This window comes from Kribbella sp. NPDC104740 (assembly GCF_055583505.1).
Window position 1 is genome coordinate 105461 of record NZ_JBVJNV010000012.1, and the last position, 53994, is coordinate 159454.

The following is a 53994-nucleotide window of genomic DNA, read 5'->3' on the forward strand; positions in this document are numbered from 1 at the left end:
GTAATGGGCGCGGCTTTCTTTGTTGTTCTGTTTCCCTCCCCTCCCCTCTCCCCCCCCCCCCCCCCCCCCCCCCCCCCCCCCCCCCCCCCCCCCCCCCCCCCCCCCCCCCCCCCCCCCCCCCCCCACCACCGCCCGAACCGAAGGCTCCGATCACCAGCCTCCAGCAGGCCGCCCAGGCGATGCGCGGGATGAGCCTGGAGGAGAAGATCGGGCAGCTGTTCGTGCTGTTCGCCTACGGCCCGGACGCGAGCAAGCCCGACCCCCGCAACACCGCCCTGTACGGCGTCGCGACGCCGGCCGAAGTCGTCGCGAAGTACAAGCCGGGCGGCTGGATCTACTTCAACGCCCGCGACAACGTGCAGAACCCGACGCAGCTGGCGACGTACTCGAACCAGCTGCAGTCGGCTGCGCTCAAGACCGGTCTGCACCTGCCGCTGACGATCGCGACCGACCAGGAGCAGGGCGTCGTGGTCCGGATCGGTCCGCCCGCCACGCAGTTCGGCGGCAACATGGCCCACGGCGCCACCCGCAGCACGGCCGACGCCCGGACCGCGGCCGGGATCACCGGCCGCGAGCTGAAGGCGATGGGCATCCGGCAGGACTACGCGCCGGACGCCGACGTGAACGTGAACGCACTGAACCCGGTGATCGGCGTCCGCTCGTACTCCAGCGACCCGAAGCTGGTCTCCGACATGACCGCCGCCCAGGTCCAGGGTTACCAGCGCGACGCCGGGATCACCGCGACCGCGAAGCACTTCCCGGGCCACGGCGACACCCGCGACGACAGCCACACCTCGCTGCCGACGATCAACCACACCCTGGCCGAGTGGAACACGATCGACGCGCCGCCGTTCAAGGCCGCGATCAAGGCCGGCATCGACTCGATCATGACCGCGCACATCTCGGTCCCGTCGCTGGACCCGTCCGGTGACCCGGCGACGCTGAGCAAGCCGATCATGACCGGCGTGCTGCGCAACCAGCTCGGCTTCAAGGGCCTGATCATCACCGACGCGCTGGAGATGGCCGCGGTCCGGGCCAAGTACGGCGACGCCGAGGTCGCGGTCCGCGCGCTCGAGGCCGGCGCCGACCAGCTGCTGCTGCCGCCGGCCCCGGACGTCCAGTTCAAGGCCGTCGTGGACGCGGTGAAGTCGGGCCGGATCAGCGAGCGCCGGATCGACGAGAGCCTGCTGCGGATCCTGCTGGTGAAGCTGAAGAACGGCACCCTGCTGTCGCCGTTCTCGGACCCGGCGCAGATCCCGAACAAGGTCGGTACGCCGGCCAGCCTGGCCACCGCGCAGAAGATCGTCGACAAGTCGATGACGCTGGTCAAGAACGACACCAACACGCTGCCGCTGAGCAACGAGGCCCGCAAGATCCTGGTCACCGGCTGGGGTGTCAGCACCACGCAGTCGCTGGCGAACAGCCTGACCAACCGCGGTGCGACCACCACCGTCGCGCAGACCGGTGCGGCCCCGACCGACGCGGCGATCGCCGACGCGGTGACGAAGGCCCAGGCCAACGACGTCACCGTCGTACTGACCCAGAAGGCGTGGGACACCACCGTCACCGACAAGCTGGCCAAGCAGCAGAAGCTGGTCAAGGACCTGCTGGCCACCGGCAAGACCGTGATCGTCGCCGCCGTCCGTGACCCGTACGACATCGCGTACTTCGACCAGGCGCCGACCTACGTCGCCACCTACGGCTACCAGGCGGTCTCGATGGAGTCGCTGGCCAAGGTCCTGTACGGCGAGATCAAGCCGGCCGGCAAGCTCCCGGTCGACATCCCGGTGGCCGGTGACCCGGCCACGCCGCTCTACCCGTTCGGCCACGGCCTGAGCTGGTGACCCGGATGGAGCTCACCCGACGCCAGACCCTCGGCCTCGCGGCGGCGGCAGTCGCCGGTACGGCGTTGAGCGCGGCTCCGGCCCAGGCAGCGGGCAACCGCTGGGTCCGCGAGACGCTGCGGGCGATGACGCTGGAGCAGAAGGTCGGCCAGCTGTTCGTCTGCTACGCCTACGGCCCGACGGCCGGCACCGCCGACCCGCGCAACACCGACCTGTACGGCGTCGCGACGCCGGCCGAGGTGGTCCGCAAGTACCACCTCGGCGGTGTCATCTACTTCGCCTGGACCGACTCGGTGAAGGACCCGCAGCAGATCGCCCGGCTGTCGAACGGGCTGCAGTCCGCGGCGATCGGCAGCGGCGGCGTACCGCTGCAGATCAGCACCGACCAGGAGCACGGTGTCGTGTTCCGGGTCGGTCCGCCGGCCACGCAGTTCCCGGGAGCGATGGCGCTCGGCGCGACCCGCTCGACGCAGTTCGCCCGGCAGGCGGGTGGGATCGGCGGCCGTGAACTGAAGGCCGTCGGCGTGACGACCGACTTCGCGCCGGTCGCCGACGTCAACGTGAACCCGCTGAACCCGGTGATCGGCGTCCGCTCGTTCTCGTCCGACACCGAGCTGGTCGCGGACCTGACCGCCGCACAGGTCCAGGGCTACCAGCGCGACGGCCGGATCGTCTCGACCGCCAAGCACTTCCCGGGCCACGGCGACACCGCGACCGACAGCCACACCGGAATCCCGGTGATCAACCACACCGTGCAGGAGTGGAACGCGATCGACCGGCCGCCGTTCGAGGCGGCGATCCGGGCCGGCATCGACTCGATCATGACCGCGCACATCGTCGTCCCGGCGCTGGATCCGTCCGGTGACCCGGCGACGCTGAGCCGCCCGATCCTGACCGGCATCCTGCGCGAGCAGCTGCGCTTCGACGGTGTGGTCATCACCGATTCGCTCGGGATGCAAGGCGTTCGCGACAAGTACGGCGACGCGGAGATCCCGCTGCGGGCGCTCGAGGCCGGTGTCGACCAGTTGCTGATGCCGGTCGATCTCGACCTCGCGTACAACTCGGTCCTCGACGCGGTGCGCAGCGGCCGGATCAGCGAGCAGCGGATCGACCAGAGCGTCGAGCGGGTGCTCAGCCTGAAGCTCAAGACCGGTGTCGTCGACCGCCCGTACGTCGATCTCGCGCAGGTCGCGAAGGTCGTCGGTACGCCGGCCAACTACGCGGTGGCGCGGCAGATCGCCGACCGTACGACGACCGTGCTGCGCAACGACGCCGGGCTGCTCCCGCTGTCGCCCGCACCGCGCACGATCCTGGTCGCGGGCTACACCCCGGCCGTGCTCGGGACGGCGTTGCAGGGCCGCGGCCACACGACGGTCGTGAAGGACACCGGCGCGACGCCGACCGACGCGAAGATCGCCGACGCGGTCGCTGCTTCGGCGGCGGCGGACCTGACCGTCGTCCTGACGATGAAGGCGTGGGACACCGCCGTCACCGACAAGCAGGCCAAGCAGCAGAAGCTGGTCAACGACCTGCTCGCCACCGGCCGCCCGGTGATCGTCGTCGCCGTCCGCGACCCGTACGACGTGTCGCGCTTCCCAACCGCGGAGACGACGCTGGCGACGTACTCGTACGCGGCGGTGTCGATGGAGGCGCTGGCCAAGGTCCTCACCGGCGAGATCGCGCCGACCGGCAAGCTGCCGGTCGACGTCCCGACGGTCGACGACCCGGCGACAGCGCTGCATCCGTTCGGGCACGGGCTCACCTGGGACGCGCGGGAGACACGGCTGACGGTCGCGTCGTACAACATCCACGCAGGCGCCGGCGAGGACAACGTGTTCGACCTGGACCGGACCGCGCAGGCGCTGAAGGCGCTGGACGCGGACGTGATCGGCCTGCAGGAGGTCGACGTGCACTGGGACGCGCGCAGCCAGTGGCTCGACACGCTCGCCGAGCTGGCCGGGAAGCTCGGGATGCACGCGGGGTTCGCGCCGATCTACGACCTCGATCCGCCCGCGGCCGGGCAACCGCGCCGGCAGTACGGCGTCGGGGTGCTCTCGCGCTTTCCCTTGGTGCGCACGGAGAACCACCCGATCACCCGGCTGTCGACGCAGGACCCCAACCCGGTGCCCGCACCGGCGCCGGGCTTCCTGGAGGCCGAGCTGGACGTTCGCGGTCGCCGGGTGCACGTCTACGTCACGCACCTGGACTACCGTGCCGATCCGGCCGTACGCCGGGCGCAGGTCGACGACACGGTGAAGATCCTGGCCCGCGACAAGGCGCGGGATCTCCAAGTCCTCACCGGCGACTTCAACGCCGAGGCGAATGCGCCGGAGCTCGCCAAGCTCTGGCGGCGGCTGACCGACACCTGGACCGCCGCCGGGTCGACGACCGGTGGACCGTTGACGTATCCGGCCGGCGTGCCGGTGAAGCGGATCGACTTCGTCACCGTCGGCCGCGGCTTCCGCGTCGACCATGCTGCCGTACCACTCGAACCTGAAGCCAGCGACCATCGCCCTGTGGTCGCCGGCCTGTACTTCCGCCCGTAACCTCCCCTGCCTGAAGGAGAACCCCGATGAAGCGCCGCAGTCTGCTGGCGGGTGCCGGAGCCCTGGCCGCCACCCCGCTGATCTCCACCCAGGCCGCCGCTGCCGCCGAGCAGCCCAAGCACGGTGGCAAGAAGGTGACCACCGGCGCGCAGGCGCTGGCCAAGGACAACTGGAAGGCGCTGGCCGGCCAGAAGGTCGGGGTGATCAGCAATCCGACCGGCATCCTCGACGACCTGAACCACGTCGTCGACACCATGCACGCCTCCGGCAAGGTGAACGTGGTCGCGGTCTTCGGCCCCGAGCACGGCTTCCGCGGCAGCGCCCAGGCCGGCGGTTCCGAGGGTGACCACGTCGACCCGCGGACCGGGATCATGGTCTACGACGCGTACGGCGCGAACGCGGCCAAGCTGGTCACGCTGTACCAGAAGTCCGGGGTGGAGACCGTCGTCTTCGACATCCAGGACGTCGGTGCCCGGTTCTACACCTACATCTGGACCATGTACGAGGCGATGCTCGCCGCGGTCCAGACCGGTGCGAAGTTCGTCGTGCTGGACCGGCCGAACCCGGTCGGCGGCTACGCCCGCGGGCCGATGATGAAGCCCGGTTTCACCTCCGGTGTCGGCAAGGAGGAGATCATCCAGCAGCACGGCATGACGGTCGGCGAGCTGGCCCGGATGTTCAACGCCGAGTACCTGCCGCTGGACGCGAACGGCGCCCGGCTCAAGGAGCTGCAGGTGATCAAGGTCGAGGGCTGGAAGCGCGACCAGCTGTACGCCGACACCGGCCTGACCTGGGTGATGCCGAGCCCGAACATGCCGACCCCGGACACCGCGCTGCTCTACCCGGGCACCTGCCTGTTCGAGGCGACCAACATGTCCGAGGGACGCGGTACGACGCGGCCGTTCGAGCTGATCGGTGCGCCGTACATCGACTACAAGTGGGCGCAGGCGCTGCAGGCCAAGAACATCCCGGGCGTCGACTTCCGGGAGGCGTACTTCACGCCGTTCATCTCCAAGAACGCGAACGTGCTCTGCGGTGGCGTCCAGGTGCAGATCACCGACCCGGGCAAGGTCGAGGCGATCGTCGCGGCGACGCACATGATCGTCGAGGCCAAGCGGCTGTACCCGGGCTTCGCCTGGCGGACCGGCGACAACCCGCCCGGCCGCTGGATCGACCTGCTGTCCGGGTCGGACCGGTTCCGCACCATGCTGGACGGCGGCGCGAGCGCCGAGCAGATCGTCGCGGCCTGGAAGTCCGAGACCGACGCGTGGACCGCGCGCCGGGCCAAGTACCTGCTGTACAAGGGAGACCACCGGTGATCAAGACGGTACTCGGTGTGGCGGTAGTGTCGTCCCTGATGCTCACCATGGCCGCCCCTGCAGTTGCTGGGGGCAACAAATCCGGACGTTTCGACGAGCCGTTCAGCGGCTACGCGCCGAAGGGAACGCTGCTGCGCGACTCGACTCCCGCCAAGGCCGGTCTGGACCCGGCGCCGATCGACGCCGCGCTGGCCCAGGTGGCCGGCTGGACCAAGCCCAACGGCACGGTCAAGCCCCTGTACGCCGGCGCGGTCACGCTGCTCGGCCACGACGGCAAGATCGTCACCCGCAACGCCACCGGGATGGCGCTGAAGTACGCCGACGGCAGCGGCACCGAGCTGCCCGCCGACCAGCAGATCCCGATGCGCACCGACACGATCTTCGACATGGCCTCGGTCTCGAAGCTGTTCACCTCGATCGTGGTGCTGCAGCTGGTGGAGAAGAACAAGGTCTCCCTGGACGAGCCGATCGCGACGTACGTGCCGGAGTTCGCCGAGAACGGCAAGGCGGCGATCACCGTCCGGCAGGCGCTCACCCACACCACCGGGCTGCCCGCGTTCCTGCCGCTGTGGAGCGCGCAGCCGGACCCGGCGTCGCGGATGAACATGGCACTGACCGCCAAGCTGGTCAACCCGCCCGGCAGCACCTACCTGTACAGCGACCTGAACCTGATCTCGCTCGGTGAGCTGGCGCACCGGGTGACCGGCAAGACGCTGGACAAGCTGGTCGCCGACGGCATCACCAAACCGCTGCAGATGAAGGACACCGGCTACAACCCGGACCCGAAGAAGAAGCAGCGGATCGCCGCGACCGAGTTCCAGGTCGCCCCCGACCGCGGCATGGTCTGGGGCTCGGTGCACGACGAGAACGCCTGGTCGCTCGGCGGCGTCGCCGGGCACGCGGGCGTCTTCAGCACCGCGGACGACCTCGCCGTCCTGGCGCAGGCCTTCCTGAACGGCGGCAGCTACCGGCACGCCCGGATCCTCAAGGAAAGCTCCGTCACCGCGATGATCACCAACTTCAACCAGGGCTTCCCGGGCAACGACCACGGTCTGGGCTTCGAGCTCAACCAGCGCTGGTACATGGGCGGCCTGTCCGGTCCCCGCGCGGCCGGCCACACCGGCTACACCGGGACGTCGGTGGTGATCGACTTCGACTCCCGCTCGTTCGCGATCCTGCTCAGCAACCGGGTGCACCCGAGCCGGAACTGGGGCAGCAACAACCCGGCCCGGCGCGCGGTCGTGCAGGGCCTGGCGCTGTCGCTCGGCGTCGGCCCGCGGCACGGCAAGGACGCCTGGTTCTCCGGTACGACGGACGCCGCGACGACCACGCTCGCGCTGCCCGTCGCCGTACCGGCGGCCGGGGCGAAGCTGGCCTTCGACCTGTTCGTGGACACCGAGGACACCGACCTGCTGTACCTGGAGAGCTCGACCGACGGAACGACCTGGACGAAGGTTCCGTTCACGGTCCGCGACCGGGGGACCGTCACGGACTTCGACGGCTCGATCAGCGGCTCCGGCGACCGGAACTGGCACCAGGTGTCGGCGGACGTTCCCGGCGGTAACCAGACGCTGCGCTGGCGCTACACCTCCGACCCGCTGTACCAGGGCCGGGGCGTCTACGTGGACGGTGTGAAGCTCACCGACGGCCGCAAGGTCGTGTTCGACGGCGAGCGCAGCCCGGAGGCTTTTACCGCAACAGGTTGGAGACTTTCGCGTCGGTGACCCCTTCGGGTGCTCATTCGCCGTACCGTGGCGTCATGACTTCCACGACCTCTCCAGAACCCACGGGGCCGCTGCTGGTCCGGGTCCGCGCGGTGATGCCCGCGCTGGCCCCGGCCGAGCAGCGGGTGGCGAACGCGGTCCTCGCGGATCCGGGCGGCGTGGCGGCGATGACGATCTCCGAACTCGCCGAGGTGGCCTCCACCTCGGAGACCACGGTGATCCGGTTCTGCAAGCAGATCGGCGTCCCCGGCTACCCGCAGCTGCGGCTGCAGCTGGCGGCGCAGTCGGCCCAGGAGATGGTCCGGCCCGAGGTCGGCGGCGACATCGAGCCGGGCGACTCGCTCGACGACGTGGTCGGCAAGGTCGCGTTCGCCGACGAGCGGGCGGTCCGCGAGACCGCCCAGCAGCTCGACGTGGACCAGCTCAGCAAGGTGGTCGCCGCGGTCGCCCAGGCGCCGCGGGTCGACCTGTACGGCGCGGCGGCGAGCGCCTTCGTGGCGCTCGACCTGCAGCAGAAGCTGCACCGGATCCGCCGGGTCGCGTTCGCCTGGTCCGACGTGCACGTGATGCTGACCAGCGCCGCGCTGCTGAACACCGACGACGTCGCGATCGGGATCTCGCACACCGGGACCACGGTCGAGGTGATCGAGGCGCTGGAGGAGGCCAAGCGGCACGGCGCCACCACGGTCGCGGTGACCAACTTCCCGCGCTCGCCGCTGGCCCAGACCGCCGACCTGGTGCTGACCACGGCCGCCCGGGAGACGACGTACCGGTCCGGGGCGATGTCGAGCCGGATCGCGCAGCTGATGGTGATCGACTGCCTGTTCATCGGGGTCGCCCAGTCGGTGCTGCCGGACGCCCGCAAGGCGCTCGAGGAGACCGCGACCGCGGTCCGCGGGCACCGGGTGAAGACGTCCGTCAACGATCAACAGAATTGAAAAACCTTCAGTAGAAAACTAACATCGATGGTGTGACGACACCCACGGAAGCGCGCAACCCCCGGACGCTCGCGATCGATGCGGTGGGGACCGCCGAGATCCTGCGGATGATGAACGCCGAGGACGCCCGGGTCGCCGACGCGGTGGGTGCCGTCGTGCCGGAGATCGCCAAGGTCGTGGACGCGGCCGTGGCCGCCGTCCGCGCCGGTGGGCGGGTGCACTACTTCGGCGCCGGTACGTCGGGCCGCCTGGCCGTCCTGGACGCCGCTGAGCTGCTGCCCACCTTCCACGCGCCCGACGATCTCGTCGTCGCGCACCACGCCGGCGGCATGCCGGCGCTGCTGCGCGCTGTCGAGAACGTCGAGGACTCCGAGGAGGGCGGCGCCGCCGACGCCTCCGAGGTGACCGGGCGGGACGTGGTGATCGGCCTCGCGGCCTCCGGCAGTACGCCGTACGTCGCCGGTGCGCTGAAGTACGCGCGCTCGGTCGGCGCGAGCACCGCGCTGATCACGTCGAACCCGCAGGCGCCGCTCGCGCCGCTGGCCGACGTCCTGATCGCCGCTGACACCGGGCCCGAGGTGATCGCCGGGTCGACGCGGCTGAAGGCCGGCACCGCGCAGAAGATGGTGCTGAACGCGTTCTCGACCACGCTGATGATCAAGCTCGGCCGGACCTGGTCGAACCTGATGGTCGACATGGTTGCCACCAACAACAAGCTGCGCGGCCGGATGCTGCGGATCCTGGCCGAGGCCACCGGCGCCGACGAGGACGCGTGCTCGGCCGCGCTGGCCGAGGCCGACGGCGAGCTGAAGCCGGCCCTGGTGCACCTGCTGACCGGCAGCCCCGTCGCGGCCGCGCGTGAGGCGCTGGCCGAGGCCGACGGGCGCGTGGCCGTGGCCCTGGGCAAGCTCGGCGCGCCTGCTTAAAAGGGTTGGCTGGCTCGTCGCCGTGCTCCCTACAGTGAGTTGGTGAGCACACCGGAGCGAGTGGACCAGCACGACGGCAAGGCGTTCGACGAGTGGTACGACGTGTTCAGCGTCGCCACGGACGACGGGCGGCAGTACCCGGTGGGGTGGGCTCGGGAGGAGCTGCGCGTCAGTATGACCCGCGACGACGTCTACTGGGCGCGGGAGATCTGGGCGGTGCGCGACGACGCGGGAGCGATCGCCGGGGCGATGCAGGTCGACGTGCCGCTCGCCGACAACACGTTCCGGCTGGGCGCGGTGATCGGCGTTCGGGCCGACGCGCGGCGGCGTGGGTACGGGCGGGCTCTCGGGCAGGTGCTCGACCAGCGGGCTGCCGATCTGGAACGAACGGTGCTGGTGTCGCAGGTCGAGGTACCGATCGACGCGACCGGGCCGACGGCTGGGCAGGCGTTCGCAACGGCGCTGGGTTTCGCCGCGGCGAACTTCGAGGTGCATCGCGTGCTGGAGCTGCCGCTCGCGGACGGCGTACTGGACGGGCTGGCGGCGGAGGCTGCCGAGCGGCACTCGGCGTACGAGCTGCGCAGCTGGCGGGATCGTTGCCCCGACGACCTGGTGGACGCGTTCGCGGCGCTGCAGAGCATGTTCGTGACGGAGGCGCCGCAGGGTGAGCTCGAGATCGAGGCCGAGCGGTGGGACGAGGCGCGGATCCGGGAGACCGAGGCGCAGAACGTCGCCCGGCAGCGGCACTCCTGGACCACGGTCGCGATCGCGCCGGACGGGACGCTGGCCGGGCACACCGAGCTGGTCAAGAGCGAGCACGACGCCGGCAAGGTGTTCCAGTGGGGAACGCTGGTCGCGCCGGCGCACCGCGGGCACCGGCTCGGGTTGGGGCTCAAGGCCCGCAACCACCGCGAGCTGGAGCGTGACCACGCCGAACGGCTGGTCGTGCACACCTGGAACGGCGAGCAGAACACCGCGATGAACGCGGTCAACGCCCAGCTCGGCTTCCGGCCGGTCGAGCGGCACGAGGAGTGGCAGAAATTTGTCGGGGGCAGGACCCTTGCCGAACGCTGAAGGCAACCCAAAACCTAACCGGTAGATCTTTTTCTTACGGTTTGTTTGTCGATTCACTGTTTGCTTTCTGAGACGTTCTGCAGGGCCGAAACTGCAGGTCGCTTTGGGTAGTAGGGCTATCACTGTGGGTCTGTAGCGCACCCGTCACCCGGTGTCGTATCGTCACGGCATCGCCAGGCCTTGGTGGGGGTGCTGGTGCTTCGAATCCTTTGTACTCAAGGCGAACTCGGAGCCCTCATGACCATGGACGGTGCTGTCGTGGTGCCCGGAACCACAGTGGGCGCCCAATGGGTCGACGATGTGCTGCTGGCCGGACCCGCCAGTGACGTGTGCTTCTCGCTGCCGGCTCCGGTCGACCGCGGAATGCTGCGCCGGCTGGTCCGCGACCGGCAGGCGGAATTGGCTCAGTCCGGTTTACGGGCCGGTGGTGCCGCCGCATTGCGTTTACCGCCGTCAATGGCGTTCGTGACCCATTTGCTGGCGGTCTGGCGCAGCGGCGGGCAGGCGATCCTGCTCGACCACCGGCTGACCGACTACGAGGTCCGGCGCGCGATCGAGCGGCTGGTCCCGCAGGTGGTGGTCCAGCCGCAGCGGCCGGTCCCGTCGGGGCTGCGCACGTTCGTCGACATCGACACCGACGTCGCGTCGTACTCGGGACATCCGGCGGGGACGTCGCACGCTGTCGTCCAGCTCAGCTCCGGGTCGACCGGCCCGTCGAAGGTGATCGGCCGGACCGCGGAGGACCTGGTCGAGGAGGTGCTGCGGTACACGCAGATCGACGGGGTGCCGGAGCCGGGCGAGCGGATCATCCTGCTGCCGTCGATGGTGCACGTGCTCGGGCTGGTCGGTGGGCTGCTGTACGGGCTGCACGCGGGTGTCGAGCTGGTGCCGCCGGCGCGGCTGACCGGGGACGCGATCCTGCACGCGATCGCCGGCGGGAAGAAGCCGGCGACCGTGCTCGGGGTGCCGTTCCACATCGGGCTGCTCGCATCGGTGGAGGAACCGCCGTCGCTGCCGCAGTTCAAGCGGATGACGACCGGTGGGGAGCTGGTCCCGGCGTCGGTGTCGTCGGCGTTCGAGGAGAAGTACGGCGTACCGCTGGGCAACATGTACGGGATGACCGAGGTCGGTGTCATCGGCACCGATCTGTTCGGGGCGCACCGGCCGCAGATCCGGCCGGCACCGGGGATCGAGGTCCGCGCCGTCGACGGCGAGCTGCGGGTCCGGCGGCCGGAGTCGCCGTACCTGGGACTGTCGGACCCGGCGCGGTGGGCCGACGGGTGGTTGCACACCAAGGACGCCGGGGTCGTCGACGAGGCGACCGGGCTGGTGTCGATCCGGGGGCGGCTGGACTCGCAGGTTTCGGTGGGTGGGCTGAAGGTCGACCTGACCGAGGTCGAGTACACGCTGAACACGCTGCGCGGGGTGGAGTCGGCGGTCGTCGTGTACGACGGCGCGATCACGGCGTACCTGCAGCTGAACCAGCCGCGGGAGATCCCGTCGCTGGAGGCGGAGCTGGCGCAGCAGCTGGCGCCGTACAAGCGGCCGCGGGTGCTGCGGCTGCTGGATCAGATGCCGCGGACAACGACCGGGAAGCTGGTGCGGGACCTGACGGTGCTGCGCAAGGCGGTGCCGTGATGGAGCACGAGCTCGGTCGCGCCGACTGGGAAGGCCACCGCGAGCACCAGGTCGCCGGGGATGTGGACGACTGCCAGCTCGCGTTCGGTGGGGACTACTTGGGCGATCAGCGGCATTTGATTGCTGCTGGTCAGCAGGTCGGCGGGCATCTCTCGGCTCAGGCCGCTGCTGCGGAGACCTCTGCCGAGGGCCTTGCCTACTGCTTCCTTGGCGGTCCAGAGCTTCAGGAACGTCTCGGGGTCGTCGGTGTGCTCGGCGGGGGCGAACCAGCGGCGGGCCATCGCGGTGACCGGGAGCTCGCGGCGCAGCTCGGCGTCGATGCCGACCGGTCCGAGCCGCGTCGCCGCGACGGCGGCGATCCCGGTGGTGTGAGTGAGAGAGACGTGCAGACCGTCGACCGTGGGTTGGCCGGTGGCGGTGTGGTGCAGGGGGGCTGGGTGGCCGAGGGAGGCCGCGAGCTGTTCCACCAGCCGGTGGGCGGTCGCGCGGGGATCCTCGCCGGTCGTGGTCAGCCAGACGTGCACGGGCTCCGTCGGGGAGTCCGGGGGTTCATTCACAGGGAGAAGGTAACGCGATGAGGGACGAGGTTCGCGAGTTCGTGCTCGCGCAGCTGGTGGACATGAACTACGACGTCGAGGGTGTCGACGACAGTACGACGCTCGGCCCGGCCGGGGTGGACCTGGAGTCGCTCGCGCTGGCCGACCTGTCGGTGCGGGTCGAGGACCGGTTCGGCGTGCGGTTCTCCGACGACGAGTCCGAGCAGCTGGCGCTGATGACCGTCGGCGAGTTCACCACCGAGGTGGCCGGCCGGGTTGCGCAGCAGGTCTGATGAGCCAGACCGTCCCCCTCCCACCCGGTCGCGCGGAGATCGTCGACTGGCTCTCCGGCCTGGGCGAACGCCCACCCGGCAGCAACCGCATCGACTCGATGGAACTGGCCTGGCTCGTCCACCAGATCGAGCAGCGCTACGCCGTCGAGCTGACCGACGACCAGCTGGACCGCATCAAGACCATCGACGCCGCGGTCGCGGTCCTGGCGGAAGTGCTGAGCTCCCATGAGTGAGTCACGGCCGGTGGCTGTCACGGGGATGGCCGTCATGAGTGCGTTGGGGCGTGGCCCTGAGGCTCAGCTGGCTGGGGCTTTGACGGGGGCTTCGGCGTTCGCCGACGTGTTGCGGTTCGACACGTCGGGGCGGCGGGTTGTGCGGGCGGCAACGGCCAGGGACGCCGGGGTGTTGGAGGAGGAACTGCTCGAGGCCGTGGCTGGGGTCTGTGCGGGGTTGACGCCTGGGCAGCGTGCTGGCGCGCCATTGCTGCTGGCGGTGCACAGCAGGTCCGACGTGCGGGCGTTGGCTTCGCGCGCAGGACGGATCTACACGAGCGCCTGCGTCTCCGCCAGTACGGCGGTCGCCGACGCCGCCTCGCTGATCAGCCGGGGGCTGGTCGATCGCGTGGTGGTTGCCGCCGGCTACCTGGTCGAGCCGGATCAGTTCGCGTTGTTCGACGCGGGACGGGCGCTTGCTGACGACGGGGTCGTTCGGCCGTTCAGCCTCGACCGGCGCGGGCTGCTGCTGGGTGACGGCGTCGCCGCCGTCGTACTGGAGGCCGGCGAAGGGATCGCCGAGATCGCCGGCTGGGGTCGCGCGGGCGACGCCTACCACCCGTGCCGCCCCGACCCGGACGGGCGCGGCCTCGCCCGGGCGATGGAATCGGCGCTGCAGAAGGCCGGACTCCCACCGGAGGTCGTCGGCTACCTCAACGCCAACGCGACCGGCACGACGTACAGCGACGCCTCCGAGGCCGCCGCGATCAACCGGGTGTTCGCGACCGCCGTACCGGTCAGCTCGACGAAGTCCGTGCACGGGCACGCGCTCGAGGCGTCCGGGCTGCTGGAGCTGGTCCTCACCATCCAGGCGTTGCGCGAGGGCAAGCTTCCGGTGACCGCCGGGTTCACGACGCCGGACCCGGACTGCGCGCTGGACGTGATCACCGTCGCCCCGCGGCCCGCGGGGTCGGCGTACGGGATGACGCTGAACGCCGCCTTCGGGGGCGCCAACACCGCGCTGCTGGTGCGTGCTGCATGAACCTCACGCTCGGACTCCCGGACCCGGTTGTGGTCACTGCCAGTCACTGGCCGCAGCCGGGTGACGACGCCGTGGCAGGTCCGCCCGCGCTGCCGGGGTTCGTCGGGTCGACGTTCAGCCCGATGGTCGCGGTGGTCGCCGAGCGCTGCTTCGCGCAGACCACTCCGCTGGAGCGCACCGGCATCGTCCTGGTCAGCCGCACCGGCGACCTGGACAGCGCCCAGCACGTCCACGAGTCCGTTGCCGATGGCAAGCGAATCGGGCCGTTGTACTTCTTCCAGTCCGTGCCGAACTCGGTCGCCGGGTACGTCGCCAGCCGCTTCGGGCTGCACGGGCCGGTGGTGTGTGTCAGCCCGTCGAGCGACCCGCACCGCACCGGTCTCGACGAGGCCGCGCTGCTGCTCGCCGACGGGGAGGCCGAGCAGGTCCTGATCGTCCTGGTCGAACAAGCAAGTACCGGCGACACAGCGGTCGCCCTGTTGGTGAGTGGGGGAGAACAGTGAAGAAGAGCCTCCGGGCCGAGCTGGCCGCGGATCCGTCGGTCGGTACCGGCAACGTGCTGGCCACCGTGATCGCACGCGGTGCCGACCTGAACGGGCCGGGCCTGACGTTCGACACCGCGGTTGACCACTTCCCGGCCGAGCACCCGCTCACGCTCGGCGAGCTGGACGACCGGGTGCAGGCCCGGACGGCCTGGCTGCACGCGCACGGCATCGGCCGCCGCGACGTGGTCGCGATCTGGGCGACCGACGCCGCCGACATCGTGCTGAGCTTTCTCGCGCTGACCCGGGTGGGTGCGATCCCGGCGCTGCTGAACGGGAAGATGGCGCCGGCGATCGCCGAGGAGTACATCCGCCGGCTGCGGGTGAACGCGATCCTCGCGGACGAGGCGCACCAGAAGTTGCTGGACAGTGCTGTGCTTGCGGCACCGAAGGAGCTCGGGACGGGCGACCCGGCCAAGGCGCCTGAGCACTACCGGCACCACCGCGACGACCCGGTCGTCATCACGCACACCAGCGGGACCACCGGCGTACCGAAGGCCGTGTTGCACACGCACACCACCCTGTACGCCGCCCTCAAGCACCTGCTGACGATGCCGCAGGCGCAGGGCACCGACAGGATCCTGAACGCACTGCCGATCCCGCACACCGCGACGATCCTGATGGTCAACCAGGTGCTCGGCAACCGCGCCGAGATGCTGCTGCTGTCGAGCCAGGACGCGCCGGTGGTGCTGGCGGCGATCGAGCGGTGGAAACCGCGCGGTGTCTACGGGTTCGCGGTGACCTGGGCCGGGCTGGCCCGGGAGGACCTGAGCCGGTACGCCGTGGACTCGGTGCGGATGTGGTTCAACACCGGCGACTGCGCGCACGAGCCGCACATCCGCAAGCTGGTCGCGGCCGGGTCGCGGGAGACCGTGACCCGCGAGGGCCGGGTGCTGGTGCCGGGGTCGCACTTCGTCGACGGGCTCGGGTCGAGCGAGATGGGGCACAACGGGTTCCACGTCACGCACACGCCGGACAGCGAGCACTACGGGCGGTGCATCGGGAAGCCGTACCAGTTCGCGACGGCCGCCGTACTGGATGCCGAGGGCAACGAGCTGCCGGACGGTACGCCGGGGCTGCTCGGGTTCCGGTCGCCGTCGGTGTCGCCGGGGTACTGGAACGACTCGGTGAACACGTACCGGTTCCGGCTGAACGGATGGTTCCTGACCGGGGATCTGGCCTACCGGGCAGCGAGTGGGAACTACTTCCACCTGGACCGGATTCCTGACGCGGTGGCCGGGTTCGAGGGGCCGCAGCTGTACACGTCGATGTCGGAGGAGCGGATCCTCGCGGCACTGCCGGAGGTGCAGGACTGCACGGTGATCGTGGTGCCCGAGGGCGAGGGTTTCGTGACGGACGTGCTGCTGGAGTCCGACAGCGCTGGTGATTTCGAAGCTGCGGTCAAGGCAGCTGTCGGTGCAGAGGTCGCCGCGACGATCCGCAAGATCAGTGTTGTAGGCGCTGATGAAGTACCGGTGACCGTGACAGGGAAGGTCCGAAAGGTAGCGCTTCGGCAGGACCGGTTGGTGTCGTCATGAGTGCAGTGACGATCACCGGCATGGGCCTGCTCACCCCCGTCGGGCGTGGGGTCGAGGAGGTCTACGACGCCCTGCTGCACGGGCGTTCCGGGATCAGCCGGCCGCCGGAAGGACATCCGGTGGCGGGGTCGGTCGAGCTGGCCGGGTTCGTCGGTGAGGTGGACGCGGGGGACCTCACCAAGGGTCCCGACGGGAAGGTGATGGATCGGACGGTGATCCTCGCGCAGCTCGCAGCGGAGGATGCACTGAAAGATGCGGGACTCGTCGTGGGGGAGAACGTCGACCCGGAGCGGATCGGCGTCATCATCGGCGGCGTCGGCGGGATGGCGACGCTCGAGAACCAGGTGCTGGCCCGCGCCGAGCGGGGGCGGGCTGCTGTCAGTCCTTACCTGCTGACCGGAATCCTGCCCAACATGCCCGCCGCCCGGGTCGCCATCCGGTTCGGCTTCCGGGGCTACACCAGTTCCGTCGGTACGGCGTGCGCCTCCGGGGCGCAGGCGATCGCCGACGCGGTGCGGCTGATCCGCGCCGGCGAGGCGGACGTCGTACTGGCCGGGGCGAGCGAGGCGCCGCTGTTCCCGACCTTCGCGGAGACCTTCGCGAACGCCAGGGCGCTGGCGCGCGGGTGGGACGACCCGACGCAGGCCAGCCGCCCGTTCGACCTGCGCCGCAACGGGTTCGTGCTCTCCGAAGGCGCCGGGCTGCTGGTGCTGGAGAGCGCCGAGCACGCCCGGGCGCGCGGAGCTCGCGGGTACGCCGATCTCGCCGGGTACGGCGTCAACTCCGACGCCCACCACCCGACAGCGCCACGCCCGGACGGCACCGGTGCGGCTGCCTGTATGCGAGCGGCGCTTGCCAACGGCAACATTCAGCCGGACCTGGTCGGTTACGTGAACGCCCACGGGACCAGCACGAAGCTCGGCGACGTCGCCGAAGCCACCGCGATCGGACTGGTCTTCGGCGCGACACAACCCGCGGTCAGCTCCACCAAGGCGCTGACCGGTCACCTGCTCGGCGCCTCCGGCGTGGTCGAGGCCGCCGCGAGTGCGCTCGCCGTCCAGCGGGGGCTGCTGCCCCCGACGTACAACCTCGACGACCCGGACCCGGCATGCCCGCTGGACCACGTCCGGAAGGAACCGCGCGCCGCGCGGCCGCGGTACGCGCTGTCGAACTCGTTCGGGTTCGGCGGCCAGAACGTGAGCCTGCTGCTCGGTGCGCCGAGCACAGAAACCGAGTGAGGGGATGGGATGGAGATCTACGGGATCGACCATGTGGAGCTGTACGTCGGTGACGCGAAGCAGGCGGCGTTCTACCTGACGCACGCCTTCGGTCTGCAGGTGCACGGTCACGGGGGGCCGGAGACCGGGCTCGACGGGCAGCGGTCGCTGCTGCTGCGGGAGAGCGCGGTGCAGATCGTGCTCACCTCGGGACTGTCCTCGGAGCACCCGGCGGCCGAGTACGTGCAGCGGCACGGGGACGGGGTCGCGGTCGTCGGCCTGGAGGTCGACAACGCGGCGGTCGCCTACACCGAGCTGCTGGGCCGCGGCGCCGAGTCGGTGGCCGAGCCCACGACGTACACCGACGAGCAGGAGACCACCGTCGTGGTCGCGGAGGTCGCGGGCTTCGGCGACGTGATCCACCGGCTGGTCGAGCGGCACGGGCCGCGGCGCGAGTTCCTGCCCGGCGCGTACCAGATCAGCGAGCCGTCGGACGGACCCGACGAGAAGCTGTTCAGCGAGATCGACCACCTGGCGATCTGCGTGCCGTCGGGGCAGCTGAAGCCGACCGTGGACTTCTACGAGCACGTCTTCGGGTTCCTGCCGATCTTCGACGAGTACATCGAGGTCGCGGGCCAGGGGATGGAGTCGACGGTCGTGCAGAGCCCGTCGAAGCACGTCACGTTCACGCTGATCGAGCCCGACCCGAACCGCCGGCCGGGGCAGATCAACGACTTCCTGACCTGGCACGCGGGCGCCGGCGTCCAGCACATCGCCCTGCGGACCAGCGACATCGTCGAGGCCGTCGGCACGCTGGCCGAGCGCGGGGTGAACTTCCTCGCGTCGCCGTCGACGTACTACCGGGCCCTGCCGGACCGGGTCGGTGAGGTCGAGACGCCGATCGAGGACCTGGAGAAGCTCGGCATCCTGGTCGATCGCGACCACTGGGGCCAGCTGCTGCAGATCTTCACCGAGTCGATGCACGTCCGCCGGACGCTGTTCCTGGAGATCATCGAGCGGCGCGGCGCGATGACGTTCGGCAGCGGCAACATCAAGGCGCTCTACGAGGCCAAGGAGCGCGAGCTGCAGGGGGTCGAGGTATGAGCACGCTGGAGTTCCGGCTGTCCGAGGAGGAGGTCGCGCTGCTGCCGACCGACGAGGACGTCGCCTTCTACAACGAGCACGGCTGGTACCTGTCCAAGAAGCTGCTCACCGACGACGAGACCGACGAGCTGGTCAACGCCAGCGAGCGGTACTACGCCGGCGAGCGGGACCGGACGCTGCCCACGGCGCCGCCGAAGCTGGCCTACTGGGACCCGTCCAAGGGTGACGTGCAGCGGCACAACGACTACGTGCACTACGAGCACGACGGGCTGGCCAAGATCCTGCGCAAGCCGCTGATCGGCGCGGTCGCGGCCCGGCTGGCCCAGGTCGACGAGATCCGGATCTTCCAGTCGACGCTGATCTACAAGCCGCCGATCTCCGGTGAGCCGTCGAACATCGTGCCCTGGCACTTCGACAAGCACTACTGGTCGTCGTCGTCCTCGGACCGGATGCTGACCGCGTTCGTCCCGTTCCACGACTGCCCGCCCGAGATGGGCACGATCACGATGGTCGACGGCAGCCACCGGTGGCAGGAGATCGGCGCCAACGACACGGTGGTGCGGCACTTCGCCGAGCGGGACCGCTCCGAGCTGGACGAGATGCTCGCCGAGAACGCCGCCCACAACGGTGTCGAGGTGGTCAAGGTCCCGATCACCATCCCGCGCGGGCACATGAACTTCCACCACTGCCGGACCTACCACGGCTCGGGCGCGAACGTCAGCGACCGCCCGCGCCGCGCGATCTCCCTGCACCTGCAGGACGGCGGCAACTCCTACCGCGAGTTCCCGCTCAGCGACGGATCCCTGGCGGCGTACAACCACGACGCCGTCGTCCGCCGCACCTCCGACGGGCGGCCCGACTACGCCGACCCGGACTTCTGCCCCACCCTCTGGGCCGACCGCTAACAAGGAGCAGCGTCATGTCACGTTACGACTGGGGTCAGACCCACCCGGGGATCGAACGGCTGGAGAAGGCCGTCGGCGAGGCCCGGGACATCGTCGTCCAGCACCCGCTGTACGGGAGCCTGGACACGCACGAGTCGCTGGTCACGTTCATGGAGCACCACGTCTTCGCGGTCTGGGACTTCATGTCCCTGCTCAAGTCGCTGCAGCGCGAGCTGACCTGTGTCACGGTGCCGTGGGTGCCGACGGCGTACCCGGGCAGCCGGCGGCTGATCAACGACATCGTGATGGTCGAGGAGTCCGACGAGCTCGACGGCGGATTCATCAGCCACTTCGAGCTGTACGTGAACGGCATGGAGGAGGCCGGCGCCGACACCACGGCGATCAACCGGCTGGTCGAGCTGCTCCGCGAGGGCGGGCAGGTGGTCGAGTCGCTGCACGCGGCCGGCGTACCGCAGGCGTCGATCGACTTCGCCGGGACGACCTGGCAGATCATCGAGCAAGCACCGGTGCACTGCCAGGCGGCGGCGTTCGCGTTCGGCCGCGAGGACCTGATCCCGGACATGTTCACCCAGGTGGTCGCGGTGAACGAGCGGTCGAAGAAGCTGAACACGTTCGTCGACTACCTGGAGCGGCACATCGAGGTGGACGGCGAGTTCCACACCCCGATGGCGATGCAGATGGTCGCCGACCTGTGCGGTGACGACGACACCAAGTGGGACCAGTGCGCGGACACCATCAACACCGCGCTGGCCGCCCGCGCCCGGCTCTGGGACGCCATCCACACGGCGATCAAGGGCTGACATGACCGCCAGGGATCTCTACCGGACCGTACGGCTGATCCGGCGCTTCGAGGAACGGGCGATGGACTTCGTCCGGTCCGGGGAGATCGTCGGCGGCATCCACCCGTACGTCGGGCAGGAGGCGATCGCCGCGGGAGTCTGCGCGGCGCTGCGCCCCGACGACGTGATCACCAGCACTCACCGCGGGCACGGCCACGTACTCGCCAAGGGCGCCGACCCGGCCCGGATGCTGGCCGAGCTGATGGGCCGGGAGACCGGGCTGAATCGGGGCCGCGGCGGCTCGATGCACGCGGCCGACTTCGGCCTCGGCATCCTCGGCGCGAACGCGATCGTCGGCGCCGCCGGGTCGATCGCGACCGGCGCCGCGTGGGCGTACCGGCGGCAGGGCCAGGACGTCGTCGCGGCGAGCTTCTTCGGCGACGGCGCGATGAACGAGGGGATGCTGCTCGAGGCGTTCAACCTGGCCGCGCTGTGGCGCGTTCCGGTGGTCTTCGTCTGCGAGAACAACGGGTACGCCACCACGATGCCGGTGGCCTCGGCGGTCGCGGGCAGCATCACCGGCCGGGCCCAGGCGTTCGGGATGCCGGCCTTCACCGTCGACGGCCAGGACCCGGAGAAGGTGCTCGCGGCAACGACAGCCGCGGTCGCCCGGGCCCGGGCCGGGCGCGGCCCGACCTTCCTGGAGTGCACGACGTACCGGTTCGACGCGCACCACACGTTCGAGCACCGGACCAGGCTGAACTACCGCAGTACCGACGAGCTCTCGACTGGGCGGTCGCGGGACCCAGTGGAGATCCAGGGCGCACGGCTGGCTGCCGGGGAACGGGCAGCCGTGGAGGCCGAGATCGAGGCCCTGCTCGACGCGGCGGCCGGGTTCGCGATGGGTTCGGCCCATCCCGACCCGGCTGCCGCTCTCGAGTTCCTGTACGCGGGGGTGCGGCCCTGATGCCGAAACTGTCCTACCTGAAGGCGCTGAACCGGGCGCTCGGCGACGAGTTGGCCGCCGACGAGTCGGTGTTCGTGCTCGGCGAGGACGTCCGGGTGGCGGCCTCGAACCTGACCGCCGGGCTGTTCGACCGGTTCGGTCCCGAGCGGGTGCTGGACACGCCGCTGTCCGAGCAGGCGTTCACGAACTTCGCCACCGGTGCCGCGCTGGCCGGGCTGCGGCCGGTGATCGAGTTCCAGATCCCGTCGCTGCTGTTCCTGGTCTTCGAGCAGATCGTGAACCAGGCGCACAAGTTCTCACTGATGACCGGTGGGCAGTGCCGCGTCCCGGTCACGTACGTCGTCACCGGGTCGGGGTCGCGGACCGGGTGGGCAGGGCAGCACTCGGACCATCCGTACAGCCTGTTCGCGCACGTGGGGGTGAAGACGGTGGTGCCGTCGTCGCCGGCTGATGCCTACGGGCTGTTGCGGTCGGCGATCCGGGATGACGATCCGGTGGTGGTCTTCGCGCCGGCCGGCGCTTTGGGGATTCGGGAGGACGTCGAGTTCGCCGACTTGAAGGCGGTGGGGCTCGGGGCCGGGCAGGTGGTGCGGGAGGGGAGCGACGTGACTGTCGTTGCTCTCGGCCACTTGGTGCAGGAGGCGCTGGTGGTGGCCGACGAGCTGCCGGGGCGGGTGGAGGTCTTCGACCCGCGGACGGTCTACCCGTTCGACGTCGACGGGCTGGCCGCGTCGGTGGCGAAGACCCGGCGGCTGGTGGTCGTCGACGACTCGAACCGGACCAACGGGTTCGGCGCCGAGGTGCTGGCGATCGCCGCCGAGCGGTTCGCGCTCGACGTGCCGCCACGCCGGGTGACCCGGCCGGACGGCGCGGTGCTGCCGTTCGCGCTCGGGCTCGATCGCGCGGTGCAACCCGGCCGGGACCACCTGGTCGCCGCGGTGCACGCCGTACTGGAGGGGGAGCGATGACTGCACGACCGTCGGCGGCCGAGCTGTGGCCGGAGCTGCCGGAACCGGTCCGGGCGAAACTACTTGCCTACGGCCACAAATACGCGGAGCAGGTCTACGACGACGTGGCCCTGCAGAACCAGAACTGGATCCCGCTCCGGTCGCCGGTCGCCACGCACGCGGCGTACGCGGAGATGAACCGGGTCACCCAGCAGGTGTCGCGACTCGTCCTGGAGTGCTGCCGGCGCCGGGCCCGGACGGCGGGCGAGCTGCGCAAGGTGCTCGGTGTGGCCAAGGGCCGGATCCAGCTGCTCGACGACAGCGAGCCGCTGACCGGGCGGCTGATCAACGCGATCCGCTCCGACCTGCTGCTGGAACGCGGCGTCCCGCGGATGGTCGAGTGCAACGTGGAGAGCGCGCTCGGCGGCGTGCTGGACGCCGACGGCGTGATCAAGCGGTGGATGGACGTGTACGTCGGCGAGCAGCTGTTCCGCGACCTGAAGGCCGCGGCGCCGCCGTCGGCGGTGGACGCGCGGTTCGACGCGATCCGGGCCGATGTCGGCGCGGGCAAGGTGACCGCGATGCTGTTCACCGCGGGCGGCGGCTACCCGGGCGCGGACCGGCCGAACTACATGATCAACCGGCTGCAGCCGTTCGCCGACCGCGGCCGCGAGCTCGGGGTCGACCTGATCGTCTACCCGATCGAGTGGCTCGAGCAGGACGCGCAGGGGCGGCTGGTCGCGGGAGAGCTGACGCTGGACGCGGTCTGGCGGATGTACGTCCCGACGTACGTGAACGACAGTCCGGGGCTGGCCGCCGTCCATGCCGCTCATCACGCCGGGACGGTCCGGACGTACCTGCCGAGCGCGGTCTGGCTGCTCAGCAACAAGACGATCTTCGCCTGGCTGTGGGAGGACGTGGACAGCCTGCCGGAGGAGGACGCCGAGGTGATCCGGGCGCACATCCCGCGGACCTGGGTGTACGGGCCGGAGCTGCGGCAGCGCGCGATCGACGACCGGGAGCGGCTGGTCCTCAAGCCGACCGACGACTACGGCGGGCACGGGGTGTTCATCGGCCCGCTCACCTCGGACGAGGACTGGGCGGCCGCGCTCGATGCGGCGACCGGGCCGCACATCGTCCAGGAATTGATCGAGGCCGACCCGCTCACCATGCAGTTCCTGCAGCCGGCCACCGGCGAAGTAGTCGAGGCCGACGTCTCGTACTGCGTCTCGACGTACCTGTTCGACCGGATTCCCGCGGGGGTCTTCACCCGCTTCTCGCCACCCGGAGCCGGTGGCGTCGTGAACCTCACCCAGGGCGCGCTGACCGGCGGTCTGCTGCTCGTCGACGAAACGGAGCTGAACCGATGGACCTGAGCTACGACTGGCGGGCCGAGCCGTTCGACGCCTGGGAGAAGGTGCCGGCGGCAACCCGCGAGAAGGTGATCGCCGCCGGCAACGAGGACTGGAAGCGGGTCTTCGACCGGGTCCTCACCTTCAACCGGGACTGGCGGCCGCTGCGCCCGGTCCTGATCGACCGCACCCGGTACGACGAACTCGGCCGCGTCATGGACCGGCTGCTCGGACTCGTCCTGCAGACCGCGCTGCGCCGGGCCACGACCGCCGGTGAGCTGCGCAAGCTGCTCGGGACGCCGGACGGCCTGATCGAGTACCTGGACGACGACGAGCCGCTCGGCGAGCACCTGCTGCAGTCCGGCCGGCCCGACGTGCTGATCAGCGACGGGATCCCGAAGTTCGTCGAGTTCAACATCGGCAGCGAGGTCGGCTGCGTCTGGGACACCGAGGGCGTCTCGACCCGGTTCCTGCAGATGTGGCGCACCCACGGGCTCGACTCGCTGCTCGCGGTCGACGCGCCGCCGTCACCGGTCGACCAGCGCTACCGCGCGATCGTCGACCTGCTCGGGCTGGAGCCGGGCAGCCGGCTGACGATGGTGCTGCGGACCGAGGGCGAGTACCCCGGCAGCGACAACATCCCGGCGATCCTCAAGCTGCTCGACCCGTTCATCGAGCGCGGCCGGGCGTTCGGGCTCGACGTCGACGTCGCGCCGGTGCACTGGCTGGCGAGCGACGACGAGGGCCGGCTGGTCAACCAGGGCCGGCTGGTCGAGTCGGTGTTCCGGCTGTTCGTCTGCACCGACATGCCGCAGAACCCGGGCCAGGCCGCGCTCAAGGCGGCGGTCGCGTCCGGGCAATCGAAGCTGTTCACCTCGTCCGCGGGCTGGCTGCTGGCCAACAAGCTGCTGCTGGCCTGGCTGTGGGACGACTTCGACCTGCTGTCGGCCGACGACCAGGAGGCGGTCCGGCGGCACGTGCCGTGGAGCCGGGTGATGACGCCCGAGCTGGTGGAGGTGGCCACCGAGCGGCAGGCCGAGCTCGTGCTCAAGCCGGCCGACGAGTACGGCGGTTCCGGCGTACTGGTCGGGCACGAGTGCCCGGTCGAGGAGTGGCGGGCCGGGCTGGCGGAGGCTGTGTCGGGCACCGGGTCGTACCTGCTGCAGGACTACGTGCGGCCGGACCGGCTGACGATGGACTTCGTCAACGTCCAGACGGGTGAGCAGCTGCAGGCCGACGTCCCGTACTCGGTCGGGCAGTACACGTTCGGGCGGCAGGCCGCCGGGTGCTTCCTGCGGGTCGGGTCGCACGAGCACGGCGAGGTCCTCAACCTGAAGCGGGCCGTGCACGTCACCGGCCCGCTGCTGGTCGAACCGTGATCAGGCTGTGTACTCGAGCGCGCGGGGTCCTGCCGGCGGGGTGTGGATGCCGGTCCGGCGCAGGCCGGCGGCGGCCGCCAGTTCGTCGTACTGGGCGAGCGTGCGTTCGCGGCCGTGTCCGAGCACCAGCACGATCAGGTCCATCGTCGTGAAGGCCGCCTGATGGGTGTCAGCCGCCTCGGCGACGAAGACCGAGCCGCCGGGCCGCAGCGCCCGGCGGCAACGGGAGAGCACGTCGACAGCCTGGTCGTCCTCGAACGAGTGCAGCAGCATCCGGAGCAGGAAGGCGTCGGCGGTCGGCAGCTCCAGCTGGAGCACGTCACCGGACAGGATGTCGCAGCGGCCGGTCAGACCGGCCTGCTCGAAGCGCTCCCGGGCGCTGTCCACACTGGTCGGCAGCTCGACCAGCGTGCCGTGCATCTGGGGAGTGGCGGCGAGGATCGCGGCCAGCTGGACGCCGGTGCCGCCGCCGACGTCGACCAGGTGCTCGAAGCGGCTCCACTCGATCGCCCGGACCAGCAGGACGGACTCGTTGCGGGTGTTGGCGGCCATCAGCTGGTCGTACGACGCCGCGGCGACCGGGTCGAGGCTGGTCTTGTTGGCGGCCTGGACCGGGCCACCACGCCGTACGACGCCGAGCAGGTCCAGGTGGGCCTGGTCCATGGTGGCGCCGTACCCGTCCTGGTCCAGCCAGCGCCGGGCGGCGCTGGGGTCGTCGTCGAGCAGCCAGCGGGCCGTCTCGCCGAGCGCGAAGCGGTCGCCGTCGAGGGCCTCGAAGACGCCGCGGGCGGCCAGGTAGCGCAGGACCCGCCCGAGGGCGTCGGGGTCGGCGCCGGTGGCGACGGCGAGTTCTTTCAGTTCTTTTGGTTCGGCCGCCAGCTGATCGGCGATGCGAAGAGTCGCGACGGTCCGTAGTGCCATCGGGGTGACCAGATCGGTCATCGCCCAGAATTCGAGCAGTCCGAGGGATGACATTTCAATGTCCTCTCTGGAGTGAATTTGAGTTTTTGTTTCTCAGTCGCTGCAGCCTGCCCAATTTCCGAATTGTCTCGGCGGCGGCGACTGCATCACTGCGCGCATTTCCGTGCCGTCCGTCCGGCGAATACAACCCGGGGTCCGTCGACAACGGGTGCGTGGTCAGGTGCACGTGGATCGTGCCGTGCTCTGTCGCCAGTTTTCGGGTGCGCTCGGACAGCTCGCGCATGCGCTGGTGCAGGCCGGGGCGGAGCCAGCCCTGGATCGCGGGGCTCGCGGAGACGTCGAACATGCCGAGCGTCAGGACGTCGGCGCCGGCGGCCTGGAGCGCGGTGATCATCGCGCTCAGCTCGCGGTCGACGCGGTCGGCGTCGTACCGGGCGCTGAAGGCGTCGTTGCCACCGCCGACGACGAGGGCCAGGTCGGGCTGGAAGGCGAGTGCCTGGGCCAGCTGGGTCTGGTGGATCTCGTGGGCGCGGAGGCCGCTGACGCCGAGGTTGAGGTACTCCAGTTGCGGCGCCGCGGCGGTGAGCTCGGCGGCCAGGCGGTCGGCCCACTGGAGCTTGCTGTAGCCGTCGAGCGGCTCGCAGAGGCCCTCGGCGACGCTGTCACCCAGTACGACGAAGCGGCGCCACGGGTGGTCGGCGAGCAGCTCGGCGCTCTCACCGGGCTTGAGGCAGTAGGGGTCGGTGTCCTCGGTCAGCCTGTGGTCGGTCAAGCGGGCTCCTGGGTCTTGGCGGCCCCGAACTGCGGGCTGGAGTCGGGGCGGCGGTACAGCTGGACGACGGGGATCAGGGTGGCGAGCAGGAAAAGGCCGCCGGAGAACAGGAGGGCCGGCCGCAGGCCGAGCGCCGAGGCGCTCCAGCCACCGAGCAGGCTGCCCACGGGGATCCCGGCGAAGGTCAGCGCGCCGATCACGCCGAACACGCGCGTCTGCAGCGCGGCCGGGACCCGCTCGAAGAGGGTGGCGCCGATGACCGGGTTGAGGGACGCGTTGGCGATCCCGCAGAGGAAGCTGACCGAGACGACGAGCCAGACGGTGTCCGACAGGCCCATCGTCAGCAGGCGTGGGGCGCCGCCGATGAGCGCGCCGATGACGAAGGCGCGGTACGGCGGGATGCGGTCGGCGTACACGGTGAAGATGACGTTGCCGAGGAGCGCGCCGCCCGCGAAGCCGCCGAAGAGCAGGCCGAGGACGACCGGGGTGCCGACCACTTCCTCGACCCAGAGCGGCGTGTAGACGGTCGCGCTGGCCTGGCCGAAGACGTTGATCGCGAAGGTCATCAGCATCATGCCGATCAGCACCCGGTCGCCGCGCAGGAAGGTGAACCCGCCCCGGAGGGCCGTCCAGTAGGGCTCCGTCGGGGTCTTGTCCTGAGGAGTGGTCTCTGCAGGAAGGTGGACCATCGTCGCGACGATCGCGGCACAGGCCGCGAACGTGAACGCGTCGGCCCAGAGAGCGCCGTGGGTGCCCAGCCAGGCGATGAGGAGCCCGCCGAGGGGTGCTCCGACCAGCGTCGAGGCTCGGCTGAGGCCCTCGTACAGGCTGGTGATGCGCAGCATCGAGACGTCGCACTGCTCGGCGAGCGGGCGGAGCATCACGTGCTTCACGCGATCCCCGATGCCGCGCAGCGAGCCGCCGACGGCGACCAGGAGTGCGAGCTCGAGGAACGACGTGCCGGGGAAGACGATGATCGCGATCAGCGCCAGCGCACTGCCGGTGTCGGCGATGATCGACGTCCGGCGGTGGCCGAGGCGGTCGGCGACGGGCGCGGCGAGGACGCCGGTGAGCGCGTACGGGAGCATCTCGCAGGCGGCGATCACGCCCATCTTCGCGGCGCTGCCGGTCGAGGTCAGCACCAGCCAGGGGATCGCGACCGCCGACACCCGGGTGCCCAGCGCCGACAGGATGTCCGCGGTGAACAGGCTGATCAGAGCGCTCCGGGGCGACGGCCGCAGCGAGCGCCGGCCGGGCTCGCTCATGGCGTACGCCGGGCGCGCAGCGCGACCTTGTCGACCTTGTGGGCCGACGTCAGCGGCAGCTCGTCGAGCAGCTCGATCGCCCTCGGCACCCACATGTCGTTGAACTCGCCGCGGACGACTTCCTGCAGCTCGGCCTCGTCCACGACAGCCCCGGCGTACGCGACGACGTAGGCGTGCGGGACCTCCCCGAACTCCGCGTCCGGCACCCCGATCACCGCCGCCGCCCGCACCCCCGGCTGCGCCGCCAGCAGGTCCTCGATCGGGCGGCAGTACACGTTCCAGTTGCTCGCGCCGGTGACGATCGTGTCCTGCACGCGGTCGACGACGTACAGGTACCCGTCGGCGTCCAGGTAGCCCAGGTCGCCGGTCCGCACCCACCCGTCGACGATCGCTCGTTCGGTCAGGTCCGGCCGCCCCCAGTACCCCGCGAAGCGGAGCTTGCTGGTCGCGTAGATCTCCCCGGTCTCACCCGCGGCGAGCACCTGCCCGGCAGCGTCTCGGATCTCCACCTGCACATCGCCGTACGGCGTACCCGACGACCGCAGCCGCTCCGGATGCTCCGGGTCCTCGGTCAGCCCCGGCTGCGCCGTGACCACGATGACCTCGCTCAGCCCGTACACGATCCGCAGCACCGGCCCGAACCGCGCGATCGCCTGCCGCAGCCGCGACGGCGCGGCCGGCCCGGCGCCGACGTTGAGCATGAACATGCTGCTCACGTCGGTCGTGGCCAGGTCCGGGTGGTCCAGCAGCTGGTAGAGCAGCGGCGGCGACACGTACGTCGAGTTGATCCGCTCCCGCTCGATCGTCGCCAGCGCGCGCCCGGCGTCCCACTGGTCCTCGACGTACAGCACGCCGCCCTGGAACAGGTTGAAGAAGCTGGTGATCTGGCCGCTCGCGAACGCCATCGGCGAGTGCGACAGGTGCCGCAGCACCGGCAACCCGGCGGCCAGGTAGTCGGCGGCCAGGGTCAGGATCTGCTCGTAGAACGCCTGCCGGTGGTGCACCAGCTTCGGCTCGCCGGTGGTGCCGCTGGTCTGCAGGCAGGTGGCCGGCTCGGCGTCGTCGTACTCGGCGGTGAAGCTCCCGGACGGCGGCCGCAGCAGGTCCGGCCCGAGCCCACCAGGGCCCAGGCAGTGCACCGGTACGCCGAGCTGAACGGCCAGCCGCTCGCCCAGCACCGCCTTGGTGGTCGCGTCGTACACGAACACGTCCGGCTGGGACAGCCGCGCGAACGCCTCGATCTCACGCCGCCCGGCGATCGGCGCGATCCACATGCTGCGCGCACCGACCAGGTGCAGCGCCAGCTGGAGCGCCGGCAGCTCGAGCGTGTTCCCGGCCAGCACGAGTACGCCGGTGCCTGCACCGATGCCGCGCTCCTGCAGCGTCGCCGCCAGGTCGAGCACCTGGGCGCGCAGCTCGGCGTAGCTCAGCCGGCGGTCGCCGGCCACGATCGCCGGCCGGTCGCCGTAGCTCGCGAACAGGCCGAGCGCGGTCACCACGTACGAATCGGAATGCTCCAGGTTTTCGCCCACCACGAGATCGACCGACATGGCACCCCACCCTTCTCGATCCGGGCAGGATCGTACGTCCGGAATTACCCGGCGACCAGGTTTCGGGTGAATTCAAGTGGGCGATTAAAAGTCTCCGTTGACGCGCTGAGTTTCCGGAACTAGGTTTCGGACACCGCCACTCGCGCCGGGTATTTCTTGCCCGCGCGCGCTTCAACCCAATGGGGGGTTGTTCCAATGCGCATTTCCAGTACCGTCCGATCGGCCGCGGTCGCCGCGGCCGTCTCGCTCGCCGGGTCGGCGCTGGTGTTCACGGGCTCCGAGGCCCAGAGCACCAACGCGTCGTCGTCCGGCCACCAGGGGAGCAAGTCGTCGTGGGTCGGCAGCTGGTCGGCCGGCATCACCAAGCCCGAGACCGCCGGCTTCAGCGCCACCGGCCTGACCGACCAGAGCGCCCGGTACGTCGTCCGCCCGTCGGTCGGCGGGGACAAGATCCGGATCCGGCTGACCAACATCTACGGCGATCGGCCGGTCCAGATCGGCGCCGCGACGGTGGCCAGGGCGAACGCCGCCACCCCGGCGATGTCCGACCTCGACCCGGCCTCGAAGCGCACGCTGACCTTCGGCGGCAAGTCAACCGCCACGATCAACAAGGGCGCCGAGCTGCTCAGCGACCCGGTCAACCTGCGGATCCCGGACCTGGCGACGCTGGTGATCAGCGTCTACTACCCGACCGCGACCGGCCCGACCACCTGGCACGCGCAGACGTTCCAGGAGAACTACTACGGCCCGGGCAACCTGACCGACGAGACCGGCGGTACGGCGTACACGACGACCCGGGCGTGCTGCTGGACGTTCCTGGCCGGGGTCGACGTGCAGACCGACGAGGCCGACGGCGCGGTCGTCGTGCTCGGTGACTCGATCGCCGAAGGCGTCGGCAGTACGGCGAACGCCAACAACCGCTGGTCCGACCAGCTCGCCGAGCGGCTGGCCGCCGACCACCGCCGCGGCAACGCCGGTGTCCTGAACGTCGGCCTGTCCGGCAACCGGCTGACCCGCGACGGCACCGACCCGATCCTGGGCACCCCCGGGTTCGAGCAGCTCGGCCTGAACGCGCTGGCCCGGCTGAACGAGGACGTGCTGGCCCAGACCAGGCCGAAGACGGTGATCACCCACCTGGGGATCAACGACCTGTGGATGGACGGCGTCTCGTCCGAGCAGATCATCGCGTCGCTGCAGCAGATCAACGCGCAGCTGAAGGAGCGCGGGATCCGCAGCCTCGGGGCCACCATCACGCCGTACGAGGGCTTCACCACGCCCGGCGGCTGGACGGCGGAGAAGGAGGCGAACCGGCAGGCGGTGAACTCCTGGCTGCGCAACTCGCACACCTTCGACGGGGTGATCGACTTCGACAAGGTGGTCCGCGACCCCGCGGCCCCGACCAAGCTGAACGCCGCCTTCGACTCCGGCGACCACATCCACATGAACGACGCCGGCTACCAGGCGATGGCGAACTCGATCCCCCTGCAGCTGGTCCGGTGAGTTGAGATGACCACCGCCGCCCAGGTGCTGCAAGGACTGTTCAGCGCAGAAGGTCTCGAGGACCCCTACCGGTACTACACCGAACTGCGCCGGCACGGTCCGGTGTCCCTCATCGGGGGCACCAGCCCCTACGCGGCGGTGGTCACCGGGTACGACGCGGTGAACCAGGTGCTGCGCGACCCGCGGATCCGGGTCACCGACGACGCGTTCAGCGACTCGCACGGTGGGTCCGCGTGGCGCGGGCACCCGGTGCTCGCCGCGCTCAACAACTCGATGATGTACAGCAACGGCGACCAGCACACGCGGGCGCGGAAGCTGTTCCAGCAGGTCTTCACCCCGCGCCGGGTGCAGGAGCTGGAGCCGGCGATGACCGGCCAGATCGAGGCGCTGATGGACGGTCTGGCGGCGCGGCTGGCGAAGGACGGGGAGGCGGACTTCATGGCGGAGTTCGCCTACCTGCTGCCCAGCAGCGTGGTCGCGGCGCTGCTCGGCATTCCGGCCGGGGACCTGGAGTGGTTCCGGCCGCGGGTGCAGCGGATCAACGAGTTCCTGGACGTGACGGGCAAGACCGCGGAGGTGCTGGCCCGCGCCGACGAGGCGACGGTGGAGCTGAGCGACTACTACCGGCGGTTGATCGCCGTACGGCGTGCTGAACCGGCCGACGACCTGATCAGCCGGCTGGTCGCGGCCGATCACGACGTCTCGGACGAGGAGCTGGTGTGCAACCTGCTGGTGCTCTTCAACGCCAGCTTCGTGACGACGATCCACCTGCTGGGCAACGGGATGTCGCTGCTGCTCGACCGGCCCGAGCTGCGGTCGTGCCCGGCGGAGCCGTTCGTCGAGGAGGTGCTGCGGTACGAGGCGCCGGTGCAGTTCGTGGCCCGGTACGCCGACGACGTGATCGAGGTCGCCGGGGTGACGGTGCCGCCGAAGGAGGTCGTGCTGATCGTGCTCGGGGCGGCCAACCGGGACCCGGCGAGCTTCGCGGATCCGGAGCGGTTCGATCCGTGCCGGTTCGCGCCGGACTCGCGGACCTGTACGGCTGAGCGACGGGCTGCTTCGGTCGGAGCACGGCCGTTGAGCTTCGGTGCCGGCCCGCACTACTGCCTCGGGGCCTCGCTGGCCCGAGCGGAAGCCCGGCTGGCATTCCCCCTGCTGCTGCAGCGTTTCCCGGGTCTGCGGAAGGCGCGGCCGGCGGTGCGCTACCCCCAGCAGTTCCTGCGTGGCTACGAGTCGATGCCAGTGGAGGTCTGAGATGCCCCTTGATCCCCAGGTCGAGGCGATGCGGGCGCAGCGCGCGGCCGACGACGTACCGCAGCTGTACACGCAGACCCTCGCCGAGGCGCGCGCCGCCGATCTCGCGTCGATCCAGGCGGTCGGCGGTGAGGTCGAGCCGGTGCACTCGGTCGAGGACGTGTTCGTCGACTCGCTGGGGCTGCCGCTGCGGATCTACCGCCCGGCCGGCGAAGGACCGATGCCGACGCTCGTGTACTTCTTCGGCGGCGGGTGGACGCTCGGCAGCATCGAGACGGCGGACGGGATCTGCCGGCGGCTGGTGAACGCCGCTGGGTGCCAGGTGATCACCGTGGGGTACCGCCTGGCACCGGAGCATCCGTTCCCGACGGCGGTCCGGGACTGTCACCGGGCGACCCTGTGGATCGCCGAGGCGACGCTCGTCGGTTCGGTGGCGGTCGGCGGGGACAGTGCCGGAGGCAACCTCGCGGCCGCGGTGACATTGCTTGCCCGCGACAACGGACCTGCGCTGGCCGGCCAGTTGCTGGTCTACCCGAACACCTTGTACGGCTCCGACACCGCGTCGATGCGCGCGGGCGACGACCCGTACCTGTTCAATCGCACGTCGGTGAACTGGTACTGGCAGCACTACCTGTCGGACCCTTCTCAGGGCGCTGACCCGTTGGCCTCGCCGATGCTCGCACCGTCGCACGCCGGGCTCCCACCCGCGCTGGTGATCACCGCCGAGTACGACCCGCTGCGCGACGAGGGCGAGTTCTACGCGGAGAAGCTGTACGCCGCCGGGGTGCCGACGACCTTGTCGCGGTACGACGGGATGGTGCACGGGTTCTTCGCGATGTCGGGGGCGCTGGACGGTGGGAAGCGCGCGATCGCGGAGGCGGCGGAGTGGTTGCGGAAGACCTTCAGTGATGGCTGATGCGCTGCGGGACTACGAAGTGTTGGCAGTTGATCGGTTGCCACTGGGTGTTGCGGACTTCATCGCCGGTGGGAGCGGGGACGAGCTGACGTTGCGTTCCAATCGGCGGGCGCTTGATCGCGTACAGGTGGTGCCTCGGGTGATGGCTGGGGTCGAGACTGCTGATCCTTCTGGTGTGCTTGTCGGGTCTTCAACTTCGTTGCCTGTTGCCGTGGCTCCGATGGCTTACCAGCGGTTGGTGCATCCCGAAGGCGAGCTGGAGTTGGCGCGGGCCGCAGCCGTGGCGGGGGTGCCGTACGTGATCTCGACGTTGAGCAGCGTGCCGTTGGAGAAGATCCCGGGCGACTGCTGGTTCCAGCTGTACTGGCTGCGCGACCGCGGGGTCGTCGAGTCGCTGGTCGAGCGGGCTGTCGCCGCGGGGTGCTCGGCGTTGGTGGTGACCGTGGACGTGCCGGTGATGGGGCGCCGGCTGCGCGACGTACGCAACGCGTTCGCGCTGCCGGAGGGGATCGTCGCGGCGAACCTGGAGACGACTCGGGAGGCGCATGTCGCCGTGCCGGGGCTCTCCGCGGTGGCGGCGCACACAGCGTCGGCGTTCGCGCCGACGGTCTCCTGGGCGGACCTGGAGTGGTTGCGGTCGAGATGCGACCTTCCCCTGGTGGTGAAAGGAATCCTCGACCCGCGCGACGCCCGACGAGCAGCCGCGATCGGCGCCGCGGCCGTGGTCGTGTCCAACCACGGCGGCCGTCAGCTCGACGGCGCCGTCGCCTCGATCGACGCGCTGGTCGATGTCGTGGGCAACGACATCGAGGTGCTGCTCGACAGCGGGATCCGCAGCGGGACCGACGTACTGAAAGCACTTGCGGTGGGTGCGAGTGGAGTGCTGATCGGGAGACCGTTGCTGTGGGCACTCGCCGTGGACGCCTGTGACGAAGCCTTCGGCCTGCTGCGCCGCGAGCTGACCGACGCGATGCTGCTGGCCGGCTGCGCGGACCTGCAGGCCGTCAAGGAACTGAGCTGGAGGAACGATGGCTGACCTCGACCTGACCGACCTGCACGGTGCGCTCACCGACCGCGCGCTGAACTCGATGAACTTCCTCAACGAGGTTGCCCAGCACTACCCGGACGCGATCTCGCTCGCCGCCGGCCGGCCCGCGGAGGAGTTCTACGCGGTCGAGGACCTGCACTCCTACCTCGACACGTTCTGCGCGTACCTGCGCGACGAGCTCGGGTGCGACGAGGCGGCGGTGCGGCGGACGGTCTTCCAGTACGGGCGGACGAAGGGCATCGTGCACCGGCTGGTCGCGCGCAACCTGCTCGCCGACGAGGGCATCACGGCCGATCCCGAGGCGCTGGTGGTGACGGTCGGCTGTCAGGAGGCGATGGTCCTTGCGCTGCGGGCGCTGCGCAAGGACGCTACCGATGTGCTCCTCGCCGTCGCGCCCACATACGTGGGCATCACCGGTGCGGCGCGACTGCTCGACCTGCCAGTGCTGTCTGTTGCTGGAGGCAATGATGGGATCGACTTGGAGGACCTGGTCGCCGTCGTCAAAAGCGCTCGGGCCGAGGGACTCCGGCCACGGGCGTGCTACGTGATGCCCGACTTCGCCAACCCGTCCGGGCTCAGCCTCGACCTGGAGACCCGGCAGCGGTTGCTGGAGATCGCGGCCGCCGAGGACCTGTTGCTGCTCGAGGACAACCCGTACGGACTGTTCCCCGCCGAAGGTGTCGAACGGCTGCCCACCCTCAAAGCCCTCGATACCAACCGCCGCGTCATCTATCTCGGATCCTTCGCCAAGACGGCGCTCCCCGGCGCCCGCGTCGGCTACGTCGTCGCCGACCAGCTCGTCGCGCAGCCCGACGGCAGCACGAGCCTGCTCGCGGACGAGCTCTCCAAGATCAAGAGCATGCTCACCGTCAACACCTCCGCCATCGGCCAGGCGATGATCGGCGGCAAGCTCCTCCATCACGACTGCAGCCTGATCGCCGCCAACACCCGTGAGCGAGCAACGTACGCGGGCAATCTCAAGGCGCTCACCGACGGGTTGGCCGGCCGCTTCCCCGGCGGGGAGATCAGTTGGAACGTGCCGTCCGGCGGGTTCTTCCTGGTGGTCACCGTCCCGTTCCCGGTCGATGATGCGCTGCTGGCCAAGTCAGCCCAGGAGTACGGCGTGCTGTGGACGCCGATGAGCCACTTCTACGACCGACCGGTGCAGGCCCTGCGCCTGTCGTGCAGCTCGGTGCGGGCTGACGAGATCGAGCCCGCGCTCGACCGCCTCGCCGCACTCATCCGCGACCAGCTCTAGAGCCGGCCCAGCGCGAGCGCGCTACAGCTTGCGGAGCCGGACCCAGCGGACGGCGTGGTCGGCGCCCTTGCGCAGCACCAAGGTCGCGCGGGAGCGCGTGGGCAGGATGTTCTCGCGCAGGTTCGGCCCGTTGATGCCGTCCCAGAGCGACTCCGCCTTGGCGACCGCCTCGGCGCGGCTGAGCTCGCCGTACCGGACGAAGTACGACTCCGGGTTGCGGAACGCGGTCTCCCACAGCTTCAGGAAGCGGTGCACGTACCAGGAGCGGATGTCGTCCGCGGCGGCGTCGACGTACACGGAGAAGTCGAAGAAGTCGCTCACCGCGAGCCCGCTCTTGCCGTCCGCGTGCCGGGGCGCCGGCTGGAGGACGTTCAGGCCCTCGAGCAGCAGGATGTCCGGCTGCTCGACCGTCGTCCGTACGCCGTCCAGCCGGTCGTAGTGCAGGTGCGAGTAGACCGGTGCGCCGACGTTGTCCATCCCGGACTTCACCTCGACGACGAAGCGCAGCAGCGCCTTGCGGTCGTAGGACTCCGGGAAGCCCTTGCGCAGCATCAGGCCGCGGCGTTCCAGCTCGGCGTTCGGCCACAGGAAGCCGTCGGTGGTGACGAGCGCGACCCGCGGGTGCTCGGGCCAGCGGGCCAGCAGTTCGCGGAGCAGGCGGGCGGTGGTCGACTTGCCGACGGCAACCGAGCCGCCGATGCCGATCACGAACGGCGTCCGGGTCGCGGTGTGGCCGGACGCGGTGTTGCCGAGGAAGGCCTCGGTGTCGTTGTGCAGCGCGCGGGCGTGCCGGACGTACAGCGACAGGATCCGCGACAGCGGCAGGTAGACCTCGCGGACCTCGTCGATGTCGATCTCGTCGCCGAGACCGCGCAACCGCTCGATCTCCTCGGCGGTCAGCGGTGACTCGGTGGTCTCGGCCAGTTGCGCCCAGGCGGCCCGATCCAGCTCGGTGTAGGGAGTCACCTCCCGCGGCGGCTGCAGCATGGGCCCCATTGTTCCCACATCACCGCGGGCTACGCTGACCGGCATGTGCGGCACTGACTCTGCGGGTGTGGTAGTTGTCACATCAGGAACCCCGTCCGGAACCGTCTCGTGATCGTCGGCGTGGGCATCGACGTGGTCGACGTCGAGCGTTTCATGAAGACCCTGGAGCGGACGCCGGGCCTGCGCGACCGGGTCTTCACCCCGGCCGAGGCGGTCCGGCCGCCGGCGTCGCTGGCGGCCCGGTTCGCGGCCAAGGAGGCGCTGGCCAAGGCGCTCGGCGCCCCCGGCGGGATGCACTGGCACGACGCCGAGGTGCGCAGCGACGAGACCGGGCGCCCGTGGCTGGAGGTCACCGGCACGGTCGCGGCGAAGGCGTCCGAGCTCGGGGTACAGAGCCTCCACCTGTCGCTGAGCCACGACGCGGGCATCGCGTCGGCGGTCGTCGTCCTGGAGGGCTGAGATGCGTCACGCGCACACCGTCGAGCAGGTCCGGGCCGCCGAGGCCGAGCTGATGGCCAGGCTTCCGGAGGGGACCCTGATGCAGCGCGCCGCCACCGGGCTTGCGGTTGCCATCGGCAACTTCCTGGGTGGGACGTACGGCGCGCGCGTGGTGCTGCTGGTCGGCTCCGGCGACAACGGCGGCGACGCCCTGTACGCCGGGGAGAAGCTGGCCCGGCGCGGTGCGCTGGTGATCGCGGTGCTGCTGTCGGACAAGGTGCATGCGGAGGGTCTGCAGGCGCTGCGTGTAGCCGGTGGACGGGTCGGTGCGGTCGAGGAGATCGCGAAAGCCGACTTGGTGGTGGATGGCGTGGTCGGGATCGGGGGCCGGCCCGGGTTGAAGCCGGAGGCGCTGGCCGCGGTCCGGCTGGCCGAGGAGCACGGCGTGCCGGTAGTCGCGGTCGACGTCCCGTCGGGCGTCGACGTGGACACGGGCGAGGTGCCGGAGCGCGGTGGGGCGGCGGCTGGGTTCGTCCAAGCCGCAGTGACCGTCACCTTCGGGACGCACAAGATCTGCCACTTCGTCGACCCCGCGGCCTCCGCCTGCGGCCCGGTGCACCTGATCGACATCGGGCTGGACCTGCCGGCGCCCGCGGTCGAGGCGATGCAGGCGTCCGACGTACGGGCGCTTTACCCGGTCCCGCGCGGCGAGTCCGACAAGTACTCGCGCGGCGTCCTCGGCCTGATGGCCGGCTCCAAGCAGTTCCCGGGTGCGGCCGTGATCGCGACCGCGGGCGCCCTCGCCGGACCGCTCGGCATGCTCCGGTACGTCGGACCCGACGCGGTCGCCGAAGCCGTCCGGGCCGCGCACCCCGAGATCGTCGCGGGCGAGGGCCGGGTCCAGGCCTGGGCGATCGGGTCCGGCCTCGGCGAGGAGCTCGACGTCGCGAAGGTGCGGGAGCTGCTCGACTCCGAGGAGCCGGTCGTGCTCGACGCGGACGGGCTGAAGGCGCTCGACGACTCCGGCGACCACACGAACGTGCTGATCACGCCGCACGCCGGTGAGCTGGCTCGCCTGCTCGACGTCGACCGCGCCGAGGTCGAGGCCGCGCGCCTGAAGCACGCCCGCGCGGCGGCCGAGCGGTACGACGTGACGGTGCTGCTCAAGGGCTCGACCACCGTCGTCGTCGCCCCCGACGGCCGGACCCGCGTCAACACCAACGCGACGCCGTGGCTCGCGACGGCCGGATCGGGCGACGTACTGGCCGGGCTCTGCGGTGCGCTGCTCGCCTCGGGGCTCGATCCACTCGATGCGGGAAGCATCGGTGCCTACCTCCATGCGGCAGCTGCGCAGCTCGCGTCAGAGGCCGGGCCTATCACCGCGATATCGATTGCCCGGGCGTTGCCGTTGGCGACCGGTCAGATCTTGAACTAGTGCCGCTCCCGGGATAGGACGGTGGTGTTGGTGTCCCCACCGCCCTGGGAGTTCGCCCGTGAGACGTCTTGGTGTGCTGCTCGCCGTTGTCGCCCTGCTGACCGCCGGACTCCCGGCGGCAGCCCAAGCCCGCAGTACGCCGTACGTGGCGGACCGGGCGACCAAGATCGACGTGATGGGGGAGTGGGCGCACCCCGACGACGACACCAGCATCATCGGGCCGTGCGGGGTGTGGCACCAGCGGTACGGCGTCAAGTGCGGCGTGATCATGGTGACCCGGGGTGAGGGCGGCGGCAACGCGGTCGGCACCGAGCTCGGCCCGGACCTGGGGCTGCGCCGCGAGAACGAGGACCGGGTCGCGCACTACCGCTCCGGCACGGTCGACATCTTCAACCTGGACCGGATCGACTTCTTCTACAACCAGAGCGCGCCGCTGACGCAGTACTTCTGGGACGAGGAGGAGACGCTGCGACGCGTCACGCGGGTGATCCGCACGACGCAGCCGGAGATCTACATCGGCTTCACGCCGACGCTCGCCGCCGGCCACGGCAACCACCAGCAGGCCGGGCGGCTGATCTGGGAGGGCGTGCTCGCGGCCGCGGACCCGACGCGGTTTCCGGAGCAGCTGCGCGGGAAGGACGCGCTGAGCACCTGGCAGGTGAAGAAGGTCTTCTCCGGCGGGAGCACCGCGGGGACCGGCGGTACGACGACGGCCGCGAACTGCACGACCGGGTTCGTGCCGAGCAGCCAGGACACGGTCGCCGGCGTCTGGACCGGCTACGAGTCGCCGTACAAGTGGCCGGCGGGCAACGTGCAGGGTCAGCCGGCCGGTACGGCGAAGATCTGGCAGCAGGTCGCGGACGAGGGGCGGGCGGCGTACCCGACACAGAGCCGGGTGATGTTCAAGGGGACGTCGGTGCCGGCCTGCTCGCGGTTCGGGATGACGCAGGCGTTCGTGCCGTTCCAGCCGAACACGCTGCCGGGTGGGGCGTCGAATCCGAAGGCCGGTCTCGACGACGCGATCCTGTTCGGCGCGACGAAACCCGATCCCGGTGGGCTGCCGGTGGGGACGCTGCAGTATTTGACCTTCTCGCGGTTCGCGAACGTCGCCGGGGCGCCGTTCCAGGCGACCGTTCACCTGCGCGCTCCGCGCGGAAAGCTTGCTCGCGGCAACGTTGTGCTGACGGTGCCGGCCGGCTGGACGGTCGACGGGCCGAAGCCGGTCCCGAGCCGCGCCGACGCCGCGGTCACCTTCACGGTGACACCGTCGGCGACCGCGCCGGTGAACCAGCTCGCCAAGATCTCCGCGCTCTACAGCACCGGCAAGGCGACCGGCTACACCGACAACGTCGTCCGGATCGTCTCCGCGGCCGAGGGGCGCTTCCAGCGCTGGGGCAACTGGCAGGAGTACGACGAGTGGCTGGCGCAGACCGCGCCGCAAGCCGCACGGCTCGGGCGCTCGGCCGCGATCCAGTCGATCGGCGTCGGGCGGACGATCGACGTACCGGTCGTCGTGCACAACTGGTCGGCGACGCCGCAGAGCGGTGCGGTGGCGCTGACGCTGCCGCCGAACTTCACCGCCGACGCGGTCAGCAAGACCTACTCCGGGCTGCAGCCGGGCGCGGACACGACCGTCACGTTCCGGGTCACCAACACCGACACGGCATTGCCCGCGACGCAGAACGTGGACGTCCCGATCACCACGACGTTCACCGGCGGGACCGGCAGCGAGACGCTGACGCTGTCCGTCGTACCGGCGACCGCGATCGCGCAGACCACGACCGCGCCGACGGTCGACGGGACGGCGGCGGCCGGGGAGTACCCCGGGCCGACGCTCGACCTCGGCCGGATCTGGCAGGGCGCGACCGGCTGCACGGGCGTTGACGACTGTGGCGTCTCGGCGACGGGCGAGGGCAGTACGGCGAAGGTGAGCTGGTCCGGCGACGCGCTGTACTTCTTCGTCCACGTCCGCGACGACTACCAGTCGTACGCCGTGACGCCGGCCGAGTGCGTCGGCCACTGGCAAGCCGACTCGGTCGAGATCCTGCTCGACCCGCGCGGGACCGCGTCGCAGGCGCTGATGGACACCGCGAACACGTTCAAGCTCGGGATCTTCCCGTTCAGCAACGACCCCGCCGGCGGGAACGGGCCGTGCTGGTCGCGGGACGCGGACAACCACCAGGGCTACTCGAGCGGTGCGCTCGACACCGGGAACGCGCCGGGCGTCGAGGTCGCGTCGACGGCGACCTGGGTCGGCAGCAACGAGACGACCACGCCGCACGGCTACGCGGGGTACGACCTGGAGGTGAAGATCCCGCTGGCCGCGCTGCCGGCGGCGGTCGACCCGGCGAACCTGGGGCTGAACATCACGCCGTACGACAACGACGACACGTCGGCGCCGGGGACGACGACGCTGCGGCACATCGACCAGAGCACACGGCTCGGGTGGTCGGCGCTGGGGTCGGTGCAGTCGGATCCGTACCGATGGGGGCGGGCGACGATGCCGGGCTACACGCCGCCGGCCGATCGGCCGACGACGCCGGCGCCGCCGGATGTGTCGAACCCGAACCTGAACGGGGCGCTGTCACCGCAGACGATCGCGCAGTCGGCGCGGAACCACGTGCCGATCTCCGGGCGGGCGCCGACGGAGGACGTGAAGATCCTGTACGCCGGTCTGCGGCCGGGTGCACTCGATGTCTTCACCACGTCGCGCGGTTCCGGCACCGCTCGTGCCTTCCTCACCACCGGGGAGCTCGGGGCGATCCCGGTCTACACGACCAGCTGCCTCAGCGACCCGCCGCCGGACTACGGGCTGACCCCGTGCGCGGTGACCGACGGTGGCATCCCACCTTGGGCGCCTGACATGAGTGGGCATCTGGTCAAGCAGTCCACCAAGCAGCTGACTCGCGGCGTACAGCACTGGTCGATCCCGCTGACTCCAGCCCAACTCACCAAGCTGAAGGCCAGCGGACACTTGCTGCTCTCCTACGAAACCCCCGACGACAAGGTGCAGGCGTTCGACGTACGGCTCAGCCGGCGGCCTTGAAGTCGAGGCCGTCGTCGGTCGGGCTGCGCAACTGCAGCTTGTCGGCGTCGATCGAGTAGCTGACCTCGCCGTTCAGCGTGCCGAGGATCCGCTTCTCCAGCTCCGCGGCCGGACCCGAACAGGCCCGCCGCGTGGTCCCGATCGAGCCGAACGTCAGCTTGTCACCGGTCCGCGCAACGACCCCCTGCAACTCGTTGCAGCTCGTCGAGCCGGTGATCCGGTCGCCGTTGATCTTCAGGAACGCGCCGCCGTTGCCCGGCGTGGAGACGGTCTCGCCGGTGACGACGCTGTCCAGCACCCACTTCGTGCTGTCGAGCGCGACGTCGGGCTGGGCGGTCTCGCGGTCCTGCAGCACGATCACCCGCTGGTCCGCGGTGACCGTCAGCTGGTCCCCGTCGACCTTCCAGGCCGGCTTGCTGTTCAGGACCGAGAGCAGCCACTCCTCCTGCTGCTGCCGCGGGCCGTCGCAGGCCATGTTGGTCAGGTTCAGGTCCTCGACGCTGAGCTTGCCGCCGCCGCTGGAGAACTTGCCGCCGATCGAGTTGCAGCCGGCGTTCGCGGACAGCGAGCCGTCGTCCTTGAACTGCAGCGAGATCCGCGTGCTCGGCGCGACCTGCTTCGGGGCGCCGTTCTCGGTCAGCGCGGTGGACAGGTACGTCTTCCCGCTCAGCCCGCCCGCACCCGCGCCCGACTCGTCACCGCACCCGGTCAGTACGACGAGACCGGCGGCCGCCATCACCATCATCGATGTCCTCACGCAGTACGGACGTCACTGCGGGCCGCGGCGTTGCACTTTGTAGGGTGCTGATGTGAAAGGACTGGTGATCTTCGACAACGACGGCGTACTGGTGGACTCCGAGCGGCTGGCCAACACGATCCTGGCCGAACTCCTCACCGAGGCCGGGCTGCCGTACACGTTCGAGGAGGCGGTCCGCGACTTCATGGGCGGCAGCATGGTCTCGATGCGCACCAAGTCCGAGGCCAAGCTCGGCTGGCCGCTGCCCGCCGACCTGGAGGACCGCTACCACCAGCGACTCTTCGACGGCTTCGCCCACCTGCAGGCCGTCGACGGTGTCGGTGCGGTGCTCGACCAGTTGGACGCGAGCGGTACGACGTACTGTCTGGCCTCCTCCGGCACCCACCAGCGCATCCACACGGCGCTCACCGCGGTCGGCTTCTGGGACCGTTTCGAGGGCCGGATCTTCAGCTCCGAGGACGTCGAGCACGGCAAACCCGCGCCCGACCTCTTCCTGTACGCCGCCCGCACGCTCGGTGTCGATCCCGCCGACTGCGTCGTCGTCGAGGACAGCCCGCTGGGCGTCGCGGCGGCCAACGCGGCCGGGATGAAGGTGTTCGGCTACGCGGCCATGACCGACCCGGCGAAACTGGCCTCCGCGGACGCGATCTTCCACCAGATGACCGCCCTCCCGGCGTTGCTCGAGGCTGCCTGAGACACTGGACAGGTCATGTCCGAGTCTGTGGAGCCCCCCATGCACCGAACACAGCCCCGTGCCGAGGCGGTTGTGGACCTCGCCGCGATCCGGCACAACGTCGCCACGCTGCGTGCCCGGCTGAGCTCGGCCGAGCTGATGACGGTGGTCAAGGCCGATGCCTATGGCCACGGGATGGTCCCGGTCGCCCGGGCCGCCCGGCAGGCCGGTGCGGACTGGATCGGCGCCGCCGTGCTCGAGGAGGCGCTGCAGCTGCGCGCCGCCGGCGACAACGGCCCGATCTTCTGCTGGCTGACCACGCCGGGGGAGCCGCTGGCCCAGGCGATCGCGAACGACATCGACCTGTCGGCCGGGGCGCCGTGGGAGATCGCGGAGATCGCCGCGGGCGTCACCGAGCGGCCGGCCCGGGTGCACCTGAAGATCGACACCGGCATGAGCCGCGGCGGCGCCGTCGCCGAGGAGTGGCCGCAGCTGATCCGGGCCGCGCTCAAGGAGCAGCAGAGCGGGCGCGTGGTGATCACCGGGATCTGGTCGCACCTGGCGTCGGCCGACGAGCCGAAGAGCCCGGCCAACGAGTACCAGGTCGAGGCGTTCCTCGCGGCGGTCGACGTGGCCGAGTCGTTCGGGGTCGACCCGGGGTTCAAGCACCTGGCGAACTCGGCCGGCACGCTGGCGCTGCCGGAGACGCACTTCGACCTGGTCCGGCCCGGCATCGCGACGTACGGGCTCTCGCCCTTCGGGCACTCGCTGCCCGCCTCGGAGCTCGGCTTGCGCCCGGCGATGACGCTGAAGGCGCGGCTGGCGATGGTCAAGCGGGTCCCGGCCGGTGCGGGCGTCTCGTACGGGCTGACCTGGACGGCGCCGCGGCCGTCGACGCTGGGACTGATCCCGGTCGGGTACGGCGACGGCCTGCCGCGGCACGCGTCGAACGGCGGGCCGGTGCAGGTGCACGGTCAGCGGCGGACGGTCGTCGGGCGGATCTGCATGGACCAGTGCATGGTGAACCTCGAGGACGACCCGCGTGAGGCGGGGGACGAGGTCGTGCTGTTCGGGCCGGGGATCGACGGTGAGCCGACGGCGGACGACTGGGCGGATGCCGCGGGGACGATCAACTACGAGATCGTCACCCGGCTGGGCCCGCGGATCCCGCGGCGGTACGTGAACGAGGAGCTGACCGCGGCCGAGGCGGCAGGCGCCGGGCGGGGCGAGAGCGTGCTGGATGTCTAAGGCTGGGCGGACCGCCGGGTTGATCGGCGCGGCGGTCGGAGTACTGGCTGCGGGCGCGGCCGCCGGGGTGGCCGTCGAGCGGCAGGTGATCGGCCGGCGTTCCGGGCAGCGGGCGCAGCTGGAGGCCGAGCCGTTCGGGTCGCTGCGCGGGACGCCGCACGTGTTCACCGCCGACGACGGCGTCGAGCTGTACGTCGAGGTCGACGAGCTGAAGCGGTCCCGGCGGCCCGAGCCGCCGAAGCGCCGGCTGCGCAAGAAACCGGCCGCGGCCGAGGACCTGACGCTGATCTTCGCGCACGGCTACGGCCTGAACATGGACTGCTGGCACTTCGAGCGCCGCGACCTGGCCGGGATCGGCACGATGGTCTTCTACGACCAGCGCTCGCACGGCCGCTCCGGACGCTCCCCGAAGGAGAACGTCAGCATCGACCAGCTCGGGCGCGACCTGTACGGGATCATGCAGGAGTACGCGCCGACCGGTCCGGTGATCCTGATCGGGCACTCGATGGGCGGCATGTCGATCATGGCGCTGGCCGAGCAGCACCCGGAGCTCTTCGGCGACCGGGTGATCGGCGTCGGCCTGTGCTCGACCAGCGCGGCCGGGCTGGACTCGGTCCCGATCGTGTTCCCCGGCCGGGTCGGCATGCTGGCCCGCGCGCTGGCCACCCCGACGGTCGCCGCGCTGGCCCGGATCCCCGACGTCGTCGAGCGCAGCCGCAAGGCCGGGACCGACATCAGCTACCTGCTCACCCGCAAGTACTCGTTCGGCTCCGAGGTGCCGCCGGCCTTCACCGAGTTCGTCAACGAGATGATCGCCGCGACCCCGATCTCGGTGATCGCGGAGTTCTACCCGATCTTCGCGCTGCACGACAAGACCGGGTCGCTGGAGCCGCTGCAGAAGGTGGAGTGCGTGGTGATCGGCGGCGACGCCGACCACCTGACGCCGTTCGAGCACTCCGAGGAGATCGTCCGGCACGTACCCGGCGCGGAGCTGGTCGAGGTCCGCAACTGCGGGCACCTCGGGCTGATCGAGCACCACCGCGAGTTCACCGCCGCCCTGCTCGGGATGATCGAGCGGGCCGAACAATCCTTGGGACACAGATGACCGACCTGCACGTGGTGGACGCCACGGCCGAGCACGTGGACGAGATCGTCGGCGTGATCCATCACGCCTTCGCCAACCGGCGGACCCTCGACCCGCCCTCGACCGCGCTGTCGGAGAACGCGACGACGGTCGGCGAGACGGTCGCGGCGTACGGCGGACTGCTGGCCCGGATCGGCGGCGAGCCGGCCGGGGCGATGCTGTTCCACGTGTCCGGTGACGTGCTGGAGCTGCGCCGGGTGTCGGTGAACCCGCGCTTCCAGAGCCGCGGCGTCGCGTCGGCGATGGTCGGGTGTGCGGAGGACGCGGCGCGGGCGCGCGGGCTGGGCCGGGTCCGGCTGGTGGCGCGGGTCGAGCTGCCGGAGACCGTCGAGTTCTGGCGCCGCCGCGGGTACTCGATCGTCGCGGAGGAGGGACCGAACCTGATCCACGCGAAGGCGCTGCCGATCGAGCTGACGGTGCCGACCGCGGAGGAGATGCGGGCGATCGCCGAGGAGCTCGCGGGTCAGCTCCGGGCGGGCGACGTACTGGTGCTGTCGGGTGATCTCGGCGCCGGGAAGACGACGTTCACGCAGGGGCTCGGCGCCGGGCTCAAGGTGCGCGGTGACATCACGTCGCCGACGTTCGTGATCTCGCGGGTGCACCCGTCGCTGGTCGGCGGGCCCGCGCTGGTGCACGTGGACGCGTACCGGATCGGTGGGATCGCCGAGCTGGACGATCTCGATCTCGACGCGTCGCTCGACGAGGCCGTCACCGTGGTCGAGTGGGGGCACGGGCTGGCGGAGTCGCTGGCGCCGGACCGGCTGGACCTGACGCTCACGCGGGGCGACGACGAGGGCGACGAGACGCGCGCGCTGCGGATCGCTCCGGCGGGTGCTCGCTGGGCCGCGACCGGTGTTCGTTTGACTGCTACTTCCGAGGTGAACTGATCGTGCTGCTTGCTTTTGACACCTCCAGTGCGGCCGTGACCGTCGCTCTGGCCGACCCGGTCTCGGGTGCGGTCGTCGGGTCGTCGACCGCCGTGGACGCGCTGCGGCACGGCGAACTGCTGGCGCCGGCGATCGCCGAAGTACTGGCTGCCGCTGGGGCCGGGGTGAAGGACCTGACGAAGATCGCGGTCGGCGCCGGGCCGGGCCCGTTCACCGGGCTGCGGGTCGGGCTGGTGACCGCGCGGACGATGGGAGACGTGCTCGGCATCGAGGTCGTCGGCGTCTGCAGCCTCGACATCCTCGCGAAGCAGTCGAATCTCGCGCTGCCGGTCGCGGTCGCGACCGATGCCCGGCGCAAGGAGATCTACTGGGCCCTGTACGACGGCCCGGCCGCCGACGGTAGCCGGCGCCGGCTGGAAGGACCGGCGGTCGACAAGCCTGCCGACGTTGCGCACGTGCTGTCCGGTCTGCCGGTGATCGGCCGCGGTGCGGTGCTGTACGGCGAGGTGCTCGGCGTCGACACCACCGATGTCCTCGAGTACCCGTCGGCCGAGGTCCTGGCCACCGGTGTGGCGACCGGGACGCTGCAGGTCACCGCGCCCGACCCGCTCTACCTCCGCCGCCCGGACGTCACCATGTCCGGCGGCCCGAAAAGCGTGCTCCCCAAGTGACCCGCCCGGCCACCCTGTCCGACCAACCGGCTGTCGAGGCGCTCGACTCCGCGTGCTTCCCGAAGGACACCTGGAGCAGCAGCTCCTGGAGCGACGAGTTCACCCGGTCCGACCGGCGGATCTTCGTCGCGGAACGCGGTGCGCTGGCCGGGTACGTCGTCCTGCTGGTTCCGCCGCTGGAGGACGAGCCCGTCGACCTGCTGCGAATAGCCGTGGACCCGGCGTACCGGCGTACGGGGGTGGCCAGGGAGTTGCTGGAGGCAACGCTCGGCGCCCGCACCGTGCTGCTGGAGGTGGCCGCGGGCAACGCGGCGGCGATCGGGCTGTACACCGGGTTCGGGTTCGAGGAGATCAGCCGGCGGCGTGGGTACTACGGCGGCGGCGAGGACGCGATCATCATGCGACGCGCAGGAGAAGGACAGTGACTGAGAACGAACCGTTGATCCTCGGGATCGAGACGTCGTGCGACGAGACCGGCGTCGGCCTGGTCCGCGGCCACACGCTGCTGGCGGACGCGATCGCGTCCAGCGTCGACGAGCACGCCCGCTTCGGCGGCGTCGTCCCGGAGGTGGCCAGCCGCGCGCATCTGGAGGCGATGGTCCCGACCATCCGCCGCGCCTGCGAGACGGCCGGGGTGAAACCGTCCGACGTCGATGCGATCGCCGTCACCAGCGGGCCCGGCCTGGCCGGCGCGCTGCTGGTCGGCGTCGCGGCCGCGAAGGGTCTGGCGCTGTCGTTGGACAAGCCGCTGTACGGCGTGAACCACCTGGCCGCGCACGTCGCCGTCGACACCCTCGAGCACGGTGAGCTGCCGAAGGGCGCGATCGCGATGCTCGTCTCCGGCGGGCACTCGTCGCTGCTCGCGGTCGAGGACATCACCGACGGCGTCGAGCCGATGGGCAGCACCATCGACGACGCCGCGGGCGAGGCGTTCGACAAGGTCGCCCGCGTTCTGGGGCTGCCGTTCCCGGGCGGTCCGTATGTCGACAAAGCGGCACGCGACGGCGGCGACCGGGCGTACGTGACATTCCCGCGCGGGCTGACCAGCCAGCGCGACCTCGAGCGGCACCGGTTCGACTTCTCGTTCTCCGGGCTGAAGACGGCTGTCGCCCGGTGGGTCGAGGCGAAGCGGCGGGACGGCGAGGACGTGCCGGTGAACCATGTCGCGGCGGCGTTCCAGGAGGCGGTCTGCGACGTGCTGGTCCGCAAGGCGATCGACGCCTGCAAGGACCGCGGCTACGAGCACCTGCTGATCGGCGGCGGTGTGGCCGCGAACTCGCGGCTGCGGCAGATGGCCGAGGAGCGCTGCTCGGCGGCGGGCATCGCCGTACGGGTGCCGCGGCCGGGGCTGTGCACGGACAACGGCGCGATGGTCGCGGCGCTCGGGTCGGAGCTGGTGCGGGCCGGGAAGATGCCGTCGCCGCTGGGGCTGCCGGCCGACTCGTCGATGCCGATCACGACGGTTCTGAACTGATTCTTCTTTAGGCTGAGGCGCGACGAGTGGGGGAGAGCTGATGCAGTGGACTTCAGGTGACTTCGTTGCCGACGACAACCCGGAGCGACTCGACCTGGACCTGATGCACGGGTACCTGCGGACGTCGTACTGGTCGCCCGGGGTGCCGCGCGAGGTGGTCGAGAAGGCGGTCGCGAACAGCCTGTGCGTCGGGGTGTACGCGGCCGACGGTGCACAGGTCGCGTTCGCGCGGGCGGTGACGGATCGGGCGACGTTCGCGTGGATCGCCGACGTGTTCGTGGTCGAGTCGGCACGCGGGCACGGCCTCGGCCGGTTCGTCGTGTCGACGCTGCTGGAGCACCCGGAGCTGCAGGGGCTGCGGCGGATGATGCTGGCCACGGCGGACGCGCACACGCTGTACGAGTCGTACGGCTTCACCGCGCTGGACAAGCCGGACCGGTTCCTGCACATCGCCCACGACCCGACGGTCCTGTACCAGTGAGTGCCCCGGGCATCGACCTGGTCGCCGCGCCGCGCGGCGCGCGTGATCTGGTCCTGCTCGCGCACGGTGGCATGGAGAACTCGACCGCCGACCCGCACAGCTGGCGGGCGCCGATCCTGCGGATGTGGCCGTTCGCGGCGGTCGCCCGGAAGGCGGCGCCGGGGGTCGCGGTGGGGTTGATGCGTTTTCGGTATCAGGGCTGGAACGGGGCAGCTGCTGATCCTGCCGTGGACCTTCGAACTGTTCTCGACCGACTTTCCTTCGATCGGGTCATCCTCATCGGCCACTCCATGGGCGGCCGGGCGGTTGTTGCTGCAGGCAACCATCCGCTGGTCTCCGGCGTCCTCGGCCTGGCCCCCTGGCTGCCCGAGGGCGAACCCCTCGTCCACCTCCGCGGTCCGGTCGCGTTCGCCCACGGCACCGCCGACCGGATCACCTCACCCCACGGCACCGCGGCGTACACCAAACGCCTGCGCGCCGAGGGCATCCCCGTCGCCCTGCTCACCCTCCCCGGCGAGAAGCACGCGATGCTCCACCGGGCCCCCGACTGGAACAAGATCGTCCGCGACTTCGTCACCCACGCGGTCAACGGCACCGAACCGGCAGGCATGTCCTTCACCACCGCCGACCACACCGACGAGGTGCCCCACCCTCACTCCGGCGACGCCGCCCCCGCCGCGATCGCCGACATCGCCCGCACCCGCCTCACCCTCCGCGTCACCGAACGCCTCTAGGGCCGGAGCTTCCCGAACAACTCCCGCAGCAGCCCGTAGTACTCGTCGTCGTCCTCCCCACCGAACGCCGTCACCTCCGCTCTGAGCCGATGCCGAATCAGCTGCACGAGCATTTCGTCGTCCAGCTCACCCGCCGTCCCACCCTCGTCGTGGTACCAGGCAACGAACAGCTTCGCCCGGCTCAGATCGGTCGACCAGTGCTCCCCGAACTCCCGTGCCGCCCCCGCGAGCTCGACCTCGGGAGCACCCACCCACGCCTCGTCCCAGTCGATCACTCCGGTGATCCGCCCACGGTCGACCAGCAGGTTCCCCCGGTAGTAGTCCCCGTGCAGCGGCTGCTGCCGCCTGCTGAACGACTGGAGCCACCGATCCAGCTCCTCGTCCGGCAGCACACCAGTGGTCGCCTCCAGGTACGACGGCTCCGGTCTGGCCGGCAGCACCACGTCCCGCAGCCCGTGGTGCAGCCGCGCAAGCAAGCGCGCGGCCTGCTCCACCTCAGCCGGCTCGTCGTTGTCCAACCACCTGCCGGCCACCAGCGGCCACACACTGACCGGCCGCCCAGCAACCCGTACGACGCTCGCGCCGCTGGTGGTCCGAAGTGGCACCACCACCTCGTCGACCCCAGCAGCGCCCGCAACCTGGTGACACCACTCCATCAGGTCGCTCCCACGCGAGACCGGCCCGATCCGCACCACCACGCCGCCGGTCCCAGCCACCCCGCCGTCGAGCCCACCCCCGTCCGCCACCCCGCGGACCCCACCCGCGTCCACCTTGTACGCAGCCGACTCCTCGCCGCCCGTCAGGCGCTCCACCGAGCCCGTCGAGATCGCCCACTCGGCCTCCACCGTGCGGGCGATCTCCGGCGTCCACGGGACCTCGGCGTACGTCATCTGTTCGCGAGCGCCAGCACCTGCTCCAGCTGCGGCAGCCCGTGCTCGACCTCCGGGTCCGGGAACAGCCCCACGTGGTGCACCCCAGCGGCCTCCAGCGCGTCCAGGTGCGCAGCCGCGTCGTCGAGCGTCCCGATCGGCCCGAGCTCCACCCACCAGTCGGTCGGCATCGACACCAGTCCCGGCACACCCAGCTCGTCGTACCGACGCAGCAAGTCGTCGTAGAACGGCAGCGAAGGCAGCGCGGGGTTGCGCTCCTCGATCAGCCCGGCCAGCCATGGCGCGGTCCACTCGTACGCGGTCTTCCGGTCGCGCCGCACGCAGAACGCACTGAAAGCCGCCACCACGAACCCCTCCGGCGATCCAGCATGCTCCACCGACGCCCGCACGTACGACGGCGACGCCGGCTCCGCCAGCACCACTCCGCCGGCGACCCGCCCGGCCAGCGCCAGCGACTTCGGCCCGCGGACGCCGAGCAGGATCGGCGGCGCCTCGGCGGGAGGAGCGTCGAGCTTCACCTTGTCGAGGAAGACGGTCCTGCCCTCCATCGACACGTTCTCCCCGGCGAGCAGCCGGGTGACCGCGACGGTGACCTCGTCGAGCGCGGTCAGCGGCGACTTCGGGCGGACGCCCATCTGACCCATCCACTCCTGCACGCCGTGCCCGATGCCCGGCAGGAAGCGGCCGGGCGCGAGCGCGCAGAGCGTCGCGATCTCCATCGCCGTCACGGCCGCCGTACGGGCGACGGCGGGCAGGATCCCGAGCCCGACCGTCAGCCGTTCGGTGACGCTGAGCGCGGCCGCCGACAGCGACGGCCCGGAGGTGTAGAAGCAGTCCTCGATGATCCACAGCTCGTCGGCTCCGCCGGCCTCCAGCCGGCGCGCGACGTCGGTGACCAGCGCCGCCGGCCAGGTCCGCGGGAAGCACATTCCGATCGATGTCATACCGGGAACGTAAAGGTCTGCACCGACAGCCGTCCCGGCAGGCGTATCAGACCTGTGGACGGGTAGGTTCGGGACATGGCCCGTCCGCACTACTCCTCCCGGCTGGAGGACTGGTTCAACCTCGGGATCGGCGCGCTCCTGCGCCGGCGTGGCTGGCGGGAGCGGATCATCCCGCACGTCGGCTACGGCAACGCCGAGTACGTCCGCGTGCTGGCCCGGGTGGTGCTCAGCCGCGACCCGCGCAACCAGCCCCGGTACGACGAGGACCAGGTGGTGCGCGGCTGGCGGGTGTTCGTCACCGCGCCGGCCACCAAGGTGAAGGTGTCGGTGACGGTGGCCGGGCAGAGCTTCGACGCGCTGACCGACCGCGGCGGGTTCGTCGACCTCGCCGTACCGGTGGTGCTGCCGCCGGGCTGGCACGAGATCAGCCTCGGCGTGCACGGCGAGCGGCAGGCCCGCGGCAAGGTGTTCGTGCCGGATCCGGACGCCACCTTCGGGCTGGTCAGCGACATCGACGACACGGTGATGCTGACGATGCTGCCGCGGCCGCTGATCGCCGCGTGGAACACGTTCGTCCGCGAGGAGCAGGCGCGTCGCGTCGTACCGGGGATGGCGGAGATGTACGCCGAGCTGCTCACCGACCAGCCGGGCGCCCCGATCTTCTACCTGTCGACCGGCGCCTGGAACACCGCACCGACGTTGACCCGCTTCCTGGCCCGGCACGGGTACCCGGCCGGCCCGCTGCTGATGACCGACTGGGGGCCGACCAACACCGGCTGGTTCCGCAGCGGGCAGGAGCACAAGCGCACCGCGCTGCGCCGGCTGGCCAAGGAGTTCCCCGCGGTCCGCTGGGTGCTGGTCGGTGACGACGGGCAGCACGACCCGCAGCTGTACGGCGACTTCGCGCAGACGCACCCCGACCACGTCCGGGCGATCGGGATCCGTCAGCTGACCCCTGCCGAGCAGGTGCTGTCGCACGGTCTCCCGGTGCCCAACCCGGACCCGGGGGCGCACGACCCGCAGCGGCCGACCGCCGCCACCGTGCACGGCCCGGACGGGCACGCGCTGGTGGCGCAGCTGCGCGCCGTACTGTCGCGGCCGGAGGCCATGTAGGCGGACCGCTCGTGCCGGGCGCGGTCGCGCCTGGCAGGCTTGGGGTGTTCCGACGTACCCGAGGAGAGAACCGACAGTGACCGACAGCGCAGCCCGCACGCAGGTGCTCGACGACCTGGACAGCCGCGGCCTGATCGCGCACTCCACCGACCGGGACGCCCTGCGGGCGTCGATGGCGGAGGGACCGATCACCTCGTACGTCGGTTTCGACCCGACCGCGCCGAGCCTGCACATGGGGAACCTGCTGCAGCTGCTGACGCTGCGCCGGCTGCAGCTCGCCGGGCACAACCCGATCGGCCTGGTCGGTGGCGCCACCGGACTGATCGGTGACCCGAAGGAGACCTCCGAGCGGGTGCTGAACCCGAAGGACGTCGTCCAGCAGTGGGTGGAGCGGGTCCGCGGCCAGGTGGAGCGGTTCCTGGACTTCGACACCTCGCTGCCGAACCCGGCGCGGATGGTGAACAACTACGACTGGACCAAGGACCTCAACACGCTCGACTTCCTCCGGGACATCGGCAAGCACTTCCCGGTGAACCGGATGCTCGGGCGCGAGGTCGTGAAGGCCCGGCTCGAGCAGGGGATCAGCTACACGGAGTTCAGCTACGTGCTGCTGCAGTCGCTGGACTACCTGGAGCTCTACCGGCGGTACGGGTGCACGCTGCAGACCGGTGGCAGTGACCAGTGGGGGAACCTGACCGCTGGGGTGGAGCTGATCCGGCGTACGGAGTCGGGGAAGGCACACGCGCTGGCGACGCCACTGGTGACCAAGGCGGACGGGACCAAGTTCGGCAAGACCGAGTCGGGCACTGTGTGGCTGGACCGGGAGCTGACGTCGCCGTACGCGTTCTACCAGTTCTGGTTCAACACCGACGACCGGGACGTGATGCAGCTGGTCCGGTACTACACGTTCCGGACGGCGGACGAGATCGCGGAGCTGGAGAAGGCCACCGCTGACCGGCCGTTCGCGCGGGAGGCCCAGCGCGTGCTGGCCGAGGACGTGACGACGCTGGTGCACGGTGCGGGGGAGACCGCCCAGGTGCAGCTGGCCGCGAAGGCACTGTTCGGGCAGTCGGACCTGCGGGAGCTCGACGGGGAGACGCTGGTGGCCGCGCTGAAGGAGGCGCCGCACACGGAGGTGTCCGCCGCGGCGATGCCGACAGTGGCAGACCTGCTGGTGCAGACCGAGCTGGTGGCGAGCAAGTCGGCCGCGCGCCGGACGGTGTCCGAAGGTGGCGCGTACCTGAACAACGAGAAGGTCAGCGACGCCGACTACGTACCGACGGCCGACGACCTGCTGCCCGGTGGCGCCCTGGTGCTGCGGCGCGGGAAGCGTTCGTTCGCAGGGGTTCTGGCCGGCTGACGTATCCCACGCGGTCGATGCCGGAGGCAAATTACACCGCTGTGATGCTGGCCACCGGACGCCGATTTGACCGGCTACCTCGTCGCCACGTACTGTTCTTCTTGTTGGAGCGAGGCGCGGGACGCGAAAGCGGCCGGTCGCTCCGAACCCCCCAGAAGTTAGCGCAGTCGAAACGCGTCTCCGGACTCGGGTCGGCCCATCTGGCGCGGGGGATCTGGTCAGAAAAATCAAGTCTTGACTTGGTGGATCTGGTCCGGTAGAGTAACGCAGGTTGCCCCGGAGTCCTGGCCGAAAGGTCACCGACGCGGTGTGCGTCCGATTCTTGAGAACTCAACAGCGTGCCGAAAGTCAATGCCGAAATTTAGCATTAACCCCCATTCACGGGCCATGGTTCATGGTTTTGTGA

Annotated in this window: 49 protein-coding genes; 40 read left to right on the top strand and 9 right to left on the bottom strand. The window is 70.6% G+C overall.

The annotated features are described in order from the left end of the window. Positions 1–188: 188 nt before the first annotated feature. From ACZ6Z4_RS38480 to ACZ6Z4_RS38515, 8 genes are all read left to right on the top strand, one after another. On the top strand, positions 189–1844 hold the full coding sequence (locus ACZ6Z4_RS38480) for a glycoside hydrolase family 3 protein (protein WP_465577371.1): 1656 nt from the start codon (positions 189–191) through the stop codon (positions 1842–1844). A gap of 5 nt (positions 1845–1849) precedes the next feature. Beyond that, the gene (locus ACZ6Z4_RS38485; RefSeq protein WP_465577376.1) at positions 1850–4390 is read left to right on the top strand and encodes a glycoside hydrolase family 3 N-terminal domain-containing protein; all 2541 of its coding nucleotides are present in this window, start codon (positions 1850–1852) and stop codon (positions 4388–4390) included. Positions 4391–4416: 26 nt separating this feature from the next. Next, a complete protein-coding gene (locus tag ACZ6Z4_RS38490) occupies positions 4417–5709 on the top strand; it encodes an exo-beta-N-acetylmuramidase NamZ family protein (RefSeq protein ID WP_465577381.1) in 1293 nt (430 codons plus the stop codon). Then, positions 5706–7433, top strand: coding sequence for a serine hydrolase domain-containing protein (locus ACZ6Z4_RS38495; protein WP_363677019.1), 1728 nt, complete (start codon positions 5706–5708; stop codon positions 7431–7433). The genes ACZ6Z4_RS38490 and ACZ6Z4_RS38495 overlap by 4 nt, the downstream gene beginning before the upstream one ends. A gap of 35 nt (positions 7434–7468) precedes the next feature. Beyond that, positions 7469–8371, top strand: coding sequence for a MurR/RpiR family transcriptional regulator (locus ACZ6Z4_RS38500; protein ID WP_465577387.1), 903 nt, complete (start codon positions 7469–7471; stop codon positions 8369–8371). A gap of 32 nt (positions 8372–8403) precedes the next feature. Then, a complete protein-coding gene (gene murQ / locus ACZ6Z4_RS38505; RefSeq protein WP_465577390.1) occupies positions 8404–9297 on the top strand; it encodes an N-acetylmuramic acid 6-phosphate etherase in 894 nt (297 codons plus the stop codon). Between the two features lie 42 nt (positions 9298–9339). Then, the gene (locus ACZ6Z4_RS38510; RefSeq protein WP_465577393.1) at positions 9340–10371 is read left to right on the top strand and encodes a GNAT family N-acetyltransferase; all 1032 of its coding nucleotides are present in this window, start codon (positions 9340–9342) and stop codon (positions 10369–10371) included. 237 nt (positions 10372–10608) lie between these two features. Next, positions 10609–12009, top strand: a complete 1401-nt coding sequence (locus ACZ6Z4_RS38515; protein ID WP_465577396.1) for a class I adenylate-forming enzyme family protein — start codon at positions 10609–10611, stop codon at positions 12007–12009. On the opposite strand, the gene ACZ6Z4_RS38520 is transcribed toward ACZ6Z4_RS38515, so the two are convergent. After that, the gene (locus tag ACZ6Z4_RS38520; protein WP_465577403.1) at positions 11940–12566 is read right to left on the bottom strand and encodes a 4'-phosphopantetheinyl transferase family protein; all 627 of its coding nucleotides are present in this window, start codon (positions 12564–12566) and stop codon (positions 11940–11942) included. The two genes, ACZ6Z4_RS38515 and ACZ6Z4_RS38520, sit on opposite strands and share 70 nt — an antisense overlap. 17 nt (positions 12567–12583) lie before the next feature. Here ACZ6Z4_RS38520 and ACZ6Z4_RS38525 point away from each other — a divergent pair, with 17 nt between their 5' ends. From ACZ6Z4_RS38525 to ACZ6Z4_RS38585, 13 genes are read left to right on the top strand one after another with little or no spacing between them, the layout of a single operon-like run. Continuing rightward, a complete protein-coding gene (locus ACZ6Z4_RS38525; RefSeq protein WP_363677012.1) occupies positions 12584–12838 on the top strand; it encodes an acyl carrier protein in 255 nt (84 codons plus the stop codon). Continuing rightward, the gene (locus ACZ6Z4_RS38530; RefSeq protein ID WP_465577413.1) at positions 12838–13071 is read left to right on the top strand and encodes a phosphopantetheine-binding protein; all 234 of its coding nucleotides are present in this window, start codon (positions 12838–12840) and stop codon (positions 13069–13071) included. Before ACZ6Z4_RS38525 ends, ACZ6Z4_RS38530 begins: the two co-directional genes overlap by 1 nt. A gap of 34 nt (positions 13072–13105) precedes the next feature. Continuing rightward, positions 13106–14092 carry a beta-ketoacyl-[acyl-carrier-protein] synthase family protein gene (locus tag ACZ6Z4_RS38535; protein ID WP_465577420.1) on the top strand — a complete coding sequence of 329 codons (987 nt, stop codon included), beginning with the start codon at positions 13106–13108 and terminating at the stop codon, positions 14090–14092. Continuing rightward, a complete protein-coding gene (locus ACZ6Z4_RS38540; RefSeq protein ID WP_465577423.1) occupies positions 14089–14595 on the top strand; it encodes a beta-ketoacyl synthase chain length factor in 507 nt (168 codons plus the stop codon). The genes ACZ6Z4_RS38535 and ACZ6Z4_RS38540 overlap by 4 nt, the downstream gene beginning before the upstream one ends. Then, on the top strand, positions 14592–16172 hold the full coding sequence (locus tag ACZ6Z4_RS38545; RefSeq protein WP_465577426.1) for a class I adenylate-forming enzyme family protein: 1581 nt from the start codon (positions 14592–14594) through the stop codon (positions 16170–16172). Before ACZ6Z4_RS38540 ends, ACZ6Z4_RS38545 begins: the two co-directional genes overlap by 4 nt. Further along, positions 16169–17410, top strand: a complete 1242-nt coding sequence (locus tag ACZ6Z4_RS38550) for a beta-ketoacyl-[acyl-carrier-protein] synthase family protein (protein WP_465577429.1) — start codon at positions 16169–16171, stop codon at positions 17408–17410. The genes ACZ6Z4_RS38545 and ACZ6Z4_RS38550 overlap by 4 nt, the downstream gene beginning before the upstream one ends. A 9-nt stretch (positions 17411–17419) precedes the next feature. After that, positions 17420–18493 (top strand): 4-hydroxyphenylpyruvate dioxygenase, encoded by a 1074-nt coding sequence (hppD, locus tag ACZ6Z4_RS38555; RefSeq protein ID WP_465577432.1) that lies wholly within the window; start codon positions 17420–17422, stop codon positions 18491–18493. Further along, positions 18490–19398: a phytanoyl-CoA dioxygenase family protein gene (locus ACZ6Z4_RS38560; protein ID WP_465577437.1), complete on the top strand. Its 909-nt coding sequence runs from the start codon at positions 18490–18492 to the stop codon at positions 19396–19398. Before hppD ends, ACZ6Z4_RS38560 begins: the two co-directional genes overlap by 4 nt. Positions 19399–19412: 14 nt before the next feature. Continuing rightward, positions 19413–20198: a DUF3050 domain-containing protein gene (locus ACZ6Z4_RS38565; RefSeq protein WP_465577440.1), complete on the top strand. Its 786-nt coding sequence runs from the start codon at positions 19413–19415 to the stop codon at positions 20196–20198. Position 20199: 1 nt separating this feature from the next. Next, a complete protein-coding gene (locus ACZ6Z4_RS38570; RefSeq protein WP_465577446.1) occupies positions 20200–21144 on the top strand; it encodes a thiamine pyrophosphate-dependent dehydrogenase E1 component subunit alpha in 945 nt (314 codons plus the stop codon). Next, the gene (locus tag ACZ6Z4_RS38575; RefSeq protein WP_465577450.1) at positions 21144–22112 is read left to right on the top strand and encodes an alpha-ketoacid dehydrogenase subunit beta; all 969 of its coding nucleotides are present in this window, start codon (positions 21144–21146) and stop codon (positions 22110–22112) included. Before ACZ6Z4_RS38570 ends, ACZ6Z4_RS38575 begins: the two co-directional genes overlap by 1 nt. Beyond that, a complete protein-coding gene (locus tag ACZ6Z4_RS38580; RefSeq protein WP_465577453.1) occupies positions 22109–23467 on the top strand; it encodes an ATP-grasp domain-containing protein in 1359 nt (452 codons plus the stop codon). Before ACZ6Z4_RS38575 ends, ACZ6Z4_RS38580 begins: the two co-directional genes overlap by 4 nt. Beyond that, positions 23458–24822 (top strand): hypothetical protein, encoded by a 1365-nt coding sequence (locus ACZ6Z4_RS38585; RefSeq protein WP_465577456.1) that lies wholly within the window; start codon positions 23458–23460, stop codon positions 24820–24822. The genes ACZ6Z4_RS38580 and ACZ6Z4_RS38585 overlap by 10 nt, the downstream gene beginning before the upstream one ends. On the opposite strand, the gene ACZ6Z4_RS38590 is transcribed toward ACZ6Z4_RS38585, so the two are convergent. Genes ACZ6Z4_RS38590 through ACZ6Z4_RS38605 form a run of 4 tightly spaced genes read right to left on the bottom strand, consistent with a single transcriptional unit; the run spans position 24823 to position 29330 of the window. Beyond that, positions 24823–25797 (bottom strand): methyltransferase, encoded by a 975-nt coding sequence (locus ACZ6Z4_RS38590; protein ID WP_465577459.1) that lies wholly within the window; start codon positions 25795–25797, stop codon positions 24823–24825. It lies immediately after the preceding gene. A gap of 1 nt (position 25798) precedes the next feature. Further along, entirely contained in the window at positions 25799–26515 is a 717-nt protein-coding gene (locus ACZ6Z4_RS38595; RefSeq protein WP_465577462.1) for an SGNH/GDSL hydrolase family protein, read from the bottom strand. Next, complete coding sequence (locus ACZ6Z4_RS38600) at positions 26512–27780, bottom strand: MFS transporter (protein ID WP_465577465.1); 1269 nt, start codon at positions 27778–27780, stop codon at positions 26512–26514. The genes ACZ6Z4_RS38595 and ACZ6Z4_RS38600 overlap by 4 nt, the downstream gene beginning before the upstream one ends. Next, positions 27777–29330, bottom strand: coding sequence for a class I adenylate-forming enzyme family protein (locus ACZ6Z4_RS38605; RefSeq protein ID WP_465577472.1), 1554 nt, complete (start codon positions 29328–29330; stop codon positions 27777–27779). Before ACZ6Z4_RS38605 ends, ACZ6Z4_RS38600 begins: the two co-directional genes overlap by 4 nt. Positions 29331–29525: 195 nt before the next feature. On the opposite strand from ACZ6Z4_RS38605, the gene ACZ6Z4_RS38610 reads away from it, so the two are divergent. The 5 genes from ACZ6Z4_RS38610 to ACZ6Z4_RS38630 are packed head-to-tail and all read left to right on the top strand — an operon-like array spanning position 29526 to position 35306. Further along, positions 29526–30830, top strand: coding sequence for an SGNH/GDSL hydrolase family protein (locus tag ACZ6Z4_RS38610; protein WP_465577475.1), 1305 nt, complete (start codon positions 29526–29528; stop codon positions 30828–30830). Positions 30831–30836: 6 nt separating this feature from the next. Further along, a complete protein-coding gene (locus ACZ6Z4_RS38615) occupies positions 30837–32084 on the top strand; it encodes a cytochrome P450 (protein ID WP_465577478.1) in 1248 nt (415 codons plus the stop codon). Position 32085: 1 nt separating this feature from the next. Continuing rightward, positions 32086–33000: an alpha/beta hydrolase gene (locus tag ACZ6Z4_RS38620; protein ID WP_465577481.1), complete on the top strand. Its 915-nt coding sequence runs from the start codon at positions 32086–32088 to the stop codon at positions 32998–33000. Continuing rightward, positions 32993–34036 carry an alpha-hydroxy acid oxidase gene (locus tag ACZ6Z4_RS38625; protein WP_465577484.1) on the top strand — a complete coding sequence of 348 codons (1044 nt, stop codon included), beginning with the start codon at positions 32993–32995 and terminating at the stop codon, positions 34034–34036. Before ACZ6Z4_RS38620 ends, ACZ6Z4_RS38625 begins: the two co-directional genes overlap by 8 nt. Beyond that, positions 34029–35306: an aminotransferase-like domain-containing protein gene (locus ACZ6Z4_RS38630; protein WP_465577487.1), complete on the top strand. Its 1278-nt coding sequence runs from the start codon at positions 34029–34031 to the stop codon at positions 35304–35306. The genes ACZ6Z4_RS38625 and ACZ6Z4_RS38630 overlap by 8 nt, the downstream gene beginning before the upstream one ends. Before the next feature lie 21 nt (positions 35307–35327). Here ACZ6Z4_RS38630 and coaA read toward each other — a convergent pair whose 3' ends face one another. Further along, positions 35328–36293: a type I pantothenate kinase gene (gene coaA / locus ACZ6Z4_RS38635; protein WP_363676983.1), complete on the bottom strand. Its 966-nt coding sequence runs from the start codon at positions 36291–36293 to the stop codon at positions 35328–35330. A gap of 108 nt (positions 36294–36401) precedes the next feature. On the opposite strand from coaA, the gene ACZ6Z4_RS38640 reads away from it, so the two are divergent. The 3 genes from ACZ6Z4_RS38640 to ACZ6Z4_RS38650 are packed head-to-tail and all read left to right on the top strand — an operon-like array spanning position 36402 to position 41212. Continuing rightward, complete coding sequence (locus ACZ6Z4_RS38640; RefSeq protein WP_344181404.1) at positions 36402–36752, top strand: holo-ACP synthase; 351 nt, start codon at positions 36402–36404, stop codon at positions 36750–36752. 1 nt (position 36753) lies between these two features. Beyond that, a complete protein-coding gene (locus ACZ6Z4_RS38645; protein WP_465577491.1) occupies positions 36754–38166 on the top strand; it encodes an NAD(P)H-hydrate dehydratase in 1413 nt (470 codons plus the stop codon). 58 nt (positions 38167–38224) lie between these two features. Further along, positions 38225–41212, top strand: coding sequence for a PIG-L family deacetylase (locus ACZ6Z4_RS38650; protein ID WP_465577495.1), 2988 nt, complete (start codon positions 38225–38227; stop codon positions 41210–41212). On the opposite strand, the gene ACZ6Z4_RS38655 is transcribed toward ACZ6Z4_RS38650, so the two are convergent. Continuing rightward, positions 41196–41969, bottom strand: a complete 774-nt coding sequence (locus tag ACZ6Z4_RS38655) for an META domain-containing protein (RefSeq protein ID WP_465577502.1) — start codon at positions 41967–41969, stop codon at positions 41196–41198. The genes ACZ6Z4_RS38650 and ACZ6Z4_RS38655 overlap by 17 nt on opposite strands. A gap of 52 nt (positions 41970–42021) precedes the next feature. On the opposite strand from ACZ6Z4_RS38655, the gene ACZ6Z4_RS38660 reads away from it, so the two are divergent. From ACZ6Z4_RS38660 to ACZ6Z4_RS38700, 9 genes are read left to right on the top strand one after another with little or no spacing between them, the layout of a single operon-like run. Then, positions 42022–42663, top strand: coding sequence for an HAD family hydrolase (locus tag ACZ6Z4_RS38660; RefSeq protein ID WP_465577505.1), 642 nt, complete (start codon positions 42022–42024; stop codon positions 42661–42663). A 39-nt stretch (positions 42664–42702) separates the two neighbouring features. Beyond that, complete coding sequence (alr, locus tag ACZ6Z4_RS38665) at positions 42703–43890, top strand: alanine racemase (RefSeq protein WP_465577508.1); 1188 nt, start codon at positions 42703–42705, stop codon at positions 43888–43890. Continuing rightward, on the top strand, positions 43883–44995 hold the full coding sequence (locus ACZ6Z4_RS38670; protein ID WP_465577511.1) for an alpha/beta fold hydrolase: 1113 nt from the start codon (positions 43883–43885) through the stop codon (positions 44993–44995). The genes alr and ACZ6Z4_RS38670 overlap by 8 nt, the downstream gene beginning before the upstream one ends. Further along, positions 44992–45921, top strand: a complete 930-nt coding sequence (gene tsaE / locus ACZ6Z4_RS38675) for a tRNA (adenosine(37)-N6)-threonylcarbamoyltransferase complex ATPase subunit type 1 TsaE (RefSeq protein ID WP_465577514.1) — start codon at positions 44992–44994, stop codon at positions 45919–45921. The genes ACZ6Z4_RS38670 and tsaE overlap by 4 nt, the downstream gene beginning before the upstream one ends. 2 nt (positions 45922–45923) lie before the next feature. Further along, positions 45924–46592, top strand: a complete 669-nt coding sequence (gene tsaB, locus ACZ6Z4_RS38680; protein ID WP_363676975.1) for a tRNA (adenosine(37)-N6)-threonylcarbamoyltransferase complex dimerization subunit type 1 TsaB — start codon at positions 45924–45926, stop codon at positions 46590–46592. Next, positions 46589–47017 (top strand): GNAT family N-acetyltransferase, encoded by a 429-nt coding sequence (locus ACZ6Z4_RS38685; protein WP_465577520.1) that lies wholly within the window; start codon positions 46589–46591, stop codon positions 47015–47017. Before tsaB ends, ACZ6Z4_RS38685 begins: the two co-directional genes overlap by 4 nt. After that, positions 47014–48066 carry a tRNA (adenosine(37)-N6)-threonylcarbamoyltransferase complex transferase subunit TsaD gene (gene tsaD / locus ACZ6Z4_RS38690; RefSeq protein ID WP_465577523.1) on the top strand — a complete coding sequence of 351 codons (1053 nt, stop codon included), beginning with the start codon at positions 47014–47016 and terminating at the stop codon, positions 48064–48066. The genes ACZ6Z4_RS38685 and tsaD overlap by 4 nt, the downstream gene beginning before the upstream one ends. Before the next feature lie 40 nt (positions 48067–48106). After that, on the top strand, positions 48107–48547 hold the full coding sequence (locus ACZ6Z4_RS38695; RefSeq protein ID WP_465577528.1) for a GNAT family N-acetyltransferase: 441 nt from the start codon (positions 48107–48109) through the stop codon (positions 48545–48547). Then, the gene (locus tag ACZ6Z4_RS38700) at positions 48544–49281 is read left to right on the top strand and encodes an alpha/beta hydrolase family protein (protein ID WP_465577534.1); all 738 of its coding nucleotides are present in this window, start codon (positions 48544–48546) and stop codon (positions 49279–49281) included. The genes ACZ6Z4_RS38695 and ACZ6Z4_RS38700 overlap by 4 nt, the downstream gene beginning before the upstream one ends. Here the strand turns inward: ACZ6Z4_RS38700 and ACZ6Z4_RS38705 are convergent. Together ACZ6Z4_RS38705 and ACZ6Z4_RS38710 are read right to left on the bottom strand one after the other, a co-directional pair. After that, entirely contained in the window at positions 49278–50171 is an 894-nt protein-coding gene (locus tag ACZ6Z4_RS38705) for a phosphotransferase enzyme family protein (RefSeq protein ID WP_465577539.1), read from the bottom strand. The two genes, ACZ6Z4_RS38700 and ACZ6Z4_RS38705, sit on opposite strands and share 4 nt — an antisense overlap. Next, positions 50168–51115 carry an LLM class flavin-dependent oxidoreductase gene (locus ACZ6Z4_RS38710; RefSeq protein ID WP_465577542.1) on the bottom strand — a complete coding sequence of 316 codons (948 nt, stop codon included), beginning with the start codon at positions 51113–51115 and terminating at the stop codon, positions 50168–50170. The genes ACZ6Z4_RS38705 and ACZ6Z4_RS38710 overlap by 4 nt, the downstream gene beginning before the upstream one ends. 75 nt (positions 51116–51190) lie before the next feature. Here ACZ6Z4_RS38710 and ACZ6Z4_RS38715 point away from each other — a divergent pair, with 75 nt between their 5' ends. Together ACZ6Z4_RS38715 and tyrS are read left to right on the top strand one after the other, a co-directional pair. Further along, positions 51191–52228, top strand: coding sequence for an App1 family protein (locus ACZ6Z4_RS38715; RefSeq protein WP_465577545.1), 1038 nt, complete (start codon positions 51191–51193; stop codon positions 52226–52228). A gap of 76 nt (positions 52229–52304) precedes the next feature. Beyond that, positions 52305–53588, top strand: a complete 1284-nt coding sequence (gene tyrS, locus ACZ6Z4_RS38720; protein WP_465577548.1) for a tyrosine--tRNA ligase — start codon at positions 52305–52307, stop codon at positions 53586–53588. The last annotated feature ends 406 nt before the right edge of the window (positions 53589–53994 follow it).

What these genes read in the sequence shown, in the direction of transcription:
- ACZ6Z4_RS38560 (WP_465577437.1), top strand. Translation starts at nt 18,490, where the DNA reads ATGAGCACGCTGGAGTTCCGGCTGTCCGAGGAGGAGGTCGCGCTGCTG.
- ACZ6Z4_RS38540 (WP_465577423.1), top strand. Translation starts at nt 14,089, where the DNA reads ATGAACCTCACGCTCGGACTCCCGGACCCGGTTGTGGTCACTGCCAGT.
- ACZ6Z4_RS38615 (WP_465577478.1), top strand. Translation starts at nt 30,837, where the DNA reads ATGACCACCGCCGCCCAGGTGCTGCAAGGACTGTTCAGCGCAGAAGGT.
- ACZ6Z4_RS38485 (WP_465577376.1), top strand. Translation starts at nt 1,850, where the DNA reads ATGGAGCTCACCCGACGCCAGACCCTCGGCCTCGCGGCGGCGGCAGTC.
- ACZ6Z4_RS38535 (WP_465577420.1), top strand. Translation starts at nt 13,106, where the DNA reads ATGAGTGCGTTGGGGCGTGGCCCTGAGGCTCAGCTGGCTGGGGCTTTG.
- hppD (WP_465577432.1), top strand. Translation starts at nt 17,420, where the DNA reads ATGGAGATCTACGGGATCGACCATGTGGAGCTGTACGTCGGTGACGCG.
- ACZ6Z4_RS38570 (WP_465577446.1), top strand. Translation starts at nt 20,200, where the DNA reads ATGACCGCCAGGGATCTCTACCGGACCGTACGGCTGATCCGGCGCTTC.
- ACZ6Z4_RS38490 (WP_465577381.1), top strand. Translation starts at nt 4,417, where the DNA reads ATGAAGCGCCGCAGTCTGCTGGCGGGTGCCGGAGCCCTGGCCGCCACC.
- ACZ6Z4_RS38550 (WP_465577429.1), top strand. Translation starts at nt 16,169, where the DNA reads ATGAGTGCAGTGACGATCACCGGCATGGGCCTGCTCACCCCCGTCGGG.
- coaA (WP_363676983.1), bottom strand. Translation starts at nt 36,293, where the DNA reads ATGCTGCAGCCGCCGCGGGAGGTGACTCCCTACACCGAGCTGGATCGG.
- ACZ6Z4_RS38610 (WP_465577475.1), top strand. Translation starts at nt 29,526, where the DNA reads ATGCGCATTTCCAGTACCGTCCGATCGGCCGCGGTCGCCGCGGCCGTC.
- tsaE (WP_465577514.1), top strand. Translation starts at nt 44,992, where the DNA reads ATGACCGACCTGCACGTGGTGGACGCCACGGCCGAGCACGTGGACGAG.
- ACZ6Z4_RS38480 (WP_465577371.1), top strand. Translation starts at nt 189, where the DNA reads ATGAGCCTGGAGGAGAAGATCGGGCAGCTGTTCGTGCTGTTCGCCTAC.
- ACZ6Z4_RS38590 (WP_465577459.1), bottom strand. Translation starts at nt 25,797, where the DNA reads ATGTCATCCCTCGGACTGCTCGAATTCTGGGCGATGACCGATCTGGTC.
- alr (WP_465577508.1), top strand. Translation starts at nt 42,703, where the DNA reads ATGCACCGAACACAGCCCCGTGCCGAGGCGGTTGTGGACCTCGCCGCG.
- ACZ6Z4_RS38705 (WP_465577539.1), bottom strand. Translation starts at nt 50,171, where the DNA reads ATGACGTACGCCGAGGTCCCGTGGACGCCGGAGATCGCCCGCACGGTG.
- ACZ6Z4_RS38580 (WP_465577453.1), top strand. Translation starts at nt 22,109, where the DNA reads ATGACTGCACGACCGTCGGCGGCCGAGCTGTGGCCGGAGCTGCCGGAA.
- ACZ6Z4_RS38620 (WP_465577481.1), top strand. Translation starts at nt 32,086, where the DNA reads ATGCCCCTTGATCCCCAGGTCGAGGCGATGCGGGCGCAGCGCGCGGCC.
- ACZ6Z4_RS38605 (WP_465577472.1), bottom strand. Translation starts at nt 29,330, where the DNA reads ATGTCGGTCGATCTCGTGGTGGGCGAAAACCTGGAGCATTCCGATTCG.
- ACZ6Z4_RS38515 (WP_465577396.1), top strand. Translation starts at nt 10,609, where the DNA reads ATGACCATGGACGGTGCTGTCGTGGTGCCCGGAACCACAGTGGGCGCC.
- ACZ6Z4_RS38585 (WP_465577456.1), top strand. Translation starts at nt 23,458, where the DNA reads ATGGACCTGAGCTACGACTGGCGGGCCGAGCCGTTCGACGCCTGGGAG.
- ACZ6Z4_RS38575 (WP_465577450.1), top strand. Translation starts at nt 21,144, where the DNA reads ATGCCGAAACTGTCCTACCTGAAGGCGCTGAACCGGGCGCTCGGCGAC.
- ACZ6Z4_RS38625 (WP_465577484.1), top strand. Translation starts at nt 32,993, where the DNA reads ATGGCTGATGCGCTGCGGGACTACGAAGTGTTGGCAGTTGATCGGTTG.
- ACZ6Z4_RS38630 (WP_465577487.1), top strand. Translation starts at nt 34,029, where the DNA reads ATGGCTGACCTCGACCTGACCGACCTGCACGGTGCGCTCACCGACCGC.
- ACZ6Z4_RS38710 (WP_465577542.1), bottom strand. Translation starts at nt 51,115, where the DNA reads ATGACATCGATCGGAATGTGCTTCCCGCGGACCTGGCCGGCGGCGCTG.
- ACZ6Z4_RS38500 (WP_465577387.1), top strand. Translation starts at nt 7,469, where the DNA reads ATGACTTCCACGACCTCTCCAGAACCCACGGGGCCGCTGCTGGTCCGG.
- ACZ6Z4_RS38670 (WP_465577511.1), top strand. Translation starts at nt 43,883, where the DNA reads ATGTCTAAGGCTGGGCGGACCGCCGGGTTGATCGGCGCGGCGGTCGGA.
- ACZ6Z4_RS38600 (WP_465577465.1), bottom strand. Translation starts at nt 27,780, where the DNA reads ATGAGCGAGCCCGGCCGGCGCTCGCTGCGGCCGTCGCCCCGGAGCGCT.
- ACZ6Z4_RS38530 (WP_465577413.1), top strand. Translation starts at nt 12,838, where the DNA reads ATGAGCCAGACCGTCCCCCTCCCACCCGGTCGCGCGGAGATCGTCGAC.
- ACZ6Z4_RS38715 (WP_465577545.1), top strand. Translation starts at nt 51,191, where the DNA reads ATGGCCCGTCCGCACTACTCCTCCCGGCTGGAGGACTGGTTCAACCTC.
- ACZ6Z4_RS38695 (WP_465577528.1), top strand. Translation starts at nt 48,107, where the DNA reads ATGCAGTGGACTTCAGGTGACTTCGTTGCCGACGACAACCCGGAGCGA.
- ACZ6Z4_RS38525 (WP_363677012.1), top strand. Translation starts at nt 12,584, where the DNA reads ATGAGGGACGAGGTTCGCGAGTTCGTGCTCGCGCAGCTGGTGGACATG.
- ACZ6Z4_RS38565 (WP_465577440.1), top strand. Translation starts at nt 19,413, where the DNA reads ATGTCACGTTACGACTGGGGTCAGACCCACCCGGGGATCGAACGGCTG.
- ACZ6Z4_RS38645 (WP_465577491.1), top strand. Translation starts at nt 36,754, where the DNA reads ATGCGTCACGCGCACACCGTCGAGCAGGTCCGGGCCGCCGAGGCCGAG.